The organism is Haloferax elongans ATCC BAA-1513, from assembly GCF_000336755.1.
GTDB classification, from domain to species: domain Archaea; phylum Halobacteriota; class Halobacteria; order Halobacteriales; family Haloferacaceae; genus Haloferax; species Haloferax elongans.
In genome coordinates, this window is sequence record NZ_AOLK01000005.1 from 57,672 (window position 1) to 106,236 (window position 48,565).

Sequence of the window (48,565 nt, forward strand, 5' to 3'; positions counted from 1 at the left end):
AATCGTCGCTCTGCTAAATCTTGCTGTCGTGTACTCAAATGGAATCGACTTCGTTGAGTGCTTCCGTAGAGAGGCACTGTCTAGTTAGTGGCCTCCTCGGCGAGCGTTCGTCCGTCAAGTGCTTGATACGGTCTCTGGAACCATAGTATTGCACAAATTGTATGAACCATTCGCGGACACTTCCGTGACTGCCCACCCACGAATTATGAAAGTGGTCGATTCGCATTGTGAGGGTGTGAAACCACTTTTCGATGCGGGTTCGCTCGACGTAGTCAAGCCGACCGCCCAATCCTACTCGAGAAGGCAGTCTGATAGACGTCGCCATCAACGAGAGACACAGCGTCTGAGAGATCGTGGTTCTCCGAGAGTCGATGGAGAAACGCAGCAGCCGGATCGGTACCATGTCGTCCAAACAACTTGACGTCAACAATCAGTTTTGTCTCGAGGTCTATTGCAGCGTCCAACCAAGACCACTCGCCGTTGATTTTGACAGCAGTCTCGTCGACCGCAACCCGCTTCGGCTTCGCCTTTACCGCTGCTATTCAGACAAACACTGGCATTGCACGCCAATACATTCAATACAATTTAGTACATCTGATATACTATGCCCATCAGCGCGGACCGTTTCGAGACAATTGACGACGGCAATGATAGCCCAAGTCCAGGCACAAACGCATACAAGACACTGTCTAGTTAAGCCAGTTTGAGAAGCGAGCAGGTCATTGAGTGAATTGGCTATGTCGCTCGCAGCCCTGCTCAGCGAGTGCGTTGCGACGGATTTAGAAGAAACGTAGGAGCGTGAGCGGACAGCGACGTGACGAGACGCGAAGCGTCTCGTTCGCATCTCGCAGAATCAGCGATTCTGCGGACTCATCGGAAACCAGTGGTTTCCGAGACACCAGAAATCGAAGATTTCTGGGGACGTCCCAAACTCGCGGAGCGAGTTTGTGGGCTCGAAAGACGCAAGCCTTTCGAACGTTCACGAGAGCAGAGCTCTCGTGCAGCCCATCAGAACGCGAAGCGTTCTGAGGACGCCCGTCAGGGCGTTCGCTGTCCAGCTCCACGCAACCGGATGTTCACTCAGAGAAACAAAACAGATTCTTCGATATCTCGGCGTTGAACGCTCTCACCAAGCTGTTTGGCAGTGGGTACATCGGCTTGCTGACAGCGGTCACAACCCGCCTGAGGCAACGCCGAAGCGGGTTGCGGTCGACGAGACCGCTGTCAAAATCAATGGCGAATGGTCTTGGTTGGACGCTGCAATAGACATCGAGACAAAGCTGATTCGTGACGTCGGATTGTTTGGACGACATGGTACCGACCCGGCTGCTGCGTTTCTCCATCGACTCTCGGAGAACCACGATCTCTCAGACGCAGTGGATCTCGGTGATGGCGACGGCTCTCAAACTGCCCGCTCTCGAGTAGGATTGGGCGGTCGGCTTGACTACGTCGGGCGAACCCGCATCGAAACGTAGGTTCATACTCTCACAATGCGAGTTGATCGCGTCTATCATTCGTGGGTCGGCAGTCACGGGAGTGTCCGCGAGTGGTTCATACAATTTGTGCACTACTACAATTTTCAGAGACCGCATCAAGCGCTCGACGGACGAACACCGGTTGAGGGGGTCACTAACTAGACAGTGCCCTGATAACTGTTGCACACCAGTCTAATGTGTGCTAACTAGACTCCTTCGCTTGAGGGTGATTTTATCACTTGGAATTGCATGTACTCGATAATGGCTCCGACTCCTTCTAAACAGGAACTTGTTGATGAACTCCAGTTGTTTGCAGAGGAAGTTGGTGGTGTACCGACTGTCAGGAGCATGCGAGACGATGGTCCGTACTCGCCTTACTACTACAAGAAAGAGTTTGGCACTTGGCATGAGGCACTCCAAGCCGCTAATATTCAACCAACTCACGGTGTCACGGCCGATGTTAATCGGACTGAACTGATTGATGCGCTTAAAGAAGTTGACAAACAGATCGATCAGTCCCCACGGCGATCAGATGTTGAGGAATATGGAGAATATCCCTACGAACTCTACACCAAGGAGTTCGGCTCGTTCGTGATTGCGCTTGAAGAAGCAGGTATCACGCCAGCGGAGATTCAATATCGCTTTAGCAATGTAGAGGTTCCACCGGAGATGCGTGGGTCTGAAAACATAGAGAAACTCCGCAATGAGGGGCCAACGCTCTCAACTGAACTCCCACAAGATGTGAGCATGAAAGACCGGCAGCGTGGTGTCTGGGACTTCAAAATCAGCTCCGGAATGACGAAGCCGGCGCACGCGATCCACTACCTGCGAGATGAGCATGCTCCAGAGCTCGTTATCCGACGGTTCTTTTCAGAGAATCCCCACATTTTGAAACAACGTGATCCACATGGCATCAAATTAGAGATCGGAGAACATCAACCCTCTTGGAAATCTATCGGGCAGGACATCACGGACGAACTGGTAGAGCATGGTGGAGTGGAAGGACCGTCGTTAGAGAATCTTGTACTCGTTGATATCTACGATGATGAGGATCTCCAATACTGCTTCTCGAAATCTGTTTCACAGCAGGTAAATACGTCAACACTTGTCGATGAGGAGGAATCGATCCCTAATGCGGCACGAGTATGGGGGTTCAGACGGGAGAATCAAGAGATCTACGAGGCTCTTTCGAAAAACGATGGCCTACTATTCAGTACGGACTCCAATTCCTATACACACTACGTACCGGTGGAGGCAACCGTCGAGAGCAGTAATTTAATGGCCGATTTGTGGGTTGAGTATGAGGACGGGACGAGAACTGGGGGAATCGATAGCCCGCGACCTAATCTAGTAGTTGGAACAGACATCCAGAGGATCGATATCCCTCGGAAGATGATCGAAAAAGAATTTACTGCAGTCCCGGATCAGGGCCCAACGAGATTGCTGACCGGCGACACGATAGAGCCATTCGTCAATAAATACGGTACAGTAGATGCCTTTTTACGAGACCGCAAGCGATCAGAAGATCCGTTTCCTGCACACGTCGATGGCTTATGTGACACGTCAACTGTTGAAGATATTCTGGCTGTACTTCGGAAACTTTCCCACGAAGAGATCCCACAAGAGGAGATCGAGTCAGAACTCGAGTCAATCGAGCGCGAGAAACGCGAAGCAGCCTTCAGAGAAGGAGTCTACGAACTTTATGAAGGCTGTGCGGTTTGTGGATCTCGGATTGAGGGTCCTGATGGATCGCATAACCTTGAGGCTGCACATATCCTCCCCAAGAACCAGGGGGGACCGGACGTGCTACAAAATGGAGTTGCATTGTGCAGACGCCATCACTGGGCGTTTGATAGTGGATGGTTTGATATTACGACAGAGTACAGTATTATCGTACGTGACAGACCTGACCTGGCAGGATATGATAAAATCAAATCATACGATGGTTCGTCTCTTCGTCTTCCTGAATCCAGTTCGCTACGTCCACACCCGACTTATCTTGGACAACGAAACACATTGAACGAGGTGTTTGATGAGTCCAGTACGTAGGGTTTCGTGAGCTCTACTCGCCCCTATACAATCTATATAGCTCATATCGCTATACTATTTTCTTAAATTCGTGCTGCAACACCGTGCTCTCGTTCGTGGTTCCGGTGTCCTCTGTGTAACACGCGTCGAAGAGGGCTGTACCTTCGACTGAGTGGTGGGCGGTTTTCTTGGGGGGTGTCACAAGCTTAGGTAGTCTTCGCGAGCGTTCAGGGGCGCATCGTGGGACGTTCGAACGCCCTCCCGACGACATCGACGTGGCGGCCGAACAGTACAACCGGTGGGTCCAGATCGGGTTGCGTGAATACGCCCAGAAAACAGATTGGTTCCTCTCTGAGACAGACGACTAATAGCAGTTTTCAGAATAAGCGCTGGGACTGCATTCCAATATATTCAATACAATTTAGTACATCTGATATACTATGCCCATCAGCGCGGATCGCTTCGAGACAATTGACGACGGCAACGATGGTCCAAGTCCGGGGACAAACGCCTACAAAATCCTCTCATTCTTAGCGCAGCATGCTGATCAAGCGTTCACACAAAGCGAGATCGCCGAGCGGACGGCCGTCAAATCCGGGTCAGTTGGTCCAACGCTCGTCAGGCTCAGAGAACGAGGTCGCGTCGAACATCGCGGCACGTACTGGCGTGTTAGTGATCACGTCTTGAGCCTCGACGCTGCAGCCAACCATGCTGCTGCTGTTGCAGCGAGTCGCGAAGAGGAACCATTTGAGTACGACGACTGGCAAGAACACGCCGTTGACCCACGCAAACAACGTGACTGACACCGCTCGCTTCAAGAAAAGCGACGTATTCTGGGCACCGGATCCATTCCGACGTGGGTCAAACCCACGCCTCTGGTTAGTTCTCGCCGCTAGCTCACTCCCGTACCCTGGGGAAGAGTATATCTGTGCAGCTCTGACGACAAGCGACCTTCCGCGAAACTACGAGCTTGGAGCTGCCTGGGTGAGTGGCAAAAACCCAAGCAAGACCTCATATTGCTCACCATGGGTCGTTGCGATAATCAAACATGACGCAGTCGTCAACCCACAGGGACAAGTGACTGAGTCATTCGTCAACGAGATGATCGCAGAGTGCAAGCGGTATCTCGGTCGCCAGTAGAGTGCGTCCCTGAGTGCCCGTACTACCTACAGGTAATCGAGGTGAGTGCCTCGGGGTCGTACGGAAATCTTCGATTTCCGTGATGACGAGACGCTTCGCGTCTCGAACCACTTGACCCCGAGGCGGTTCACACGATTGGCGAATACATTCGAGGCCGTTGACTACGCGCTTTGAAAACCAACATACAGAGGCGGCACGTACCTTCTATTCAGCACGACCGCAGAACCCCCTAAGTCCTGTCAAGAGCGGCGTGACACAGACAGAGGGTGTGTTCAGCAGACCGGGCAATACCTCTCAGCAGATATAGCTCAGCTTGTTCCGGTCAGCAGACTGTAAAGACAAAAGACACTTTACACTGACTTGACTTCAAGTAAGCGTCATAACATTATGGCAACGTTAGGATTGTGGACGAACGCGGTAGGGCTCCTCATTAGTATCGCAGGCACCCTGTTGCTGTTCCTACACACGACCAACCAATACCATTCGGCCATTCAGGATATCGGGTCGATAGCTGTGGGGTACCTCGGTCTCATTCTCCTCGGGATGTCAGTATCAGTCACGGGCGTTGCACTGCTACTGAAGGCGAATCTTGATTGATATGCAAATCAGGCTGACACAGTAGTCGATTCGACGACTGTCGGCTGGCACTGCCAGCGGACTCTCCGTGCCAGCTCCAACGCCCACGGATGACATCAAATAACCCAACAAATCTGGATAATCCAAAGAATGTGAATACGGTACCGGCAGCGGCCTCAGACGAACAGGTCACCTACACATCACAACGGACATGAATACTGCCTAACAGCCACCACGTATGCGCAGCACCATCACCACAGACCTCCCCTGTTGATCGCAATCATCGCCCTCTACGAGATTGGAATCGGCATTCACGGCACCACCGACCAGACAGCACTCTGGCTTTGTGTTTTCAGTGCAGGTGTAGTGGCAAGCTCCTCTCTCGTCACCCACATTCGAAGTGACTGAAACCGAGGGTTACCTCACCAACCCAGAGACGACAGCCCCAGTTGCAAGTGTGACAATCGGGACGACAACAACGAACTTCGTATCAAATGAAGCAGGCAGCATGATCCACCCGAATGCTGCAAGCAGTGTCAGTTGTATCCCGAGCACCTGTATCCCAAGGCCTGTCATCCGACGAGTATCTGCCATGTGGTGAGGAACGACTCGACAGTCAAAACACAGTCCCGACGTCGATCAGCGAGTCGACCAGCGGACTGGCGTATCAAGCGTAGCGCTGGCGATCTTAGCCGTATTTGCCCGCCGGAATTCACCGTCGAGCGCAGTGGTGAGACTCATGTCAAGGCTGGCGTAGAACGCAGCAAGCCCCGCCATAACGACCGAGGCGCCCACCACCGGCACCACCACACAGAAACACGACCACCGCAGGCACCCGCAACATAGCCACCGACCCCCCGAGAACCCACACCGAAAGCCGTGGGCACTCCACCTTGCGTCGAGATGAGTGCACTGCTCGTCGACAGCCGTCATCACCGCGTCCGCGAGCGCGTCAATCTCTGCAGGACGATGGATCGCAATCGCACACAGGTGCCGAACCAGTTCCAGAGCGGGCCCAGCGTACCGCCGGCGCCGAACCGTCATATCAGCGGCAACGGCCGCAACCAGATCCTGAAACAGGCGGTGCGACGGGACCAGCCGCACAGCGACGCCAAACCCCTGTGCCAGCTCGTTGGCGAACGCATCGAGACTCGCTTTTACACCGGTTCGACCCTGATCGGCCGCCGTCGCAAAGAATCCTTTAAACACGATCCAGACCGTATCAAACGCCGTCACATCCTCGAAACGCGGATCCAAAATCTGGCCACAATTCGTCGCGAGCGCAGCCACATACGTGCGCAGCTCACTGGTCCGTCGCGGTGTGTTCCAGTTCGGGTACGCAGTCGGCGCACCGAAGGCCTGACACTCCACAGCAAGTGTGTCCCCATCACGATGCAGCCCTAAGACATCGATATCCGCAGGACTCTTCGTCGTCCCGTCGGCCTTGAGATACGACACCCGAACAGCGGTGTGATAACCTCGGAGACGAACGAGGTCAGCAGCAATCCCCGCACTCGCCACTGCGTCACTCATTGCAGTTGTGTTGGTCACAGCCCACACTAGTTACGCCCTCACCCGCAGCGAGACAGCTCGACTCGGTCGACGACGCAGCAAGCGCAACAAACGCCTCCTCGATCGTCCCGTGAGCGACCGCAAACGACTGCACCGACGTGACGGCGACGGGACCCGCCAAGTCCGTCCACCACCGAGGAACCCACTGCAGAAGCCACCAGACGAGCCGCCGGACGAATCCGAGAAGTCGGAGCACCACCGCTTCCAGACCCGAGAGCGCTGTCGGATCCGGAGACACCTGGGCAGTTCGTATCTTAGTGTGGATCGACCGGACTGACCGTTCGCCAGCCTCGCGAACGACGTGGGGGACACCGACTCGGTCGCCACCAACTGTCGTCTCGACGAGACCGAGGACGTTGCTTCGGCGGCCCGCCGTTCGCATATAATCGACCATCCCTCGACGGCGGGCGAGAACGACTCGATTCGATCGCCACGGTGACCCATACCGCTCATGACTCGAGAGGGACCATACCGCTTGGCCCGCAGCGTCGAATCGACAGAGCAGGCCGAGTGCCTCAGAGTCGTACGGAAATCTTTGAGTTCCGGGATGACGAGCCGCTTCCCCCTCCTGCCCCACTTGACCTCACGGCAATTTACCCAGCCCTCGGCCTGCCCACCAGACCGTCTCGGAGCCCGTGGTTGGGACTGCGGACATGGGACACACCCAAGTTCAAGAGCCGTGTCGCGCCGCCCGGCGGCTGGTCGGCACCACGTCGCCCGTGGGCACTTCAGGAGCCAATGCCCGGCCGGAATCCCACCGCCACGCACCACCAAAACAGCAGTGAAACGCGAGCCTGGAGTGCGAGTCTGTCGTCGCATTGTGGGGGCCGTTGTGGAGAGGAGCGCCCACCGTTGTGGAGAACCCACTACTCGACTTACTCGGCTTACTCAACCCACTCGACGACTCACCCAATCCACTCGACGACTCACCCAATCCACTCGACGACTCACCCAATCCACTCGACGACTCACCCAATCCACGAGAAGACTGCAGCACATCGCTCCCGGTGCGGGGCAGTCGCCACGCGGCCACTGTCACACGAGCGGCCAGTGTTGGAGCCACCGGGCTGAGACACAGAGCGCGGTCCTATCGAAAGCGGCAGTGACGCCACCGACACCAGTGTCGAAGTCAAGCCTGAGGACCCAAGCCGCGCCGCACCACACCCGGCCAGCGCTCACACCAGCCCCAAGTCGGGACAGCACACACCACCATGGCACCACATTATACGGGTAATGCAGTCTCGACCCGACGCAGTCCAGTGTCAAACCGCACCCGGCCCACCGAGAGACCGTGATCGAAATCGACGTCGACACTGGAAAGAAAACACGGCGGACGCACTCTCCACACTCGCACCCAATCTTATCTCACCACACTACACTTCTCCCGCCCCGGTCGACACCAGTAGGTGCCGCGCCCGTCGCGCGGAGCGTGAGTCGTGAGCGACACGTGCAGGGGGGATTCCCACAGTCGACGCCAGTCGAAGTGCCCAAAGAGCGCACTCACACCTGACCAGCCCCAGACACGCACACACACATGGACAGTGCTGTCTCGGTGCGACACCGCTGAGTCGCCCCACGAGTTGGGGGTTCCCGCGAGCGCACCACTGTTGGGATTCAGGCAGTCGCAAGACTGCGCTGCCCGGCGTCGACAACGCAACACGCGGGAGTCACCTCCACGTCGACACACACGAGCCCACTCATCGACACACACGAGCCCACGCGACACGCGACACGCGCAGCCAGGAAAGTACGACGCGCCCCCGGACCCACACTGTAGTGCACCCTGAGGGTGACTGTCGTCGAGCCAGACGACACGAGTTGGAGTCGCCGCTGCTGCGACAAGGCGAGACCAGACCAGACCAGACCAGACAAGCACACCTGTACTTGACACGCTCACTCAACTGTGTCAAAATGCTGTAACTGAGAGCTGAGGCTGCCTCAGAAGGTCGCCCGGAACTGATGTGTGGACGGTCTTGAGACACTACTTGAGGTCGTGTTTCAGTGCGACGATGCTGGGACTCTGACCGCCAATATGTCAGATACCAGATCATATATCTCCATGATGGAGGTCCCCCTTGCTGTCGCGCCACGAGAAGCGAGATACTGCCGCGGTACTCCTGACTCGCGATGCGACACTGTCGGCCCCCGCGATGCGATGCACAGCCCACTCCTCGATGGTCGCGCCACACGCGATGGTGCCCACTGCTCTGCACTGTGTTCTGGTGTCGTCGATACGGGGGTCTCCCCCCCTGCTGTCGAGATTGGACTCCCCCGCTGTCGGTGCCCGTGGACTCCCTGCTGTCGTCGCTCCGGTGCTTCTCGTGGTGTCGCTATTCCGCTCAATCATATCTGGTTGCTGATAGTGTTTGCAGTGAGTTTCGCTCGGCAGAATCCCCACTGTCGTTGCTTCCGCGGAACCCCACTGGGTAGCGGGTATTAGAGACGGTGCGCTCAGCAGGGTTCTGAAAATGACTAAATGGGACTCGTAATACAGTCTCTGAAATTCAGTATCTCACTCTTGGTGTCTTGTTTTAGTGCCAAACATTCTTAGTTCGCTAGAAATGACAATTTGTATGGACAAGATTCTGCAAGAACTGGATTGGAAATCGCAGGAAGTGCTGCTCGCGCTTTACGAGCAAGACGGAGAGGGAAACACCACCGAGATTCGGAAACTGACCGGGCTCGAGAGCAACGATACAATCCTGTATCGGCTACGGAATGTGTTAGAGCCAGCTGACTTGATCAAAACAGAGCAGCCACCCTCGGAAACGGCCCGCCCGGAGCCGAAGATTGCCCGGTTAACTGAGCGCGGCTGGGAGGCGACAGAGCGCCTTGTGGACACCCGTGAACGGACCTATGACCTTGGCGAAAAGGTCGAAAAGTTGACGGCTGATCTCAGGAGTGTTACCGAGACTGTTCGCGACCTCGAATCAGCAGTTGAGGAAGATGCATCGGGTGGCGATGAACAGTCTGTAAGTCACGAGATAGAGAGTTCAAAACTTAGAGAAATAACGACTCGACTCGACTCCCTCACCGAGGATGTCAGCGCTATTGAGGCGCGGGTGGATCACATCGAGAACGGCAGGTTCGGGGGATGGTCGGACACCAAGCAACAAGAGTTCGAATCACTTTGGGACGGCTACGTGGTGTTCAAACACTTCCTCGAAAATGAGGTTGAGCCAGTCGTCGACGGCGAGTTAGCTGACTATCAGACCGATTCAGAATAACGTCCGAGGCTCTTCGTCGTCGGTCCTGTCTGTAGAGTCGTCTTCAGTCGAGTGCTGTGCTCCGGCGTCGGTTGGCTTGCCGTCACGACTGGAGGTCTCTGCTGGCGCGTTGTGATCGGGAGGAGAAGACGATGAGTGCCCGGACGCCGCGCGATCGTCCTGTGGGCGTGCTGGCTCGTGCTCTTCGACGTCGGAACTGCTGCCGTCGGTGGCTGGGTGCAGCGGTCGAAGGGTGCCCTGTTCGTAAATTTGTGGCTCGTCGAACTCGGAGTTGTCTCCGTCGGGGAAGACGACAAAGACGAAGTCGTCGTCGGTCGGCACGCGATCGAACTCGTGGTCGGGAATGAATGGTGCGTACACACGCTTCCAGTCGGCTTCGAGGTCAGCTGTGGATGCATACCGGTGTTTCTCGCCGTCAGCACACACAACGAATTCCTGTTCGGAGCGGTCGTACTCGTAATACGCGGGGAAGGCATTGGTCGATGGGTCTTTGATTTCGTCCAGGGCACTGAATCGTGCGTGTACTCCCCCAGTACTATCTCGGCAGACCACTCCATCGTCGGTTTCAACCCACTGAACCGACACCGAGCGCTCGGTGTCGGCGTCGTAGGCCGGGCGAAGCGCGTACACACCATCGTCAAACTCGAAGAAGCTGGCGAGGTTGTAGAACTGGCGATGGCCAGCATCGTCGACGCTGCGCGCGAACGTCAGCCGGTCATAATCGATGGCGGTGTTGTTACCCTCACGCCACGAGTCATACAGCACCTGCTCGCCACGGCGACCCCAGTAGCCAAACTCACCTTTCGTTGCACTCTCGTCTTTGAGTGTGAAGACACAGAGGCGATCGTTGTTGACGGCCTTTTTCAGGTTCGAGAGTGTCTGCTTCGGTTTCTCGATGGTGGACGTTTCGGCTTCGATGTTCACGTGCCGGCCCTCGCTCAACGCCCAGACGGCCGGATATTCCTCGCGGAGTTCGTCGCGCAGCGATTCGATCTCGTTGAGGCTGTTGCCATCCATCGGGTCAATCGGGAGGTCGGCAATCCCGTCTGCGAGTTCGTCACCCACCTGAGTCGGGAGTGACGTGACGTACCCGAGTCTCGTGAACGCTTCGTAGGACTTCTGGAGGATGAGCCGATGATCGTCGCTCCCACCGCTGGCGCTGCTGCCGGTGTCCTGGCCGAACAGTTCGGCACGGCCCGCTGCAGTAAGCTTCACAACTGACTGCCCACTGCGGCGGTCCACCTCGGCATACTGGCCATCATACAGTGTTTGCTCGATAACGTTCGACAGCTGGGACGTGTAGCCAGTGTCGCCCAACCGTCGCTCGATTTCGCGTTTGGCGTCTGCAATAGCGACATAGCCCTCGTCGTCAGTCTCAATTTCAGGACGGATCTGCGCTGCGAAGACGCCTTCGAGGATGCGGTCGGTCGGAATGCTGGTGGCGTCGGCCTCAATGCTCCCGTCACCGTCGATGGTGTCGGGGGTAACGACCTCATTGAACTCACCGTATTTGAGTTCACGTTGAATTTCGTCGTCAGTGAGTGGCTCTGCCCCGAATCGGTGGAGACTCCGCTGTATAGCGTCTGTAGCGTCGTCCTCGTCTCGAAGTGGTGGGTAGGGCGCGAAGGTCTGAATCTTCACGGGCTCGGACTCGCGCCCGCCTGCCAGCGGTATTTTGGTCCATGCTCGATAGAGGTTCGTCGATTGCAAGTCCTCGCCAGAATACCCTTTGAACCGCTTCATCAGGAGCCGGGCGTCCTGTTCTCCGGGGGTTCGCATCGCGAGGAGGGTGTTGCAGTTGTTTTCCATCGCCCGCAGCGTGTCGGGGAACTCGTCGCCGATTTGGCCGGGGTACTGCGTACCGAGGGTGACGCTCATGTACATCGACCGCGCCCGTGCAAGCATCCCCTCGATGTCGAGATTGTCGTTGGCGACTTTCTCGAACTCGTCCAACTGGACAAAGAAGGGATTACTTTCGCGAGTGGGGTCCCGGTCCTGCCGCTTCTTCGCCGACCACAAATTTCGAAGGACGGTCAGCGTCACCATCTGGTGGATGTCCTCGTTGTCGACGGGGATACGGATGAGCAGAATGCGGTCGTTGTCTAAGATATTGTCCCAATCGACGGTCGACTCTCGCCGGGCGATGATCTTCCTGATGACGGCGTTTTCGACCCAACTTTTGATCCGCTTCGTGAGTGGTCGAATCTCGTCGTCTTCCATCTTCGCGATTTCATGCAGGAATTCGCTCAGGTAGGGGTCGTCGACCTGTTCGGCGAACACCTCACGGCGCTCGGCGTTCAGGAGAATGAAGTACATATCGATGATGGAATATTTGTCTGCGGGGTCGTCAGCCTCGGCGTTAGCCCGCAACATTGCTCGCCCCATCGACTCGGTGACCGCTTGCATGTTGACGCCCCAGTACTCGTCGTTGTCGAAAATCGCAATCAGGTTCTCAAGCCGACTTTCGATTTCGCGTTCGAGTTCAGCGTCGTTCTCCGTCTCGGGCACATCGAGCATGTTAATCCCGATGGTGCGACCCCACTGCGCCGACCCCGGTTCGAGGAAGATAACATCGTCCAGACGGTCCTTCGGGAGTTGTTGGAGGAGTTCGAGCGTGTCGCCGGATGCTTTCGGGTCGATATTACAGAAACCGTGGCCGGCGTAGGCGTGCTGGACGGCTTTGTTCTGCAGGGCGGTCGTCTTCCCCGCGCCAGTCGTTCCGCTAATCCAGAGGTGGCGGAACTGCGATTCGAACCGGATGGGTGCCTCACGGAAGCCCGTCTGTGCGCCATCGTCGTAGCCAATCCAGAGCGGCTTTTCGGGGTTGGTGACGCCGCTTTCGAACATTTCGCGGACGTACGGCCCGGCGACCAACCCCTCGGACTTGGTGTCGGTCGCGACGGCTTTCCCACCGACGCGGGTGTGCTTTGCGTCGGTAATTTGGTAGGGATCACCTGTTATCGACGTCGGCCCAGACTCCTGTGTGCTGTCTTGGGCGGTGTCTCTGGGACCGTCACTTTCGAGTTCGGTTCGCTCGTCGGTGCCGTCGGCGTCGTCGGGGCTGTCGTTCGAGTTTGAATTTGTGAATCGGTCGAACATTGGTTTGAGGGGGGAGAAGAGAGTTAGTTGTCGTGCGTGTCCCAGCCGTCTGTGTCGGTCTCGGTCTCGGTCTCAGTCTCAGTCTCAGTGGCGGTTGCTCGGGGCGGTGTGTCGTCGGCTGCGAAGCGGTCGGCGTCGGCGGGAATGCGGTCGCCGCGTTGGGTGTACCGCCAGTCGATTTTCGGTGTCTCAATCTCGTCCGATGGAATATGTGCAACCCCGGCGAGTTCGTCGACGGTCATAATCATCTCGCGGTCGACCCACTCGCGGGCGGTCATCTGCTGGATGAACGCACGCAGGTCCTCGGCCCGCTGTGGTTCTTCGTGGTGCCACACCGGGTTGTCGGTCAGTCCTTGCTCGGTGATGGCGTTGTAGTATTTCCGGTACATCCCTGCCACCCCACGTGCTCGGGATTCGGCTTCGTCTGGGTTCGAGGAGATGGCGAGGATACGAAGATTAACGTGGAACGCCTGTTGGCCGCGCTGCTGTTCGATCGTCTTGGCGGCCTGCTTGTCCTTCGCGCTGGCGGGGCGTGTCCGGGGATTGAGCCACCCAACGGAGGTCCCTTGCCGGAGGGCGTGGGCGAGGTCGTCGACACTGTTGTGGCGGAACAGGTCGCCGTCTGTCCAGGACTGTTTGGCCGGGCGGAAGACAACCTGCGTGACGACCTTGCTGTCGTCCAGCGACAACATCTCGCTGGTGATTTCGCCGTAGGGGTCGGTCTCCCAGTCCTCACTGTTGTGGTGGCGAATCGGGTAGTACGGAATCTTCTCCATCTCCATCCACGCCCCAGCAACGTACTCGTCGGGGTCGATGACGGGGAATGCGGAGCCGTCCTCGACGGGGAAGACTTCCGAGTTCGCGTAGTTGTTCCCGACACGGCGGCGGAACTTGTCGGCAGCAGCCTCGCTCGCCGCGTGCATGTAGAACTTGATTGTCCCTTCGTCGAACCACACTTCGAACGAGTGGTGGTCACTCGTGTTCCTCCCCATGAAGTCTGTCGTCACGTCATGGACTGATTGGAGGAGGCCCGCGCCGTCGACGACGCCCTGATTTTTCTTGTACGGCCGGATGCGAAGGAGGGTTCCGGGCGCACTCTCGGGGTGCTGGAGGTACGGCTCGTCAATATCGAGTTGCGTTGCGACGTACTGTGGAGACCCATAGCGGTACTCAGTGATGACGTCTTTGGCTTTTTGAATGAATTCAGGTCCTGACATTGCTCTCGTGTTGTGAGGTTGGTCGGCTGGCTAGTCGTCCGTCGTCTCACCACCGTCCGCACGTGCGCGGTCGGCGCCGTTTCTGAGCGTCGACACTGCAGCGTCGAGGAGGTCCTGCGTCGAAAGCCCGCTGTCGAGAAGCCGGTCGACCTCGTCGTCGCTCAATCCGTAGCGGTTTGTGAGGGCGTTCTGGTGGGCCTGTTCTTCGACAAACGTTTGGAAGTCGACGAACGCCTCTGGCGCGCCGTGAATCGCCTGTTCGATGACCCGCCGGTCGTCGGGTTCGTACTCGATGATGCGCTTTTCGAACTCGTCGGCTTCGATGTGGAGCGGGTACGTGCCGTGTTCTTCGACGTGGACGAGTGCTTGCGAGTAGCCGCGTTCTTCTTCGCCCGAGTCGGCTCGACGAACGTAATCGCGCTGCTCGCTGGAGAGGCCAACTTTGTCTGCAATCTCGTCGCTGAGGTCGGGGAGTTTGTGGAAGACTTTGATAGGACACATGCCGATAATCTTCTCGGCCTGTTCGGTCTCGTAGAACTCCTGGGCGGTCTGCGAAAGGAGGATGATTCGCAGGCCAGCGTGACGCTGGTGGCGGAACGCGGTTTCGAGGAAGTCGAGGTTCGCTTGGTCTTCGAACAGGTAGTGCGCTTCGTCGATTGCGAGTTCGACGTTCCGGTCGGTGCGCTTGGCCTGCTGGTAGATTGTGCTCAAAAGCAGCTGCATCATGAACTGCTGGCGGTCAATCCCAGAGGCAGTGCCCTCAATCTGTCCGAGGTCGATGTAGACGACCTTGTTGTCGCCTTCGAGGATGTCGATATCGGACTGCTTCGAGAGGTTCTGATAAGCTCCCGACTCCCGGAATGGTTGGAGGGCAATGGCGAGTTTGTCGGCGTACTCGGCGACGAGGTCGTTTGCTGAGTCGGAGTCTGCAATGTCGTAGTCGCCGGGAGACTCCGAGATGTCACTCAGGAGACGGTGGATTTCCAGCATCGTCGGGGAGTTCTCCGGCGTGTGCGTGGAGATGTCACCTTCGATGGCCCCTGCTTGTCGGTACCCCTCGTCGAGGACGTAAGAAAGCACGCCAGATTCGGCCCCGATTTCAATCCCCCGTGCGCTCAGGAAGTTCTCGATAATCGCGTATGATTCGTCTTTCTTCGCGGAGAGGGGTGACACGTCGCCACTCTGTTCGAGGACTTCGGCGGGGGTCTTGCGGATTTCGAGGGGATTGAGGTTCGTGTCCCCGCCGACAGTAATCGTCTTAGCGTTGAGGGCGTCAGCGACCCCACGGAAGTCCCCAACCGGGTCGATAAGGACGAGCATTGTGTCGTCGTGCCGCTTCATCATCCCCAAGTTGCGCATGAGTTCACCGAACGTCTTTCCAGCCCCAGTCGTCCCGACGACAAGCTCGCTGTGGCCGACATCGAGGTCCCACGGGTTGATTCGAACTGGCGAGCCATTGTGACCGTGGTAGCCGTATTTGATGCCCTCGTCCATCAGCAGGTAGTTCGACGAGAACGGGAACATCGCGCCGATGGCCTGATTGGTCATCGTCGACATGCGGTCGTGGCCGAGTTCGTTTGCGCCGAGCGGTGAGACCGTCGCCAGCCCCTTTTCTTGCCAGCGGTTCGCGGTTTTCAGCGTACAGTTCGCGGGGGCTTCTTTGACAATCGACCGCAGGCGCGTCGTCTTGTTCTTCAGTGCCTGCTTGCTGTCGGCCGTCAGGCGAATGAACACACCGGCCCTGAAGAACGACGCTTTGTTCGCACGCACGAGCGAGCGCAGGAACTTCGCGTGGTCGATGTCCTCCTGGAGGTCCTCAGACCTGAGGCTGTTCGAGTCGTGCTGGTCGACCTTCAGGTCCGAAATCCAGTCGGCCATCATGTCCGACGCAGACTGGCTATCGAACGGTTCGAGATGGATTGAAATGTCCGTCTGGAGGTCAGTTTCCAACAGCAGGCGTTCCAACATCCCGTTGGCCGGTTCTTCGGGGAACTGCTCGATCCAGAACGTCCGCGTGTAGGTCTCGCCGTTGATGACCGTGTAGGTCGTTTCGCGGTCGATATCTGATGGTGCGACGACTGACTTGTGCATGTCGCCCGGGCGGTCGAGTCGCGGCGTCTCAGAGCGCTCGTCGTCGCTGTCGTCCTCTGATGAGTCAGGGGCAGACGAGTCGGTGTCGGCATCCAGCGTCTCGACAACATCGTCTGGGTCCGGCGTCGACGGCACATCATCGCTAATGCCGTGATTGACGACCGGGAACGTGCCGATAGCGTTCGTGATGTCGCCGTACTCTTCAGTCCGGTTCGTCCAGTATTCTTTCGTCGCTCTCGCGAGGTCGTAGGAGTCGACCGGCGAGACAGCACAGCGGTACAGCGACGACCCACCGCGACGAATCTGTTCGAGACGGGATTCTAACTTCTCTTCTTTGAGTCGTTCTCGTTCGGCATCGCTGAGGCCGTCGGACTGGAAGCGGTCGAAGAACCGCCCAACAACGGGTACGTCTGCGAGGTATGCCAAGACGCTGTCGCCGGTCTCGTCGTACTGTTCGACATCCTCGTCGCGAACCGCGGTCACGATGTAGTAGTCCCGGACGAGCGTTCGCTCCGAGTCAATCGCGCCGTCTGCGTCGGTATGCCAGTCGATGAACTCCTCGATGAGTCGTTTGAGAACCGGCCGAGAGCGAACGTCGGCGTCACCAAGACGGGCCTGGAGGTCACGAACAACCTCGTCTTGGTCCATCTCACGGGACGTGATGTAGATTTTCGCCGGGAAGTCGATGCTTGCGTTGACGAACTCAGACAGCGAGTGGACGGCCCGCTCCCACGCATCCTCGTCTTCGAGGGCCATGTTCGCTGGCGTGACTCGCATCGCTCCCACGAGGGCACCGTCTGTCCGCTCGATCGCGTGCGGGTAGATGCGCTCTAGCCGGGGGAGGTACAGGAGTTCGTCGTCCCCGTGGCTGAGCTCCTTGTTTTTGATCGCCCACGTGATGCGAGCGGCCAACCACTCAGTGAGCCACAGATGCGCGGGCTTGACCTTGTGCAACAAAAGCAGCACAAGGCAGAGCATCACCCCAAGTCCGATAATCGGGAGTGTAAACGTGCTTGGGACGACCGTCGCCCCGATGAGTGTTCCAAATGCGAGACATGCGAATAACAGGAGTTCTCCGATGGAGAACCCCCGGAAGAAGGGGGTTGTCCCACCAAGGTTCCGGTGAATTCGTCGTGCGCTGTGCTCGTCTTCGTGCGTGTCTGTTACCATCAGTACTCACCAGCGTGAAACTTTCTGCTTCGTGTTCTTGAGCGACTGCTTCGACCGTTTTTTCGCGAGCTCTTTCGCTCGACGGGCGTCCGATTTTGCCTTGTCGCGCATGCGACCGGACCCTGATTTACGGAGGGTGTTGTACCGCTTTGCGTGGGTCTTCGCCGACCGCGCTGACGACCCGAGCTTGTAGGCTTTCGACTGACCACCGCCGAGCTTCGCCTGACCGCCCTTTCCAAGCGAGCCACGGCCGTTCTGTGCGAACCCACGATGCACGTTGCGGGCACCGCGAACCGACTTGCCGACACCCGTCTTTGCTGTGGCCGCTGCAGCGGCGGGGTTCGATCTCCGCGCCGTCTGGTGAGCAAGTGACCGCATCGTTGGCGATGACCAGTAGATAGTCAGGAGCGACGAAATGCAGGCTGCGGGGATGAGTGCCAACCCCATGAACAGCATGAACAGCCCATCAGGGTCCGCTGTTAAATCCATCTGCCAGCCGATACGGAAGAGGACTGCAGCTGGAAGGCCTGCGAGAACTAACCCAGGGTATACTCCGGCCAGCCGCTTTGCCATGTTCGACGCGGGCGTGAACGGCCAGACCTCGAACGCCCAGATGGCTCCAAGAATTGGTATCAACGGCGTCAGAACGGCGATAGCCAACCACCGGAATGCGTAGATGAGGGCTGCAATGAGGAGCAGGACGTTCGAGACCAGTGCCATGATAAGAACTGCAAACAGCCCTCCGATGGAGGCCTCAGCCAGGCTCCCAAAGCCAGACGACATGTCGTTTATTGGGGCAATAGTGTGCCCAATCGCATCGACAAACTGGAGTGGAACCGATACGAGCGGGAACCACACGAAGGTTCCAATCCCGACGAGTGCAACCCGCCGAAGTAATCGCTTCTGTCGGTAGCGGCTGATTGACCCCGAACTAATGCCGATGTACGCCAGCCCAATCATGAGCGAGACGAACGTCAGGGGCATGATGTACTTGAGATAGAGGTCCGAATAGAGGCTCTGCCAAGGGGTGTTGTCGGGCGCTCCAACGACGATGTAGCGTGCGTTTGACTTGGGCGTTGGAACACCGACAATCGGACTCAGAAGGGCGTCGAAAATGTCCTTCGCGAGCCCTAAGAGAGCGTCCTTGATGTCCGTGAGAACGTCGTTGATGGCGTTCTCAACTTGGTGTTCCAGCCAGCCCATCAGGACTCACTCTCCGTCGACGTTGATGCAGACGTGTCCTTGGAGGTGACTGGTCCTTCTTCACCAATCGACAGGTCGCACTCATACTTTTTCCCCCCGTACTCAATCATCTGCTTGTACTTGGGGTTCTCACCAGCCTGGACAGCTGCCTCAACAATCATCGCCTCCGTACCCAGTTCACCACACGGAACCGGAGTACCAACCCCTGTCCGGCTTTCCGTCTGGTAAACCTCAGACTTCGAAAAGACAGTCGCCGTTTCACCTGCTGAAAGTACACGTTCATACCCATGGTCTACCAATTCCCTCGGATACACCCGTGAGAGCGGCGCACCTTTCCATTTAACCGCACTCAGATACGTCGGTGCGTTGCCCGAGTTCTCGATGGTGAGCGCTGCGTATTTTTTCCATCCACGACGGTCCTTATCCCAGTCCATCTCTGGGTTGTTCTTCGCCCACTTCACGTCTCGAATCGTCAGCTCTGGACGAATCGAAATCGACGTTTCACCAACCGTCGAGTCGCCACTAACCGCGAGGACGCGGTATTCCCCCGGCGTGTAGCCGTCTTCTGCTTCGCCGAGGAGTTCGAAGGTGACTCGCGTCACGCCCTCTCGAACTCGCCCTTGGTCTTTCATCTCACCACTTGGGCCGATGAGGTTCACAAACTCGGCGTCCACGTCGGGTTCGAGGTCGACCACAAGGTCGGTCTGTTCCATCGCGACACGCGAGAAGACTGCACTCCCGTCGGCGGGGTCAGACGTGTGGGTGTCGCCTGCAGTTTCGTTTGCTGTGCCGTCTGGGAGGGTCGAGTCGGATGACACGCACCCAGAGAGCGCGAGAAGTGCGCCCGAAAGGCTACTCAGGACTGTTCGGCGAGCGATACGACTCTCGGTACTGGTATTGTCGTCTGTCATGGGTCGATAAATCCGAGCAGGTCACCACCAGTGATGTAGTCAAAGCCAACGACGGCGAGGCCAGCCGGAAGGAACCAGAGCAGCGTCACGACTGTGAGGTCGATGAGCGTCTCTGGTTCGGGGTAGTTCCCCGGGACCTTCGTCACGTCGACCGCTGCGGCGTGTGGTTCTGTCGTTCGCCACCACTCGGTTGGGTCGTACTGGCCTCGAACGAGGGCCGGTGGGTTCGTGAGGGTAACGACGCCCTCACCACTGCTGTTGAGTGTTGTTGTCTGCGATTCAATCTCGACACGGCCGGTCGTTACCGGGTCGCCAGTCGCGTTGTTCGCCACGCTCGCGAGCACCGTCGCGTGAGTGGCGTTGGACTCGACGACAGCAAGCGTCAGGTTCGTTTCCCGGACGGTGCGGTGCGAGGACAGCGAAACCGTTCGGGACTGTCCCCGAACGATTCCATGGACCTCAACCTCGCGGAAGTCCTCACCATCCAGCGTTTCCGAACTCACCGCGACGGACTCGGCGTGCGTGTAGGGGTCAGCAGTATCGAGGTCAACGTTCGGCGGTAGCGACGGTCCTGCCTGTTCTGGACCCCACGTTTTCTCGATGGTGAGGTGGCGGTCGGTTTCCGACTCTGATGGGACGGAGGGTGCCATTTTACTCGGGTACGCATGGACCTGGAGTGGTCGGACTGACGACGCAGCACGGCTGCTGCCGGTTGCAGTATCCGATTCCATCGTCCGCCAGCCGGGCGTGCCCGCGCTGTAGAACCACCAGTTGCTCCGAATCCGCGTGTCGTCGGCGACCGCAATGGTCGTCCACGGCGTAGCAGGGGAGACGACCGCGCCGGTTCGGGACGGTGCTGTGTCGAACCCGACACGGCTCCCTGAGACGCCATCCAGTCGGTTGACGACGACGTCTCGCGACGTACTGACCGTCTTCGAGAAACTTGGGTGGTGCGTCTCTGTTTCCCATCCACCCCTGCACGTATCGAGTGTTCGGTTCCAGTCCTCGCACTCGCGAATGTGGTGGTCGAACTCAGCGGTGATCTCCGCTGTCACCGTCACCTCAGGCGACCCCGAAAGACCTGCGTAGTCGAGCGTCGCCGTATGACCACGACCTGTGTCGTGGGTCCGGTCCCCAGCCGACAGCGTGATGTCGGTGCTGGTACGCTTTAGCGACCACTTCTCTCTGCGGAGCCCAGTGTCGTCACCCTCGGGGATAACAACTCGATAATCGCTGAGTGCAAGCACGTCTCCATCGGGTGCGACGTGCTGTGTCGTTCCGGTCCGGTGGTGAAGCACCGTCGAGGGCTGGACAGCAAAGATGCTGACAAACGCATCCTTGATGACCGTCCCGTCGCTCAGTGACGCACTCGCAGGATGGACTGAGGTTGTTCGGTCGCCAGGGGAGTAATCATCGAAGTCACCGCGATTCCATTGTTCAACAGCCCGCGGTGGCTGTTCGAACGGCGTGTCGGTCGACCGCGTGAGTCGACGAATGAACTCCGATTTTGATTCCGCATCTCCGTCGAAATCATCGAGTGAGAGGTTCTCGGAGTCAGCATCGTCCGACCACAACCGCTGGAACGTCTCGTTTTCGATGTCGTACGCCGGACCATCAGCCGGGATAACGGGGGCGAGACCACCACTCGCCATGACAGTCGAACAGCTCATCGCGAGCACCACAACGACAGCGACTGGCTGACGAATCGTGGTCATAAAAATGGATTCTGGGAGGTGAGCTACCTCAGAACGGTTTCACGCACTGCGAGAAGCCGAAGCCCATCTGGCTACCGACTTTGTCGACCAGTTCTGGAGACGTGAGTGCGAGGACGACGATTCCAAAGCCGATGCCGGACATGACGAGCTTTTCTTTGGCGTTGTTCTTCCGTTCAGGGTTCCCGCCGGCGCGCATGTACGCCAGGCCGGACTTCCCCATGTAGTAGCCAGTCGCCGGAAGACCGAGACCAGCAACAGCTCCGAAAATCATCGTAATCCCAGTCTCGACGTTTGTGTCACAGTAGACACTCCCGAGCTCCGACTGGGCCGCGGCTGGAGCGACTGCGACCATGAGGAAGGCAAGCCCCATGGCAAGTGACACGCAGTGTGTCGGCACTTGGGACGAGAGAGACGGGAGCCACGCCGTGAGGAGCGAGGGGATACTGTTGGAAGTGGACTGCTTGCGGGGCGAGTCGTCTGTGTCGAACGGTGGTTGGTTACTCATTGGTGTGTTCGTGTCGATGTGAGGTGGGTTCGAGCAGTGCGTCGAGGTCTTCCATGCTCGATGTCTGGGCAACCAAGTCGTCAAGGTCGTACCCAGCGCGGAGAGCAGCGTCGACCTGCCTGATGAGCTGACTCCGCTCGATCTCGCGAAAGGTCATCTGCTCGGTCAGTGCTTCGCGGAACATGCCTGACGCATTGACTCCGGCCGCCCAACTGAGGAAGAGAACATCAGCGGGTGTGACCGAAACAGTTGTTGTGACAGTTTTTTGCGCCATTGTTCACGTGGGTGAATGTGGCCAATTCATTGTCGGTCTGCGATTGTTGTAGTTTTGTTATTAGGTTTTCTATTCAGCTATTGGTGTGATAACTTGATTGTCTATATTTTTGGAATGTAGTTCATTGTAATTCGTCTACACTTTCTCATTCACAGCATCCCCATATAAAATTGCATGTCTAGATATGCATCACGCAGATTGTAATATGGAGCAATGCATGCTTCGGTGTCATTATGTACTGTTGGCTTCCTTTGAACGTTATGCGACCACTCGTCCCGTGGATGAGCAAAGTTGACGATACGCTGCTGGAGTGGCTCGATGACCACGATATCGCTGCAACTCCGAAGGTAATCTGTGTCAACCTCGAGACGGCCGTGTCGTACTCACAGGTGAATCGACGCCTCTGGCGTCTTGAGGAAAATGACATGGTGTTCCGAGACCCGGATCGAAACGACTACTATGCAATTACCGACCTCGGGCGACGATATCTACATGACTCCGATGCCTCTGCAGCAGATTTTCCCGATAAGGCTAACGAACAGCAGTGAGCAGACCGCACAGCATACTTGAGAAAAATATTGTTTTATTTTTAACAGTTACACAAGTACCAGTGTAACTGTGGATAGATTGTCATTAGAGTGGTTTGGAACTCTTGCTTGTTGGTTCACTGGAGACGTTTGCCACCACAGTTTCGGAGGGTGGGAATTTTGCTCAGTTTTGTCGAGGACTACAACTACACCTCATTTCTCCACAACTGCATCCGAGACATCCTGCGAATAATTGGATTGGCTTCTGACAATCACAGAGAATTAACCGATTTGGACAGGATTTCTAGCTCACATTTCCCGTAATCTAGACTAATTCAGTGGCGAATCAACGCTAAACTGCCCATCCTCCGAAACTGTGGTCTTCAGAGGGTGGACTGATTCCAACGAAGTAGCTGATTATCGCTAGGATTGTCGAGCGCCGTAAGGACATCACTCGTCTCTGCGATCTCTCGCTCGGGTTTCTCCGCGCTCTTGATGGCTGCGAGTAGATCGGCTTCCGTCAGCTCTGGATTCCGTCCACGGCCCATCTGTGCTGTCCGTCCACTACCCGAACACGCACCGACGGGAGCTGAAGAAGTTCTCCGTCGAAGAGATACGCGAACCACCAATCGGTCACCACCACCTCATCAAAGAGGCTCGTCGAGAAGGCGAACTCGTGGGGAAAATGAAGGTCACTAACTAGACAGTGCCAATCTGCCGAAGATTTTAAGTGATATTGGTTAGTTGATCTGAATGTAATGTCGAGTGACATTTCGGACGAAATTGGTAGTATGGGTCGACGAAGGTTTATTCAATCAATGTCTGCGCTAGGAATTAGTGCTACTACACTTAATTTCTTAACTCAAGATGCTCTTGCAGAGGTTTCTGATAATCCTAAAGATATGGTTCCACGACTCAAGGCACTGCGGCATAAAAACCACGACGAAGTTAAAAAGGGTGCAAAGCCAGAGCGTGAGCCAGTCTTTTATTCAATTCCAAGAGATCAGTGGGTTCAAACGGAGGCTCCATATGACGCTGCGAAAAAATTGGAAAGCCAACTTCCAAATGATCCCCAAATCCAAGTTATGATTCGGAAGAGTGGACCTCGAAAGAAATCGAACTCTCACATTGAGGTCGTTCACGAAACAGTTGAAATGAACGGTGCTGAGATAAAGCCAGAAAGTTCACTTAATAGTCTTAAGGAGCAAACACCCGATACCATCTCTGGTTCTGTAGGAAAGGGGAAAAACCTAGTCGAGGTGAGTGGTATTCCAGTCCGCGTTAAAGAATCACGGGCCACACTTGACGACAGAAATGAGTTCGAGGGAGAATATCATCCAACACCAGCAGGTTGCTGTATAACTAATCCTGTCCCCGACCCAGATGATGAAAATGTTACAGTTGGCTGTCCCGCTTATAACTCTGGCACGAGTACTGGTGGTTGGCTGACCTCTGGTCACCAATATGCCGGCGAAACAGATGTGAAAACGTGGCAGCCAGTCAATAAACTTACTGGCACTGATGTCTTGGGATATAATTCCGTATTACATGATCCTAATGAGGGAGATACTGGTGATTTTAGCTTTGTTGCAACAGATGGAAACTTCGACAGGAAATATGATATCGCGGCAAGCTCAAATAATACCTATGAGGGCTGGTACCTTTACGGTACCTTAGGAATGGATAAGATAAAGGACTTAAAAGAAGACGGAACCCCAGTTTATAAACAAGGGATTCACACAGGTCGGAACCAAGGTGAAATTCTGAGTATTTCTAGTGATGACGTATATGTCGTCATTGACTGTGATCGATACGAGGGGGACTCCGGTGGGCCATATTATTGGGTTGACGAATACGGAGAGTCTTATATGATTGGCATTCACCGGGGCAATTCCGCCGATAGTTATTCTGAGTCAAAGGGAACTCTTCTCCCCTGGATCGAGGCTAACACCGATATTTACGTCTGAGATAGTTTCATCTACTATACTTATTTGATTTTATAAGTACAAAAAACATTTACACATACAAAAGAATGTATTTGACATGTCCCCAAGCAAGAAACGCAGGTCGTTTATAATAACTTCCGCTTCAATCAGTAGCGTTCTACTCTCAGGATGCTCTGGTAGAATACCCAATTTCAATTGGGATGGAGAACGCTATAGTAATATGGAGTTAGTTGGCCGGAAAGTAACGCAGATTCCAGACGAAGCTGAATCCACTCCATTGTCAAGTTCTGCAATTCCAAACGAATCTCCAATTCGAGAAGCAGTGAGTATGGCAATGGAAGAATCCCCAGCATATCTCCGAGTCAGAGGGGAGGAGAAACAGAAGGTATTGTCCACACTGGATTCATTGCCCAAGTATTCTGATACGGATTCTAGAAAATTGATTGGTTGGTATATCCAATCAGAAGACATATTTGTTAAATTGCATTATGAGATATTAGATTAACTCCCTGATTTCAACGAAGTAGCAGATTATCACTTGGAATATAACGATTCTTCAGACGGTGAACGGGAGGGCGGCTACCCGTCGGCCACCAGTATCAGAAACAAGACAGAAAAGCTATACCAGCTTGGCTTTCGTCTTCGAGATATTCTCGCTCACGCTCGGCTGCCCGCGTTCTGTCTTTCTCGCCCATTCACTCTGAGACAGTCCCTCGACTTCGACGATGGTGGTAGTCGATAGCTTCGGCGCGTTCGAGGGCCACACGTACGGCGAGATCGCCTCAAAACTCGGGTTCGGGAGAAACAACGACGACCGCTCTCAGGTGAAATACCATCTGGACGAATACCGAGAACAGCGGAAAAAGTCAAGTTGCTGCTCCAGAACGGGCCAGAAGTTTAGCCCCACCCGTCGGTACTGTTATAAGTCTCGTTCGATTAGAAATCGAGCGATAACGTGTCGGGGACGGGAGTAGACGACTTCGGAGCGCAACGACTTGAGTTAAATTTCTCCGAAACCGTCTATATCGACGGCCCGGTGACCGCGTCCATCGACACGTGGCTACCGGGAACAGTGAATCCGCACATCACCCTCATCGCCGGTCTTCTGACCTTTGACGGCGAGATTCCCGACGACCGCGCAGAGTGGCACCACAACTACATCCCCATCGAATCGTGGATGGCCGCCCACGTCGTCCGAGAAGTCAACGACTGGTCGATCAAGAAGTGCGCCGACCGCCTCGCCGCCGAGCGAGACCTGCCCGAGATGCTCGGGTTCTGGGCGAACAGCCCGGAAGAGGACGTTCACGCCATTCCTCCGAGCTACACGCAACTCCGCGACATCTGGGAGGAGACGTTCACCGCCCGCCACCGGGGTGCGGTCACGGTCATCGCGGAGCGTCTCGTTCCTGCCAAAGGAAGGCGTCGAGGTCGAAGAACCGACCGAAGACCACCCGACAGTACAGGAACTGACCATCGAGAAGACGGCGGACGTGTGGGAACACGCCCGCCCGATGGTTCTCCGACACTGGCACCTGAAACGGTATCACAACTGGCAGGTGCCGGAAGCGACGTTCTACGACGCGCACGCGTATCTCGCCACGAGTTCAGACGACGTGTTCCCCGAATCAGGTCTCGGGAACATGATGGCGAAGTCCAACCACGACCGCGTTCACTTCCCGAGTACGCACCGACGGGAGCTGAAGAAGTTCACCATCGAGGAGATACGCGAGCTGCACCAGGACGTGACCCGCGACCTCATCGCCGAGGCCCGGCGGGAGGGCGAACTCGTCGGGAAGATGAAGGTCGCCATCGACCAGACGAAGGGGCACCCGTGGACGGGTCACGTGGAACGGGACGCCGACGGGAACAACCTTGAGCCGTGGGTTCTCGGCTACAAGAACGACAACGACACCCGCCCGCAACACTACTTCCAGTGGGCCAGCGTCCAGGTCGTCGGCCTCGACGTGCCGCTCATCCTCGACGCGATCCCCGTGAAGCGCGGCATGACGAAGGGCGAAATCGTGGACGAACTGATGGCGACCGCGAACGACCTGCTCCACGACCCGGAGATCGTCATGATGGACGCCGGGTTCGACTCGGCAGCAGCGAAGAACTCCGCTGAGAAACACGTGTCGTACTACCTGAATCGGGGTCTCGGGACGCTGACGACAAGCGGCGGATGCGCGAGATGTGGAAGAACCGCGAGACGGTTCGAATCGTCGAAGAGGAAGATCGGCCCGGTATGCCGACGCGCAAGACCATCTACGTCCCGCACATCCTCGCAAACGAAGAGGACGATGAAGACAGCGAGGGCGGGAGCGAACTGCGTCAGCAGCTACTCTCGGACTTCGAGGAGGCGGGCGGTGACGACGACCTCCCGGAGAAGTCGCCGTTCGACTCGCTCCTCGACGACATCCGCGAGGAGGAAGAAGAGGACGAAGACGAAATCGACGGCGCGGAGCAGTACGTCGTCTTCGAGACGAACCACCCACTCGCCAACAAGCGCGGCGGTCGGAACCGCGACACCATCCCCGAGCGCGAGCAGATACAGGCCGCTGCTCGGCTGGTTCGCAACTACGGGAACAGATGGGGTATCGAGAACGGCTACAAGAAGGTCGGCCACTTCTTGCCGCGTTCGGGGAGTAAAGACCCGGTACTGCGGTTCTTCGGGTTCGCGTTCGCGGCGACGTTGTACAACTGCTGGCGACTGGTTGACCTGCTCGTGAAGCACTCCGTGGAGGACGATCCCGACTACACGCCACTCGTGACGGCGTCGCGGTTCCTCGCTGTCGCGGAGGGCATGTTCGGTCTCGGGTCGAAACCACCGCCGGACTAACGCCGTGCCTTCCTCTGGTTTGCTGAATCGTGAGCGGCAGCGCTGTCCGGCGTTCGCCTGAATCAGCTTTCCGTTACTGCGTTCTGGTAAGTTACGATATCCGATAGAAGTTCAACTGGCTATTTTGCCGTCTGTGTCTCGAAACCGAGTGGGAACCAACCGATATCTACCCTACTTCGTTGGAATCAGGGTGGACAGATGGTATATCGATATACAGTGTATAGATAGCCGCTACTCTCGAGCTCTTGGGAAGTCAAATGGGTAATTGTCGAGGGAGATGTGTGAGAATTTCTTGGGGACAGTGGTGTCGAACGCGTTGTCGCGCCCCTAGATCGTTCATAGTGCGAGTGCATACCCCACGTCTCCAGGCGCGGGAGGAGGTCAACTAGCTGTGGTTCGTGGAAGTACGCAGACTGAAGAGCTGTGGCTTCGGGCTGAGATGCGCTGAGAGTCGCATTTTCCCTTATTCTGCGAAAATAGTCAGTGATTTCACTATTTTCATTATTCAGTTGTCCGCGAGGGACAACAGAATTTAGCAAAAAATTGGCCAGAGACGTAGTAACATGAATAAATCGTATATCGCTATACCAAATTATTAGACTGATTCCGATGAAGTATCGGGTTATCGCTTGAATCTACAGTTCCCAAACTCATGTCTCTCAATCCACTATTTGCATCATTCAATGCAAATTTATAAGTTATTTGCACTCCACAATGCAAATAGAGCATGAGCCAAAACATGAAAATCAGGGCCGAAAGCAACGACGAGCGGATAGCGGACGCGGAACCAACCCGAGTCGTGGCTGACGGCGGTGCCGACGTTGAGGACTACGATATTGACCCAACCAAACTCGACTACGATGTCGAGAACCGCACAAAGGACTCGCAGAACAATCGGACAAACTACGTCTCGCGTATCAGGGGAACCGACCTCTGGGTTGCCTACCGAACGTGGCAGATGGGGTCAAGCGAGTACGACTATGCCATCAAGGGTATAGGCCGCGTCTCGTTCGAGAGTGTTGACCTCGATACCGACCACATTGCGGAGACGATCTGTGACGAGGCCGAGCGCATGCTCAGTAGTGCGCCGGACGATGATGAGGAAGCCGCCGCCCTCGCCGATGAGCTCACGATGAGGGCTGACGAACTCGCTGAGGCGCTTGAAAGGGGGTGGCAATACACGTCAACCGAATACACGCCCCGTGACCACCTCTACGAAGGCATGGCGCAGGTCGACGAAACGACCGTGTGGGTCTCGCACGTCGAGGAGGCCATCAGCCACGAGGCCGTGGACGCGCTCGAAGAAGTCGGAATCGAGCAGGACGACCATGGTTCCGTGATAGACGTTGTCCGTCAGGCACTCTATGAAGGCGTCCAGCAACGTCGCGACCACTGGATTCGCCCTCATCTCGACTACGAAGCCTGCCTCACGTTCGACGCCGAACCATGGGAACTCCGTGCACTCGAGCTACACCAGAACGGCGTCTTCCGGGGAATGATGGAGACGGCACGAGTGCAGGCCCTTCGAGAGACGGGAAAACGACCTTCCGAAATCGCCGACACTCTCGATGTCAATCCGAGCACCATCACCCGGCATAAAAACCGGGCCGACGAGTGGCTCGGCCGCGCTGAGTGGACGGCTGAGAACGTCGAACGATGACAGATAGGCATAAACTCGCGGAGGGGATTTCGACCTGCTTCGAGTGCGACGAGCACTACAAGTCCATCTCCCGACATTGGGCACATAAACCCAACCACCGACCTGAGATGACCCAGCACCAGCATGAAATCATCTTCGGGTTGATTCTTGGCGGCGCATCGGTTGACACCCGTAACAAGACACCAGCATTCAAGTTTCGGACGCAGTACCGTGATTTTGCTCTGTACGTCGCTGAACAACTCGGCTGGCTGTTCGGAAGCCTCCATCGAGTCCCGCCAATGGCCGGCAGGGGCACCCATCACGCCTACACTGTACGGACACGCCCCCATCCTGAGATTGAGCGGTATGTGCCGTGGTGGGACGAGGGAACGCTGTACGTACCTGAGGGACGTGCTATCCGACGCTGGACGGCACGCATCTGGTACGCAAAGGCTGCTCAGGTCGGTTGGAGTGGAAATCACAATTCACGCGAATCGCGGTTCTCCGCCGCCAACGAACCCCGACGCTCGTGGATGCAGTACTACCTCCGCGAACTCGGATATGAGCCGACATATCGAGAGGGAGAGTGGTTCATCACATCAACTGCGACACGCGATCTCTTCGGATACATCGGTGGGCCTGTTCCGGGGATGGAGCACAAGTGGGCTCTCGACCGTGAGACGTACGATGCTATCCGAGACGAACACCGAGAGGAATTGGAAAGGCTGTCGCACTGGACGGACGAACCAAAGGTGGAACTCTCGCTTTATCGCCCTGGCACGCACCAGCCAGAAATTCCGTCTGCAGAGCCGTTGTTAGCACAGTCTGACCCGGGGAAGCAGTTCTCTCGTGTAGACTGTTTAAGAGCAATTCGGAAAGCAGGAGAGTTAGTTAGTGAACCATTGACAACAACGGTCTATGAGCGCGTCCGGCCATTGATGGTTGACGCTCCGTCGACGAGTCTCATTTCGGAGCGCTTCGGCTGGCGGGAACTCCTATTCGAAGCAGCAGGTCGGCCAGAGGGCAACAAAGCCAAATGGTCAGAATGGGAGTGTGCAGCGGCTATTGCCCAGTTTGCGGCGCAAACTGAACAACCGTGGACCATAGTAAAATACAATGCGTTCATTTCAGATTGTGAACAGAGATACCCTGCGGCACACACGATAGTACAGCGGTATGGGGGGTGGATTGCCGCTCTAAAACACTTAGCGGCCGCAGGTATATTGCACGAGGAGTTAGATCAAGTCCGTCGTCACCAGCAGAAGTGGCCAGATACCGAAATCAAAGCGGCGATACGGGAAGCTCTTGAGGACCAGGAGGACAACACGCTTGTTGGAGAAGACTACGACGAATGGCGAAGTCGCCAACCGTCGCCCCGTCCGAGTAGGAGAACGATTATACGGCGCTACGGGCGGTGGAGCGACGCCGTTCGTCTAGTAGGTGGAAACCCCGGACGACAGGACGATGAGTAGCTGCGTGTGTTGGTCGTTCTTCTATTTCCCGTCGATGCTTTTATAACTCCATTTCGATTAGAAGTCGAGCGATAACGTATCGGAGACTGGAACGGACGATTTTGGGGCACAACGACTTGAGACATCGACGGCCCGGTGACGGCGTCTATCGACACCTGGCTTCCGGGAACGGTGAAACCGCACGTGAACCGCCTCGGGGTCAAGCCCCGAGGCTTCTTCCCGTGGTTTAATCAGATACTCCCACCTGACCATCGGCCTGATAGCCTCGGGCGGTCGGGTGGGTCACGGTCGGGCTGTCCACAAGCCCCGATGCCTGCCGTCGCACCTTCCGAACAACGGGAAGGCTGTTGAGAGCAGGCACATTCCAATCGAGTTTCTTCACGCCTTTCACGGCGATGTTGACGCTTGCACCACGGTCGCTGTGGTCTTGATGCCCACAGGACTTGCACTTGAACCGCTTCTTGTTGCGGTTCGCACGCTCGGCGTGTCCGCACATCGGACACCGCTGGCTAGTGTATTCGGGGTTAATCCACGCAGTCGGGATACCCTCGAACGACGCCTTGTACGATGTATAGAACTGGAGGGCGCGGAAGGGAAGGTGGTGCAACCGTCGGTTCATCCGCGTGCCGTAGTCGATACTGTCGCGCATCTCTTTGAGGTCTTCAAAGACGATGCACGGCTTCTCGAACTGACGGCTCCACTCCACGATGTGACGGCTTACCTTGTGGAGTCGGTCGCGGACAAACCGTTCTTCACGCCCTTCGAGTGTGTCGTGGATGCTGTCTTTCCCCGCGTTCTGAACACGCTTTCGCATCGTGAAGTAGCGGTGGCGCTCGAACTTGATTTCGGGAAAGTCGATAACCAACGTGTCTTCGACACCATCCTCTGAGAGAGCGGTGAGAGCCACGTTGTCCTCGTTCACATCCACGCCGACGACCGTCCGCGAGTCGTGCTTGTCTCGCACGGTCTGCTCGGTGTTGGTAACGTTAACGTGTAGTTCGGCGTTGTCGTTGTGGAACAGGGCTTCCGCCGTCCCAATCTTCCACTCGTCGTTTTCGAGCGCGATCTTGAGAATGTCGAGGTGAGCGTCACTCCCTTTGAGGACGCCCTTGACGTGCTTGTACGGTTTCGCGCTGATTCGGAACGCCACGTCGCCATCGTCGGTGAGCGACAGGTTGTACCCCTCCTCGTAGTTCGCACGAAGCGGGTACGAACCACCCTTGGTGTGACTGGGGAGTCCGAAGTCGTCGTACTCGTAGTAGTTCTCCATCGCTCCGAGAGCCTTGGCGACAACGCGCTGAGTCGTGTTTTTCACGAGGTTGGCGTCGTCGGCTACGCGGTCGGGAATCGCGTTCCAGTCCACACCTTCTTTGGCGAGACGGGTGGTTTCGTTGTACACCGAGCGGGCTTCAAGCGTGGCGTCGTACAACAGGCTCTCGTTGTCACTCTGGATGTTGAGTTGGAAGTCCAGAGTCTTGACGAGAGCCTGTGAGTCGGTCATTCTTCGTCTTGTTCGGTGGGTTCTGAGGTTCGGACGACTTTCACGTCGGCCCCACGCCAGCGTTTAGGGACGGTGACGTGGGCACTATTCCCGAACGGTTTGACTTCACCGTCGAGAACTTCCTCGCCGTCGATTTCAAAGCGATTCGCCATACTTTCGTATATCCTTTGTATATACTTAACTGTGTTGGTGGAGTGGGTTCGATATGGGTGAGAAGCAGTCGAATCACACAGTGTACAACGTCAACTACCACTTCGTGTGGTGTCCGAAGTACCGTCACGCGATTCTCGAACCCATCGAGGATTCGTTGGAAACGAGTTTCCGCGACGTGTGTGACGAGTATGATTACGAGATACTGTCGCTCCACATCTCTCCCGACCACGTACATTTGTTCCTCTCCGCCCACCCGAAACACGCGCCGAGCGAGATTGCACGGACTGTCAAGAGCATCACGGCGCGGGAGATGTGGGAACAGCACGAGTCGTTCTTAGAGGAGTATTTGTGGGGTGGTGGATTCTGGGAACGGTCGTACTACATTGGAACGGCAGGAACAGTCTCAACGGGAACGATTGAGCGGTACATCGAGCGGACAGAACACGTCTAAGTGTCGGCTTCACCCTCGGGGTCAAGCCCCGAGGCACTCGCCTTGTTTCCTCTGTAGACGTCCATATTGGTCAAGTCACCACGCTCAGTGTCAAACGAGAAGCAGCAGAACCCACAAGAGAATGTCACATCGGCGCGAACTCTTCACCGGAGTCGGGGAGATACTCGATGATACTGCGGTGGGCGCCGAAGTCACTGATAATCGTCTGGAGTGCGTCGACGACGGTTGCGATGTCGCGATTGAGTTGGTGTTCGCGATACGTACCGCCGTCCTGTCCGCGGTGTTCCATCGCCGAGAGCGTCAGGTTGAGAATCTCGAAGTCAGAAAGGAAACTTCGCATGCGGCGTGCCGTCCGTGGGTCTCGATTCTGGAACTCGCAGAGTTCTTTGTACCGTTGATACACCACGCGTGAGCGCGCAGGCGTTGCGTTTTCAGCCGCGAGGGTGGTCAGCGCATAGAGGGTGAGTTGCTCGTGTTCGGTGAGGTCCCGCATGATATCCATGCTCTGTTGGGCCTCGAGTTTCTCCTGGGCGCGTTCGACGTGGTCGGTCGTCACTGCTTCGGCATTCTCGGTGCGAGCGAGGTCACCGGCTTTCCGGAGAAGAGTGATCGCTCGTCGTGCATCCCCACCATCTTGGCGCCCGAGGGCCGCACAAAGTGGAATTACCCCATCCTCGAGCGCGCTCTGGTGGAACGCGATGTCGGCCCGTTGGTCGAGGACCTTCTGGAGTTCTTCAGTTCCGTATGGGGGAAACGAGATCTCGGTTTCACAGAGAGACGACTGCACCTTTGCGTCGAGCTGTTCACGGAACGTCGAATCATTACTGATCCCGATCAACCCGAGTTGGATATTCTCGATGTACCCATTGTTGTCCGCGCGCGTGATCTGATAGAGGAAAGTGTCGTCAGTAATGTGGTCGATCTCGTCGAGGACGATGATCACGGTCCCCGAGAGTTTGTTCAATTCGTTCCATAGGAGACGGTAGACCTTCGACTGGGGGTGACCAGTTTCGGCGATATGGTGTTCAGGATCACGGAGCGTATTCACGAGACTGATCGCCGCCTGGTAACTCGTGCTCAGTCCATCACAATTCAACGAGATTACAGACAGGTCAACGTCGAAGTGTGCTGCCGAGTCCTGCAATTCATTCAATAAAAAGTTCGTGACGGCCGTCTTCCCAACACCCGTCTTCCCATAAATGAAGATATTGTCGGGGTACTCACCGTTGATGATCGGCTGCAACGCCGCCTCGTACTCCTCGATTTCGTTGTCTCGACCAACGATATCGTCTGGGACGTACTCCACTTTGAGCGTATTTCGTCGTTTGTAGAGCGTATCGTCCGGCTGAAAGCGAGGAGTCATATGTACGCGAGTGAGTCACCAAGGAATCATAATTGTTTCGACCACCATTTCCGCTATTTCCAGTATAACCACCACGTAGTGGCTGTTCCACTATACAGTTCAGACCCCACCATTTCCAGTATAGTGCGAACCAGCCGATTTAGCTATCTCGTGGTCACAACACGGCGGATTCGAGAGACAATACACCTCTCACACCCCACCGTTTCCAGTAATGGTGGGATCACTCCCTTGCGATACAGCACCCCACTATTTCCAGTAAACGAGGGAAATCTCGTCTCGAGTTGTCACGAGAATCACACACCACCCGGTTCCAGTATTTCCAGTATACGGTTCTTTATAAATAGAACCCGTACCATCGTTTCCAGTATAAATCCGGCGCGACAAAATCGACAGCCGTCGTCGGGGGAGTGGTCACAGACGGGTCGGAACACCCCCTCCCCATTATTTCCAGTAAAGAACCGCGCAAGGGTAGGCACCTTCACAGAGAGAACTATAAATAACGGGAAAGTTTATATTGATGGCGGGAAAGCTAGTCCGTAGGAGACCTAGGCGAAAGTTTGTGTGGTGCTGTTTTGGTATGGAAATATGTTCAGCGGTAGCTGCGGAGTGCTTCGGCGCCTGTTTTACTGGAAATAGTGGGGGGAGAGGGGTGCGATCAACACCGCCTCCGTGAAACATGTACGTGTATTAGTGGAAATGGTGGGGTCTGACGCTCGTCAGACGTCTGCACTCAACTGTTGTTAACCAACACAAACCTCCCGCCCGTGTTGTGTTGGTTAATCCTTTTTCGAGTACACCTGTGTTTCTGTCCACTCCTTGTTGCCGTCAGTGAGTTTCTCAGGGAAGGCTTGGACCCCGCCACGTTGAACGAGGGCCGCCAACACCACTGTTTCCAGTAATACGGCTGCCTCTGTCGGGGTTGTTGTAGGAAGTCGTCCACAGCGCCAAAGCGGACAGCCACAACTGCGTCGTAGGTCACTGACTTTCGTCAGCTGGACCTTTGTATTTCGACTTGATACATAGTGCGAGCGCATACCCGCGTCTTCAGGCGCGGGTCAAGCGGACAATAGCGTACACAACCACCGACGATAGCACGGCTGGATTTCCCACCGTGTACGATGGTTTTTAGACACCACAAAGACATAGTGTGTAGTTCGGATGAAGACCACACGGCACGCAACGTACAACCTCAACTACCACATAGTGTGGATACCGAAGTACCGTCGGTCGGTACTCGTCGGTGACGTTGCGACTCGTGTGCGAGACATCCTCCACGAAATAGCCGACGAGAAAGGGTTGGAGATTATCGACCTCACCGTCCAACCAGACCACATTCACCTGTTCGTCAGTAGCCCGCCGAAACACGCCCCGTCACTTCTCGCCAACTGGTTCAAAGGCATCAGTTCGCGGAAATACAACCATCGCCACGCCGACCACGACGGCGAGAAAATCAAGTGGACGCGAGGCTACTACGCAGGCACGGCGGGCCACGTTTCGAGTGAGACTGTCGAGAAGTACATCCAGCGTCACGAGGAGGACGAACAGTGACCGAACTCACCGAGACGCTGGAACTGAAGCTCGTGGAACCGAACGCCCACAAGCATCGGAAACTCTGTGAGACGAAACAGGCGTACCAAGACGCCCTTGAAGCCGCGTTCAACGCTAACTGTACCACACAGTCGGCGGCGAACGACGTGGTTGTCAACTACGACCTGAGTGGGTACGCGAAGAACGCGCTCAAGAAGTACGTCCCACAACTCTGTGGTGGAAGCTACGACGCGAAGGAGCTTCACGACGACCACCCCGTTCGGTTCACGAACGAAGGCCCGAAGCTCGACCACAAGCCACAGAACGCCATCGAGTGGTACGTCAAAATCCCGCACCACGACGACTACCACCTCTGGTTGCCCGCGCAACCGAATCCCGAACAGCGGGAGTGGTTGGAAGCGTTGCACGCGGGGGACGCGAAGATGGGCAAATGTCGGTTGTTCGACCGTGACGGCGAATGGTACTTCCACATCGTCGCCACGCGAGACGTGGAGGAGCGAGAAACCAGTTCGGCGGAGACGCCGATTGGGGTAGACATCGGGGAAGCCTCTTTGTTAACGGTGTGTCACCGTGACGAGCGCGGCTCCCCGACTGCTCCCAACCTCTGGAACGACGAAGGCAAGGCGGTTCGACAACTCCGTGAGACGTACTTCACGGCGACCCGACGCCTTCAGCAACGCGGAAGCGAACGTATCGCTGAATCCTACGGTGACGAGCTGTGGCGGCACATTGACCACATCCTTCACACGGTCACGTCAGAGGTCGTCGCCTACGCCGACCAATTCGAGAACCCCGTGTTGGTACTCGAAGACTTGACTCACATCCGTGAGAACATGGATTACGGCGCGTTCATGAACCGTCGCCTTCACGGATGGGGATTTGCGAAGATGCACGCTCAGATTCGCTACAAGGCGGCTGAGAAAGGGATTCGTGTGGAGACAGTGAACCCCTCGTATACCTCGAAGACGTGCCACTGTTGCGGAGAGACGGGCTACCGTCCGAAGCAGGCGACGTTCAAGTGTTCCAACTCGGCGTGTTGGGTTTCGGAGTACCAAGCAGACGTTAACGCCGCGCTCAATATTGCAGACCGCTACCTCAGCGGAGAGAGCCATTCAAGAGAACACACGAGTGGCGATGACTCGGCTGAGGAAGGGGGACGTTTGACCGTCCCACAAGACAGCCAAGCCGATGCTGACACCCAGCAAGAGACGCTTGGAACGTACGCGTCTTGAAACCTTAGGGCCGCGCTCGGCCTGAAATTCCATGGTGGGATTCCCGCGACTTTAGGCGCGGGAGGAGGTCAAACAGAACTAGGCTCGGGAGGGGGTCAGGCGCTAGGTATCTTGTCAGTCTCGTTCAGGCGATAGCAATTTGTCAATCTCCGTGAGGTCTAACAGAGACCACTTTTCGGAGAGATCATCTTCGAGACCATCGACGAATCCACTCTTCGAGAAGAGCGCGAAGCGCTCCTCTCGGTCGCCTAGCCCCCACCGAACGTTCGCTGCCTTCGCCCGGAGGCTTTCAACGAGTGCTTCGCCGACGGGTTCTGACGTCCACTTACACTCCGCGAGTAGGAGCCGGTCGTCGTCCGGTGCGAGACCGACGATATCGATTTCATCTTCGCCGTACCACCAGCGGCCGACCGCCGAGTATGGGTCGAAAGTCCCCCGCCGAATACCTTCCCAGACGGCTTCTTGGCACACGTCTTCGAATGTAGTAGCGACGTGAGTCGGCAGGTCAGGCGCAATTGTCCCGTCGTATACGACTTCCGGTGCCTCTTCGATACTGGAGCGATTCGGCTCGACGTACCGGAACCAGAATCGAAGAAACTCATCCGCAACATGGTACCGTGACCGCTTCGACTTCTTTCCTGACGCGGTCACAGGGACTTCCCGGTCGATCAGTCGGAGGCGTCGAAGTGTCTGCAGATACTTCGATAGTGGGCCCGAATCGATTCCCGTCGCACCGGAGATCTCGTTCGGCGTCGTGTGTCCCAGTGCTACTGCTTCGAGGATACTCATGTACCGGGCTGGCGTCCGGAGTTCCGTCCGAAGCAAGAACTCTGGCTCGTTGTACAATACCGCTGTCGGCGACAGGATTTGAGACTGGACGTTCTCCGAGAGAGAGGATTCGTAGTCGAACAGGGTGAGGTACAGTGGTGTGCCACCGGTAATCGCGTACGAACGAATCGCGTCTGTAGTATCGTACCCGATGGCCTCACGCGCCTGTTTGAAGGAGAATGGCTGTACATCGAGTTGTGCCGTACGCCGTCCGTACAACGGACTCTCGTGTCCAAGAACCTCTGACTCCATCGTGCTCACACTTGACCCACAGAGCACCAGCATCGACTCTGTCTCTTGGAGTTGTTCATCGACGAACCCCTGCAGGTAGGAGGGAACAGAGCCGTTTTCTTCAACGAGATACGGGAACTCGTCGATGACAACTACCAGATCTTCGGCGTGAAGCTTCTCTCCAAGGTACGCAAAGGCCTCGTCCCAGTCGTCAATCCGTGGGACGCGTTCGTCGAAATAGGCTGCGAGCTTCTCGACGAATTTCTCACGCTGCCGATGCTCGGCTTCTTGAGCCGCAAGAAAGTAGATGTGTGGTCGGTCAGCACAGAACTCCTTCAGTAGCGCCGTTTTTCCGACACGGCGGCGACCGTAAACGACGGCGAAATCAGATCCCGGAGACTCGAACGCAGAAGCAAGCGCGTCCAACTCATCTACCCGGTTATAGAAGGTCATACTCTAAATAATGATTACTACGATAATGACTTATCTGTTTCGGGAACCCCTCAGACAGGATTTCTGAGCTTGCTCGATTTCTTCGCCACAGTCTGGGCATCATCCAAGCGCTGCCGGATCGGTTGTCACAGCCGAGCTGTTTGACTGAACGACACTCATTACGTGTGTTCATGAATGTTGTTCATCGATATTGTTCACTCCAAATGTTCATTGGGATGGGGGGGGAAGGACGTCAGATCAGAGTTCACAGAAGACGTTAAGATTGCAGTTGTGGCTACTCTGATGTGCATCATCACCCGTTTATGCATTTGTTCATTGACTATGTTCATTCCAGATGTTCATTGACTGTGTCTACAGAAAATGTTCATTGGCTATGTTCACAGCAAATGTTCATTGGTTGTGTTCATTAGAACAATTCATGAATGAACAAAATTGATGAATGGGGTGAGCACACTCACAGAAGATTCAAGGTGAATGTAATTCATGAACACAGTATGCTCACGTATTCGACCTACAGTGAGGCGGGTGGGGTCGGTAAAACGACCACCGCGGCAAACCTCGCTGTCGCACACGCCCGTGCAGGACTAAAACCGCTCGTCGTCCCACTCGACCCACAGGACGGAGACCTCTCGCGACTCTTTGGTGTCGATGACCAGCGAACAGAGTCAGTCGATAACGTGGTTCGCCACATGATTCGCCGCCCGAATGGGGATTTCAATGATCTCATTCAGACTGTAGAGGGCGTCGATATCGTCCCCGAGCACAATATGCTCTCAGATCTGGCCGAGTTTTTGCAGCGTGAGAAGGACCAAGCAGAGGCCATGGGTGAGGCATTCGGAATGCATGCCCAGTTGCTCCGTGTGCTCCGTGAGGCGGGCGTCCCGGACGAATACGATGTCCTCATCTGTGACCCCCCAGCAACTGAGGGACCACATCTCTACAATGCGATTCACGCGACTCGGTCACTCGTGATCCCTGTCGAGCCGAGTGCAAAAGGCCGTGCAGCGGTCGAAGGCCTCGAAGCACTTGTCGCAGGGTTCGAAGACCAACTCGGGATCGACGTTGGCGTCCTTGCTGCAGTCCCAACAGGCTTCAAAAATACTCGCGACCAGCGAACAATCTTAGACGAGATCAATTACCCAATCCCGGAGATAATCAGCGAACGGGCGTCTCTCATGGAGGGCTGTTGGATGGAGCAATGCTCGGCGTTTAGCTACGTTCGCGACCACCGCTCTCGTCGACGCGACTACGAGATTGAGACGCTCGCACAGTTCGACCGACTCGCGAGATATCTCGAAAAACAGGTTGGCCTCGAAGCACCCAATCCACCAGAACCCGGCGACGTAGACCACGAGGTGCTAACTGTATGACGGGGATGAAGAAGGGAGCTGGTGAAGACCCATTCGCAGACGACTCGCCTGCCGAGTCGACATCCACGACGCCCCAACCGGTGCAGGAACACCCGGCTGAGAATGACGATCCTGCACCACCACAAGATGATGAGCGTGATTCGCAACAGTCTCAGCAGCAATTCCAGATCCCATACAAATTCCGTCGTGACGGCGTCCAAGATGGCCGTGACCGAGTCCCGCTGTTCTTGCAGAAGGACACAAAAGTCGCAGAGCGGGACGCACTCCACGAACTCGAAGACAAGTTCGAAGAAAATGTCTCACTGACCGACCTTCGTGAAGCGTTAGTGAAAGTGGGGTTACAGCATCTCGACGAAGCGGAAGTGTGTCTCGAGGAGTGGGGCTACGGGATGACGTTTGACTAGCGGCCCAATCGATCTCACGACTCTTCGTCCGTTACACTGGAAGCCGTTTTCACAAGGGAGAGCGTCCCGGTGTCTGATTTAACGAGTGTGCATTCAGACGGGAACGCTTCGGCGAAGAACGTCATCAATTGAGTGGGGTCGCCATGTATTCGCTCGTCGTTCAATGCCTGTCTTGCTATCGTTCCAGTCGGGAGCGATTCAAAGAGTTCTCGGAGGCCAACCCCTGCCGGCACTTTTGCGCGACCTGTGCGAGTTGAATACCGTCGGTCAGGTGTGTTTTCATACACGTCGCGGGAGAGAATCCAGGTTGTCCCATCGGAGCGCTCTTCGACCACTACAGACTCAAACACCGTCGCAACCCGCTCACCTAACTCGTGGAGTATCAGATCGAGTATTGACCGATCTAGCGATGTCTGCAAGCGGTTCTTCTTTGAGAAGTCCATCTCGGAGAGGATGGCTCGATTTTCCTCGATAAAGAGACGGGCAGCAGCGACTTCATCACCAGCAATGTATGTTACGCGCGTGAACTTCCCCTTGGATGTTTTCGCAGCGTGTCCCTGCGTCCCTTGCACGTCAATCTGGCGAACAGTCATTCGCTCTTCGTAGTTGAGGTTGCTTAGGTCAATCCCGGTTTGAGGGCCCTCAAGAAGCTTATCGTACCATTTGGTCACACCGTGTCTTAACCAATGACTGACTCAAATGACTATCGCACTCTGGTGTCATACCAAAAACATTTTTCGTGTGATTATATTGCTAATATTACATTCCAAATCCGAAGTAATTACACAAAGTATTTACCACCGACCTACTGTTTCCGACATGTACCCCTACCCAAGGTGAAATCAGCGAGTAACCCCACGCCCTGACCTACCCCTGGGCGTATTCGGGACGAAAGCTGCTTCGCCGCTTGCAGAAACATCTCTAAACAATGACACGTAATAAACAGATTCGCGCAGTCCTGCTCGCTGCGCTGATGGTCTTCTCGGTCTTTGCCGGGTCCATCGCGTTCACGGGCAGTGCCGCTGCTGCGAGCTCTGACCTTACCTACCAGACCGGTAGCGCCGTTCACTTCTATAACGGCTCTAACGCGGTCATTGAAGTATCGTTTAACGACAAAGTCAACGCCTCGAGCCTGACCACGGGTAACTTCTCGGTCGCCGACGACGGGTCGGACCTGAGCGGTTACTCGGTCTACCAGACCTCCGACGGTCGTGTCCTTCTCGACCTCGGCGCTGGTGAAGACTCCATTGTCAAGTCCAACGACCTCGAGCTGACGCTCTCGGAGAACATCGAGAACTCCACGGGCAGCAGCATCTCGAACGCTGGCACGTACGACATCACGTACGCTGCAGCCACGCTCGACGAGGGCGACTCTGACTTCTCGGTCTACAAGGGTTCGACGGTCGCTGTCAACGCGACGAAGGTTAACGCCGACGTGGTTGTTGAAGACAACGACGACGACGTCAACTACTTCAAGGACGGTTCCACCGGCACGAACAGCACGGTCTACCTCCTTGACACGTCCGACCTCGAGACTGTTGACTACTCGGTCGACGTCAACGGTTCCACCACGAACATCACGGTCCGCGACCTCGGTCTCGAGGCATCCCTCGACGACCTCGACGTCACGGACGAAGACTCGATTGACGGCTCGGTCTCGGCAAACGCCGACAGCCGCGACGTCAAAGTCAAGCTCCTCGACGCTGGCGACGACGAAGTCGCCAACCAGTCCCTGACCCTCGACGGCCAGGGTGACGCTGACTTCTCGTTCAGCTCCCAGGACGCCGGTAACTACTCCGTTGAAGTGACGGACCTCGACACGGGTGCAGTCGTCTCGACTGACACCGTTGTGGTCTCGAAGGCAAAGGACTCCACGTCCAACTTCGGTACCTCCGTCGTCACCGAACAGGTTGGCGACATCGCTGAGATCACCGTGACCATGGAAGGCACGGACGAAGTCGACGTCATGATCGGCGGCGACAGCCTCGGTTACACCGCGAACGCAACCGTCGAAGACGGTAACGACGACGGCGAGGTTATCCTCCTGTTCAACACGTACGCACCGAACAAGACGAGCTCCTTCGATGTTGACGACAGCGACGACGACGTCATCATCAAGCAGTCCAACATCACGACGGACATCCCAGCTGGTGAAGTCCTCGACGCTGGTGACTACGACCTCGAAGTCTCGACGAGCGACGACAGCGCCGACAACGTCGGCACGCTCGTCCTCGAAGAACGCAGCACGACGTCTCAGAAGATCTGGACGGCCCCGACGGGCGCAGACCTCACTGAGACCGAAGACGTCTACGACGCCATCGACAACGGCAACCTGACGGAATCCGACGCTGTCGCCAACGGCGACTTCGTCGTCCAGCAGNGGCGCAGACCTCACTGAGACCGAAGACGTCTACGACGCCATCGACAACGGCAACCTGACGGAATCCGACGCTGTCGCCAACGGCGACTTCGTCGTCCAGCAGGTTTCCGCTACGGGTCTCGAAGGCGCATTCGACGCGAAGGACTTCGACACCCTCACGGGTATGGAGTTCAACGTCACCGTCGAGCAGACCAACCCTGGTCCGAACCGCGATGAGAAGGTTCTGGGCATCAACAGCTCCAGCGCCACGGTCATCNGTCATCGCTGACGGCGACAACGACACGTACTTCATCGCCTACGACCTCGACGACGTCTCGTCCTCGCGTACGGACTACTACGACAACGGCTCCGACCAGTTCGCTGTTGAAGACGACGACGCATTCGAGGCGACGTTCACCGTCCTCGAAGACGGCAACCTGACGGACGTTGAAGACGGCGAGTCCGCCTCCGCAGAGTACGAAGTTGTCGAGCCGACGCTCGACTTTGACCAGGACGAGTTCGGTGTCGAGACGGCTGCTGAGCAGACCATCTCCGGTACGGCTTCGGTCGCACCCGGTACGTCGCTCACCGTCCGCGTGAAGTCCGACGGCGACACCCAGCCGCGCTTCCTGAAGACCTCGACGGCCTACGTCCAGGCTGACGGAACGTTCTCGTCCGCGTTCGACTTCTCCGAGCAGAACGAGAACGACACGTTCGAAGTGACCGTCTCCGTCGACTCCGGCTCTGCTGAGGACGCCTCCGCTGACGGCGTCGTTGGTGCTGCTGCTGAGCAGACGACCAGCACGCCTGCAGAGACGACGGAAGCTACGGAAACCGCAACGGCGACGCCGACGGCAACCGCCACGGCAACCGCCACGGCAACCGCTACGGAAGCCGCGACTGAGGAACCCGCAGAAGAGACCACTGAATCCAGCACGCCTGGCTTCGGTATCGCTGTGGCCCTCGTCGCCCTCGTCGCTGCGGCACTCCTCGCAGTCCGCCGCGACTAACTCCGATAGCTAACTAACCGGGAACTTCCCGGTCCCCTCAACTTTCTTTTATCGTGCTTCCACCGGGAGCGGCAGTGCTTGCTCCAGTACTACTCGAAACTCGTCTTCAGAAAGTCTGTATCCCAGTGGTGTACTTGGGACACTTGGTCTGTGTCCGTTGGGACGCCATCAGTGCAGATGATGCCGTTGAGCGTCGCTGCCTCGAGTGGTGACTCGAAGAGATAGGTGTCGGCCTGCTTTGCCGCCGCGGCCCGAGCTCACGCGAAGTCTGTGAGATTCGTCGCCGTCAGGTTCTCTGTATCCTCTTCCAACTCGTGGTTGAGGGAACTCCGACTGGGGACCTCAAATTCGACAACTGGGGTTTCCGACGAAACAATGTCTATGATCGTGTGCAGCTCATCCATGATCCCGACCTCATCGTTGTGTGTACACCCCGTGATTGTACACCAGGCCCGCGATCGCGTGAGCGCCACGAACACTTCGTTTCGCGCCTGCACAGGCCCGCGATACGGGTTTGTGATTGCATTATTGAGCCCAACCACATACACCGAGGCAGCTTCATTTCCTTTCGCGCGATGAATTGTCGAGATCGTTACCTCACCCGGCCGCGAAAATTCAGTTTTGTCGCCTTCCCACGTACAGGTCGCCCCGAGATCATGGGCGCGCAGCAACGACTGGAGTTGCTCGCCTCGATCCGTTGCGTCCAACCCAAGCGGGATGACGAGGACACGCTCTGGAGGGAGGTCCTCCTCGCGAACATCAGCGACGACCTGTTCCACGACCCAGTCGAGTTCTGCAGCTGGATCGTCGAACGCTTCGCTCGACACGAATGGCCCAGCTGTATCAAACGTGGTGAGTGGATGTGGTGAGTTTGCTTCGGGCCGCTGCAGACGGGCGTGACTCCCTGTCTTCCGGAAGTCACCATCGACGTCATAGCCGAGGTTTTCCCAGCCGTCTTGCCGCGTGATTGCTTGAACGGGCCCCCCATCACGGAGTAGTCCCATCCCAAGGACGTGTGCAGTCAGCAGAATCTCTCGGGGTGCGCGGTAGGACTTCCGCATGATGTGGCTTTTTTGTACCCCGTTTGAATACGACCCGCTCAGGTCAACAACAGGATCGCCGTCGTCGTCAACGCCGAAAATTTCCTTGGGGCTTGGGGCACGCAAACTGTGGAGATTTTGTGCCTCGTCGTAGCCCCAAATGAGTCGGTTGGACGAGCCGAGTGCAGCGAGACACATATTGAAGAAGTACGGGCCGAAGTCCTGTGCCTCATCGACGAGAATCGCATCAAAGAGGTCTGGGATGTCGCCAGTCTCAAGCAGTTCAGCCGCCACCGCTTCTTGGAGGTCAGTGCCACGGTCGAATTCTGCACGCGCATCGGTCACCGAACGGAAGGTTGCGTTTGGTGTTGCCTCTGCAATTCGTTTGTATACACCAGGGCCAGTTGTGTGGCCACCCCACCCGTGGATGATCTCGATGGCTGCGTCACTCTCCGCCAGCGATTGGCCATTCGAGAATCGCCTGTAGAATCGTTCCGTGAGATCGGTAATATGATCGTAGAGACTCTTTGTTTGGAACGTCAGCGCGATGGTCCAGTCTTTGTGATCGACCGCCATTTTCGCTGCCTTCATCGCGAGAAGGACGGTCTTCCCGGAGCCAGCGATCCCTCGAATTTGCTGCGGTCCAGGCGGGATCCGCATGCCGATCTTTTCTTGTTTCAAATCGAACTTCGCAAGTTGACTCGTGACGTGCTCGTAGTAGTCGCGTCGAGTCTCGGGATTTTCGGGTGGCGACATACTGACATCGCTGATTGCCTGCCCGCAGCTGAGGACCGCACGTGCGGTGTCATATTCGACTGGAGTCAACGGTTCGAACGTGCGGATCGCATCGAGCTGCTCCCGGAGTGCCACTGGCGTTAATTCATCACCCAGCAGCACGCGAGGGGCGCTTGGGCCCGTAAAGCCGCGTGCCTCCCATTCCTCGCGGGTGATATTTGGAAGGACAACAAACGGATTCATCGGGATTGCGACTTGCCCACCGTCCAAGAGCTCTGGTTCGTCCATGAAGAACTTGCGGAGTGCAAAGCCCTGCCGCCGTGCCTGCTCGAGTGGTGTGGAGCGAGATTGCGACATCCCGCGCAGGTGCCACGTCTCGCCAGTGATGCGGTCAATCTGATCGATAGTGTAGCCCTTGCACTCGAGAATCACCAGCCCGAGCTCCTGATGGAAAATGACGAAGTCTGGCTTCTTGTCGAACTTCCGTCCGGTCTTATCAATAATGGGATATTGGTGATAGATGACGCCGCGGTCAGACGAATCAAACGCTTCCTTCAATCGCCCCCAGACGTCTAATTCTGCCTGTCCACCGGGATCTGTCGGAGACACAGAAGAGGCTGGCTTATACTCCATGCCACTGCAAAGAGATTATCAATTGATAAATCTAGTGAAGGACACTTTCACGCGTAGTGGAGTCTCCGTGTTGTACCTGAGTCAGGACAGAGAAAACGGGGCAAGTTCTTCGAATTCGTACCTGAAGGTGGCTTCCTGTTTTCAAATTTAGCTTACAATACTAATTTCAATATAGTCTTCATCAAGAAGAGATATATAAAATTATAATTGGCACCGTCTAGTTAAGGAACGAACAGGTCGAAGAGTGAGTGATCTATGCTACTCTCAGACCTGCTCAGAGACAGTTTAGACACCGCTACGCTTGAATGTTGGCAGCGGGAGCGGACGGCGACGCCCGTCAGGGCGTTCGCCGTCCGACTCCATGCTGCCGGTCTTTCACTCAGAGAGACAGAATCGATTCTTCGGCTATTAGGCGTAGAACGCTCGTTTCAAGCAGTTTTTCAGTGGGTACATCGACTGTCTGACAGCGTTTCAGACCCGCCGAAGGCGACGCCGAGGCGGGTCGCAGTCGACGAGACCGCTGTCAAAATCAACGGTGAGTGGTCTTGGTTGTACGCTGCAATAGACCTCGACACAAAAGTGATTTTTGACGTTGCGCTGTTCAAGCGTCATGGAACCGATCCAGCAGCTGCGTTTCTCCACGGAGTCTGTGAGAAACACGACTGTTCAGAGACAGTGTTTCTGGCTGATGCCTTTGGGTATCGGACTGCCTTCTCTCGATTAGGAGTGAACGGTCGGGTCGACTACACAGACCGAAACCTGATTGAGAAGTGGTTTCAGACGTTCAAAATGAGAGTTGACCGTTTCCACAATTCGTGGGTGGGCAGTCGGCTGAGCGTCCGCCAGTGGCTTGCAGTGTTCGTTCATTACTATAATTTTCAGCGACCGCATCAGTCGCTCAACGGACGACCGCCAGCTCAGGAGGTTAACTAGACAGTGCCCTGTAGACCATGAGGTAACGGATCGGATGCTTCAGTCGGTAAAGCGGTCCCGGAACCCGCTGTATTCAGAGGCGGCGATACTGCTCGACAGGTATCGGCGATTGATGAATTACAATCTCGATGCAACTGAGGCAAAACGACTCCTCGAGAACACCTTCGTCCGGCCGGAACAGACCGAGACGCTGTTCGAACTCTACTGGGTATTTCGCATTCTCGATTGTTACGACTCGGTTCAATTCGAACTCCTTGATGGTGGCTCGGATGTTGTAGCGTCTTGGGAAACGGCCGACTCCCGCTATGTGCTCTACCACGACTCGACAGGCAGTTCGGCGCTCTCCTTCAGGGAAAATCTCGCCGATATTGACCGTCCAAGCGAAGACGGCTACTTATTCCGGACCGTCCACGTCCTCGACCGATGGCAACAGATCGCTGATGATTTCTTCAACATCACTGGACGAGATTCTCTGTGGGGCGGACGTCCCGATATTGTCCTCGAACGTTATGACGGGGACAGTCCCAATCCAAATGCTGTATTCGTCGGTGAGGTGAAGTACACCACGAATTCTTCATATGCAGCACAAGGATTGCGCGAGCTCCTTGAGTACATGGCCTATGTACGGGCGGATGGGGAATACATGGAGGATCAAGACGATGTGCTTGATTCGAAGCAGGTCACGGGGATGCTGTTCGTTGACCACGTAAAATCTGCCGTAGGACGCACCGAATCAGAGATCACACTTCGTCAATTTGGCGACACAGTTTCAAAGCCACTGTAACGTCGAATTCCTAACTTCTAATGCCATCTCTGAGGGCGCACAGGAGCTATCACCTGAGTCACTCCGGATGAATAGCAGGTCCTGATTCGACAATATGTTCCTCGAGGTCGCGAGTCCAGTACGTTGCTGGGCTACCGGGACTACATCTCGCACACAGCTGTAGTGGGCCTTCCATGTGGCCGAGTTCGACACGGAACCGTGTGAGTGCCGCAAGCGCGTCGACGACCAGCCCACAGCTATCGCAGATGTGTTGGTTTCGGTAATCTGGATCAGGAACCGAAGCTATTCGAGTTAGCCCCTAAGTTTCATACTACATTAACAAAATTTGGCTCTGGTGAATCACTAGACGGCGGCGAATTCGTTCGTTAATTCAAAGGAGTTGAAGCGGAAGACTGTCGATGCCTATGTCGAAAATCTCCCGCTTCACGAGCAAAGCGGTCACGTTGGCTAAAAATGTTGTTGGTGACCGAGGCGAAGTCGCCGCCCCCGAAGGGGGTGGCGGCTTCGCCGACTACGCTCTCCTGTCGCTGCATTGTCTGCGGATTCACCTCGATGAGTCGTACCGCAACGCCCTCGATCTGCTGAGCGAAATGCCGCATATTTGTGGGGAGATCGGCCTNTGGTGCCATGAAACGGCTCTGGTGAATCACTAGACGGCGTCGGTTTCGACCGGTAGAATTTGGAAGATGAAGCGGGAAACCGCCGATGCTCTATGTCGAAAATTTCCCGCTTCACGAAGAAGGCGGTCACGTTAGCTAAAAATGTTGTTGGTGACCGAGGCGAAGTCGCCGCCCCCGAAGGGGGTGGCGGCTTCGCCGACTACGCTCTCCTGTCGCTGCATTGTCTGCGGATTTACCTCGATGAGTCGTACCGCAACGCCCTCGATCTGCTGAGCGAAATGCCGCATATTTGTG

Annotated in this window: 37 protein-coding genes and 5 pseudogenes; 21 read left to right on the forward strand and 21 right to left on the reverse strand. The window is 56.1% G+C overall.

Annotated elements, in window-relative coordinates; all coding sequences use genetic code 11:
• Positions 1-80: 80 nt before the first annotated feature.
• Positions 81-530, reverse strand: a pseudogene (locus C453_RS19385) (DDE-type integrase/transposase/recombinase); the annotation flags it as partial.
• 468 nt (positions 531-998) lie between these two features.
• Here C453_RS19385 and C453_RS19390 point away from each other — a divergent pair.
• From C453_RS19390 to C453_RS01125, 3 genes and pseudogenes are all read left to right on the forward strand, one after another.
• Positions 999-1,637 (forward strand): annotated as a pseudogene (locus tag C453_RS19390) (IS6 family transposase).
• Positions 1,638-1,736: 99 nt separating this feature from the next.
• Entirely contained in the window at positions 1,737-3,524 is a 1,788-nt protein-coding gene (locus C453_RS01120) for a homing endonuclease associated repeat-containing protein (protein ID WP_049907386.1), read from the forward strand.
• A 419-nt stretch (positions 3,525-3,943) separates the two neighbouring features.
• Positions 3,944-4,306: a MarR family winged helix-turn-helix transcriptional regulator gene (locus tag C453_RS01125; protein WP_008322141.1), complete on the forward strand. Its 363-nt coding sequence runs from the start codon at positions 3,944-3,946 to the stop codon at positions 4,304-4,306.
• 1,552 nt (positions 4,307-5,858) lie between these two features.
• Here the strand turns inward: C453_RS01125 and C453_RS01135 are convergent.
• Both C453_RS01135 and C453_RS01140 read right to left on the reverse strand, forming a co-directional pair.
• The gene (locus tag C453_RS01135; RefSeq protein ID WP_008322143.1) at positions 5,859-6,752 is read right to left on the reverse strand and encodes a hypothetical protein; all 894 of its coding nucleotides are present in this window, start codon (positions 6,750-6,752) and stop codon (positions 5,859-5,861) included.
• Positions 6,745-7,173, reverse strand: a complete 429-nt coding sequence (locus tag C453_RS01140; protein WP_152417977.1) for a hypothetical protein — start codon at positions 7,171-7,173, stop codon at positions 6,745-6,747. Before C453_RS01140 ends, C453_RS01135 begins: the two co-directional genes overlap by 8 nt.
• Before the next feature lie 2,191 nt (positions 7,174-9,364).
• Here C453_RS01140 and C453_RS01145 point away from each other — a divergent pair.
• Entirely contained in the window at positions 9,365-10,018 is a 654-nt protein-coding gene (locus tag C453_RS01145; RefSeq protein WP_008322150.1) for a hypothetical protein, read from the forward strand.
• On the opposite strand, the gene C453_RS01150 is transcribed toward C453_RS01145, so the two are convergent.
• From C453_RS01150 to C453_RS01185, 8 genes are read right to left on the reverse strand one after another with little or no spacing between them, the layout of a single operon-like run.
• Positions 10,010-13,117, reverse strand: coding sequence for a type IV secretory system conjugative DNA transfer family protein (locus tag C453_RS01150; RefSeq protein WP_008322151.1), 3,108 nt, complete (start codon positions 13,115-13,117; stop codon positions 10,010-10,012). The genes C453_RS01145 and C453_RS01150 overlap by 9 nt on opposite strands.
• Before the next feature lie 23 nt (positions 13,118-13,140).
• Entirely contained in the window at positions 13,141-14,334 is a 1,194-nt protein-coding gene (locus C453_RS01155; protein ID WP_008322152.1) for a hypothetical protein, read from the reverse strand.
• A 30-nt stretch (positions 14,335-14,364) separates the two neighbouring features.
• Positions 14,365-17,595, reverse strand: a complete 3,231-nt coding sequence (locus C453_RS01160) for a VirB4 family type IV secretion system protein (protein WP_008322153.1) — start codon at positions 17,593-17,595, stop codon at positions 14,365-14,367.
• Between the two features lie 6 nt (positions 17,596-17,601).
• Complete coding sequence (locus C453_RS01165) at positions 17,602-18,798, reverse strand: hypothetical protein (protein WP_008322154.1); 1,197 nt, start codon at positions 18,796-18,798, stop codon at positions 17,602-17,604.
• Positions 18,798-19,709 carry a hypothetical protein gene (locus tag C453_RS01170; protein WP_008322155.1) on the reverse strand — a complete coding sequence of 304 codons (912 nt, stop codon included), beginning with the start codon at positions 19,707-19,709 and terminating at the stop codon, positions 18,798-18,800. The genes C453_RS01165 and C453_RS01170 overlap by 1 nt, the downstream gene beginning before the upstream one ends.
• On the reverse strand, positions 19,706-21,424 hold the full coding sequence (locus tag C453_RS01175; protein ID WP_206536605.1) for a hypothetical protein: 1,719 nt from the start codon (positions 21,422-21,424) through the stop codon (positions 19,706-19,708). Before C453_RS01175 ends, C453_RS01170 begins: the two co-directional genes overlap by 4 nt.
• A 28-nt stretch (positions 21,425-21,452) precedes the next feature.
• Positions 21,453-21,929: a pilin gene (locus C453_RS01180; protein ID WP_008322160.1), complete on the reverse strand. Its 477-nt coding sequence runs from the start codon at positions 21,927-21,929 to the stop codon at positions 21,453-21,455.
• Positions 21,922-22,113, reverse strand: coding sequence for a hypothetical protein (locus C453_RS01185; RefSeq protein WP_008322161.1), 192 nt, complete (start codon positions 22,111-22,113; stop codon positions 21,922-21,924). Before C453_RS01185 ends, C453_RS01180 begins: the two co-directional genes overlap by 8 nt.
• Positions 22,114-22,463: 350 nt before the next feature.
• Between C453_RS01185 and C453_RS01190 the strand changes: the two genes are divergently transcribed.
• The 3 genes from C453_RS01190 to C453_RS19820 all read left to right on the forward strand — a co-directional run bounded on the left by C453_RS01190 (position 22,464) and on the right by C453_RS19820 (position 25,181).
• A complete protein-coding gene (locus tag C453_RS01190) occupies positions 22,464-22,751 on the forward strand; it encodes a helix-turn-helix domain-containing protein (protein ID WP_152417978.1) in 288 nt (95 codons plus the stop codon).
• 737 nt (positions 22,752-23,488) lie between these two features.
• Positions 23,489-24,697, forward strand: coding sequence for a hypothetical protein (locus tag C453_RS19815; RefSeq protein ID WP_152417979.1), 1,209 nt, complete (start codon positions 23,489-23,491; stop codon positions 24,695-24,697).
• A gap of 76 nt (positions 24,698-24,773) precedes the next feature.
• Positions 24,774-25,181: a hypothetical protein gene (locus C453_RS19820; protein WP_152417980.1), complete on the forward strand. Its 408-nt coding sequence runs from the start codon at positions 24,774-24,776 to the stop codon at positions 25,179-25,181.
• Positions 25,182-25,736: 555 nt separating this feature from the next.
• Here C453_RS19820 and C453_RS01205 read toward each other — a convergent pair.
• The 3 genes from C453_RS01205 to C453_RS01210 all read right to left on the reverse strand — a co-directional run bounded on the left by C453_RS01205 (position 25,737) and on the right by C453_RS01210 (position 26,805).
• Complete coding sequence (locus tag C453_RS01205) at positions 25,737-25,982, reverse strand: hypothetical protein (RefSeq protein ID WP_008322165.1); 246 nt, start codon at positions 25,980-25,982, stop codon at positions 25,737-25,739.
• A gap of 79 nt (positions 25,983-26,061) precedes the next feature.
• The gene (locus C453_RS19825; RefSeq protein ID WP_152417981.1) at positions 26,062-26,262 is read right to left on the reverse strand and encodes a hypothetical protein; all 201 of its coding nucleotides are present in this window, start codon (positions 26,260-26,262) and stop codon (positions 26,062-26,064) included.
• A gap of 39 nt (positions 26,263-26,301) precedes the next feature.
• Positions 26,302-26,805 (reverse strand): hypothetical protein, encoded by a 504-nt coding sequence (locus C453_RS01210; protein WP_152417982.1) that lies wholly within the window; start codon positions 26,803-26,805, stop codon positions 26,302-26,304.
• A 59-nt stretch (positions 26,806-26,864) separates the two neighbouring features.
• Between C453_RS01210 and C453_RS01215 the strand changes: the two genes are divergently transcribed.
• The 3 genes from C453_RS01215 to C453_RS01225 all read left to right on the forward strand — a co-directional run bounded on the left by C453_RS01215 (position 26,865) and on the right by C453_RS01225 (position 30,623).
• Positions 26,865-27,512: a hypothetical protein gene (locus C453_RS01215; protein ID WP_152417983.1), complete on the forward strand. Its 648-nt coding sequence runs from the start codon at positions 26,865-26,867 to the stop codon at positions 27,510-27,512.
• Positions 27,513-28,239: 727 nt separating this feature from the next.
• Complete coding sequence (locus tag C453_RS01220; protein ID WP_008322166.1) at positions 28,240-29,172, forward strand: hypothetical protein; 933 nt, start codon at positions 28,240-28,242, stop codon at positions 29,170-29,172.
• Between the two features lie 512 nt (positions 29,173-29,684).
• On the forward strand, positions 29,685-30,623 hold the full coding sequence (locus C453_RS01225) for a hypothetical protein (protein ID WP_152417984.1): 939 nt from the start codon (positions 29,685-29,687) through the stop codon (positions 30,621-30,623).
• Positions 30,624-30,849: 226 nt separating this feature from the next.
• Here C453_RS01225 and C453_RS01230 read toward each other — a convergent pair whose 3' ends face one another.
• Both C453_RS01230 and C453_RS19400 read right to left on the reverse strand, forming a co-directional pair.
• Positions 30,850-32,124 (reverse strand): RNA-guided endonuclease InsQ/TnpB family protein, encoded by a 1,275-nt coding sequence (locus C453_RS01230; protein ID WP_008322168.1) that lies wholly within the window; start codon positions 32,122-32,124, stop codon positions 30,850-30,852.
• Positions 32,121-32,276, reverse strand: a complete 156-nt coding sequence (locus C453_RS19400; RefSeq protein WP_007540613.1) for a DUF2080 family transposase-associated protein — start codon at positions 32,274-32,276, stop codon at positions 32,121-32,123. The genes C453_RS01230 and C453_RS19400 overlap by 4 nt, the downstream gene beginning before the upstream one ends.
• 53 nt (positions 32,277-32,329) lie before the next feature.
• Between C453_RS19400 and tnpA (C453_RS01235) the strand changes: the two genes are divergently transcribed.
• Entirely contained in the window at positions 32,330-32,728 is a 399-nt protein-coding gene (gene tnpA / locus C453_RS01235) for an IS200/IS605-like element ISHel2 family transposase (protein WP_008322169.1), read from the forward strand.
• Positions 32,729-32,852: 124 nt separating this feature from the next.
• Here the strand turns inward: tnpA (C453_RS01235) and C453_RS01240 are convergent, their stop codons facing one another.
• Positions 32,853-34,091, reverse strand: a complete 1,239-nt coding sequence (locus C453_RS01240) for an orc1/cdc6 family replication initiation protein (protein ID WP_008322170.1) — start codon at positions 34,089-34,091, stop codon at positions 32,853-32,855.
• 1,158 nt (positions 34,092-35,249) lie between these two features.
• Between C453_RS01240 and tnpA (C453_RS01245) the strand changes: the two genes are divergently transcribed.
• Together tnpA (C453_RS01245) and C453_RS01250 are read left to right on the forward strand one after the other, a co-directional pair.
• Positions 35,250-35,639, forward strand: coding sequence for an IS200/IS605 family transposase (tnpA, locus tag C453_RS01245; RefSeq protein WP_008322171.1), 390 nt, complete (start codon positions 35,250-35,252; stop codon positions 35,637-35,639).
• Positions 35,636-36,871 (forward strand): RNA-guided endonuclease InsQ/TnpB family protein, encoded by a 1,236-nt coding sequence (locus tag C453_RS01250; protein ID WP_008322172.1) that lies wholly within the window; start codon positions 35,636-35,638, stop codon positions 36,869-36,871. Before tnpA (C453_RS01245) ends, C453_RS01250 begins: the two co-directional genes overlap by 4 nt.
• Positions 36,872-36,985: 114 nt before the next feature.
• Here C453_RS01250 and C453_RS01255 read toward each other — a convergent pair whose 3' ends face one another.
• Positions 36,986-38,383 (reverse strand): ATP-binding protein, encoded by a 1,398-nt coding sequence (locus C453_RS01255; protein ID WP_008322173.1) that lies wholly within the window; start codon positions 38,381-38,383, stop codon positions 36,986-36,988.
• 494 nt (positions 38,384-38,877) lie between these two features.
• On the opposite strand from C453_RS01255, the gene C453_RS01260 reads away from it, so the two are divergent.
• Both C453_RS01260 and C453_RS01265 read left to right on the forward strand, forming a co-directional pair.
• Positions 38,878-39,753 (forward strand): ParA family protein, encoded by an 876-nt coding sequence (locus tag C453_RS01260; RefSeq protein WP_008322174.1) that lies wholly within the window; start codon positions 38,878-38,880, stop codon positions 39,751-39,753.
• Complete coding sequence (locus C453_RS01265; protein WP_008322175.1) at positions 39,750-40,157, forward strand: hypothetical protein; 408 nt, start codon at positions 39,750-39,752, stop codon at positions 40,155-40,157. Before C453_RS01260 ends, C453_RS01265 begins: the two co-directional genes overlap by 4 nt.
• 14 nt (positions 40,158-40,171) lie before the next feature.
• Here C453_RS01265 and C453_RS01270 read toward each other — a convergent pair whose 3' ends face one another.
• Complete coding sequence (locus C453_RS01270) at positions 40,172-40,828, reverse strand: hypothetical protein (protein WP_008322176.1); 657 nt, start codon at positions 40,826-40,828, stop codon at positions 40,172-40,174.
• 257 nt (positions 40,829-41,085) lie between these two features.
• Between C453_RS01270 and C453_RS20785 the strand changes: the two genes are divergently transcribed.
• Complete coding sequence (locus C453_RS20785; RefSeq protein WP_008322177.1) at positions 41,086-42,555, forward strand: DUF7827 domain-containing protein; 1,470 nt, start codon at positions 41,086-41,088, stop codon at positions 42,553-42,555.
• Positions 42,556-42,749: 194 nt separating this feature from the next.
• Entirely contained in the window at positions 42,750-43,526 is a 777-nt protein-coding gene (locus C453_RS20790; RefSeq protein ID WP_008322179.1) for a BGTF surface domain-containing protein, read from the forward strand.
• Between the two features lie 257 nt (positions 43,527-43,783).
• On the opposite strand, the gene C453_RS01285 is transcribed toward C453_RS20790, so the two are convergent.
• Positions 43,784-45,934, reverse strand: a complete 2,151-nt coding sequence (locus C453_RS01285; protein ID WP_049907403.1) for an NERD domain-containing protein — start codon at positions 45,932-45,934, stop codon at positions 43,784-43,786.
• A gap of 255 nt (positions 45,935-46,189) precedes the next feature.
• Here C453_RS01285 and C453_RS01290 point away from each other — a divergent pair, with 255 nt between their 5' ends.
• Positions 46,190-46,867 (forward strand): IS6 family transposase, encoded by a 678-nt coding sequence (locus C453_RS01290; RefSeq protein WP_008322181.1) that lies wholly within the window; start codon positions 46,190-46,192, stop codon positions 46,865-46,867.
• Between the two features lie 34 nt (positions 46,868-46,901).
• Complete coding sequence (locus C453_RS01295; RefSeq protein ID WP_152417985.1) at positions 46,902-47,651, forward strand: hypothetical protein; 750 nt, start codon at positions 46,902-46,904, stop codon at positions 47,649-47,651.
• Between the two features lie 58 nt (positions 47,652-47,709).
• Here C453_RS01295 and C453_RS20620 read toward each other — a convergent pair.
• Positions 47,710-47,925: pseudogene (locus C453_RS20620) on the reverse strand (DUF7558 family protein); the annotation flags it as partial.
• Positions 47,926-48,055: 130 nt separating this feature from the next.
• On the opposite strand from C453_RS20620, the pseudogene C453_RS01300 reads away from it, so the two are divergent.
• Together C453_RS01300 and C453_RS19415 are read left to right on the forward strand one after the other, a co-directional pair.
• Positions 48,056-48,268: pseudogene (locus C453_RS01300) on the forward strand (IS5/IS1182 family transposase); the annotation flags it as partial.
• Between the two features lie 95 nt (positions 48,269-48,363).
• Positions 48,364-48,565, forward strand: a pseudogene (locus C453_RS19415) (IS5/IS1182 family transposase); the annotation flags it as partial.

Bases quoted from the DNA above. Each gene is read 5' to 3' on its own strand.
- C453_RS01145 (WP_008322150.1), top strand. From the start codon at position 9,365: ATGGACAAGATTCTGCAAGAACTGGATTGGAAATCGCAGGAAGTGCTG.
- C453_RS01125 (WP_008322141.1), top strand. From the start codon at position 3,944: ATGCCCATCAGCGCGGATCGCTTCGAGACAATTGACGACGGCAACGAT.
- C453_RS01155 (WP_008322152.1), bottom strand. From the start codon at position 14,334: ATGTCAGGACCTGAATTCATTCAAAAAGCCAAAGACGTCATCACTGAG.
- C453_RS01260 (WP_008322174.1), top strand. From the start codon at position 38,878: ATGCTCACGTATTCGACCTACAGTGAGGCGGGTGGGGTCGGTAAAACG.
- C453_RS01185 (WP_008322161.1), bottom strand. From the start codon at position 22,113: ATGTTCCGCGAAGCACTGACCGAGCAGATGACCTTTCGCGAGATCGAG.
- C453_RS01135 (WP_008322143.1), bottom strand. From the start codon at position 6,752: ATGAGTGACGCAGTGGCGAGTGCGGGGATTGCTGCTGACCTCGTTCGT.
- C453_RS01215 (WP_152417983.1), top strand. From the start codon at position 26,865: ATGTGGAAGAACCGCGAGACGGTTCGAATCGTCGAAGAGGAAGATCGG.
- C453_RS01225 (WP_152417984.1), top strand. From the start codon at position 29,685: ATGCAGTACTACCTCCGCGAACTCGGATATGAGCCGACATATCGAGAG.
- tnpA (WP_008322171.1), top strand. From the start codon at position 35,250: ATGAAGACCACACGGCACGCAACGTACAACCTCAACTACCACATAGTG.
- tnpA (WP_008322169.1), top strand. From the start codon at position 32,330: ATGGGTGAGAAGCAGTCGAATCACACAGTGTACAACGTCAACTACCAC.
- C453_RS19820 (WP_152417980.1), top strand. From the start codon at position 24,774: ATGTCCCCAAGCAAGAAACGCAGGTCGTTTATAATAACTTCCGCTTCA.
- C453_RS01255 (WP_008322173.1), bottom strand. From the start codon at position 38,383: ATGACCTTCTATAACCGGGTAGATGAGTTGGACGCGCTTGCTTCTGCG.
- C453_RS01165 (WP_008322154.1), bottom strand. From the start codon at position 18,798: ATGGGCTGGCTGGAACACCAAGTTGAGAACGCCATCAACGACGTTCTC.
- C453_RS01150 (WP_008322151.1), bottom strand. From the start codon at position 13,117: ATGTTCGACCGATTCACAAATTCAAACTCGAACGACAGCCCCGACGAC.
- C453_RS01120 (WP_049907386.1), top strand. From the start codon at position 1,737: ATGGCTCCGACTCCTTCTAAACAGGAACTTGTTGATGAACTCCAGTTG.
- C453_RS01160 (WP_008322153.1), bottom strand. From the start codon at position 17,595: ATGGTAACAGACACGCACGAAGACGAGCACAGCGCACGACGAATTCAC.
- C453_RS01220 (WP_008322166.1), top strand. From the start codon at position 28,240: ATGAGCCAAAACATGAAAATCAGGGCCGAAAGCAACGACGAGCGGATA.
- C453_RS01290 (WP_008322181.1), top strand. From the start codon at position 46,190: ATGCTACTCTCAGACCTGCTCAGAGACAGTTTAGACACCGCTACGCTT.
- C453_RS19400 (WP_007540613.1), bottom strand. From the start codon at position 32,276: ATGGCGAATCGCTTTGAAATCGACGGCGAGGAAGTTCTCGACGGTGAA.
- C453_RS01170 (WP_008322155.1), bottom strand. From the start codon at position 19,709: ATGACAGACGACAATACCAGTACCGAGAGTCGTATCGCTCGCCGAACA.
- C453_RS01230 (WP_008322168.1), bottom strand. From the start codon at position 32,124: ATGACCGACTCACAGGCTCTCGTCAAGACTCTGGACTTCCAACTCAAC.
- C453_RS01140 (WP_152417977.1), bottom strand. From the start codon at position 7,173: ATGCGAACGGCGGGCCGCCGAAGCAACGTCCTCGGTCTCGTCGAGACG.
- C453_RS01175 (WP_206536605.1), bottom strand. From the start codon at position 21,424: ATGACCACGATTCGTCAGCCAGTCGCTGTCGTTGTGGTGCTCGCGATG.
- C453_RS01240 (WP_008322170.1), bottom strand. From the start codon at position 34,091: ATGACTCCTCGCTTTCAGCCGGACGATACGCTCTACAAACGACGAAAT.
- C453_RS01295 (WP_152417985.1), top strand. From the start codon at position 46,902: ATGCTTCAGTCGGTAAAGCGGTCCCGGAACCCGCTGTATTCAGAGGCG.
- C453_RS01190 (WP_152417978.1), top strand. From the start codon at position 22,464: ATGCGACCACTCGTCCCGTGGATGAGCAAAGTTGACGATACGCTGCTG.
- C453_RS01285 (WP_049907403.1), bottom strand. From the start codon at position 45,934: ATGGAGTATAAGCCAGCCTCTTCTGTGTCTCCGACAGATCCCGGTGGA.
- C453_RS19815 (WP_152417979.1), top strand. From the start codon at position 23,489: ATGTCGAGTGACATTTCGGACGAAATTGGTAGTATGGGTCGACGAAGG.
- C453_RS01180 (WP_008322160.1), bottom strand. From the start codon at position 21,929: ATGAGTAACCAACCACCGTTCGACACAGACGACTCGCCCCGCAAGCAG.
- C453_RS01265 (WP_008322175.1), top strand. From the start codon at position 39,750: ATGACGGGGATGAAGAAGGGAGCTGGTGAAGACCCATTCGCAGACGAC.